The following is a 56,475-nucleotide window of genomic DNA, read 5'->3' as shown; positions in this document are numbered from 1 at the left end:
CACCGCGTCGGCCTCCGCGACCGCGGGGTTCACCTCGACCGGGACGCCGTCGACGCTCCCCACCTCGACGGCGGCGTCGGGGTCGTGGTTCGCGGCGAGGTCGGCGAACGCGCCCAGCCCCGACTCGACCTCCGCGTCGGTCATCGGGCGGTGGAGACCCAGCCCGAGCACAACCGTCACCCCGTCGCGGCTGACCGGGAGGCGGTCGAGCATCGCGCCCACCAGCGCCTCGTCGGGCGTCGCGCGCGTCACGTCGGTCACGACGACGCACACCTCATCCTCGGGGTCGACGACCTCCCGGAGGGGCGGCCCGTGCGGGTCGTCCAGCGCGGCCTCCGCGGCCGCCCGCGGGTCGACCGCCTCGCCGCCGGGCGGGACCGCGACGTCCACCTCGCAGTCCGGAAGCGACACGGCGATCGACCCGTCCCCGAGCGGGAGGGAGAACTCCTGGTCGGCCATGGCGTGTGGGCGGAGGCGGCGGGGCGTGAAAACGGTCCGGGCGGTCGGCGACCGGGTCGCGGGGACGCGGGTCGGCGCCGAAGCTCCGGACCGGGCGACGGGACGCTCGCCTCCGGCGCTACCGTCGCGCCCAGTCGAGCATCCGCGCGTAGAACGGTTCGGAGCCCAGGGCCTCGGCGTCGCCGACGAGACACAGCGCCTTCTTCGCCCGCGTCAGTGCGACGTTGACGCGGCGGGTGTCCTCGAAGATGGGCGAGGAGAGGTCCCCGGTGGCGACGAACGAGACGACGATCACCTCCTTGCTCGATCCCTGAAAGCGGTCGACCGTGTCGACGGTCACGTCCGTCCGGCGGCCGATCTCCGCCACCTGCGCGCGGAACGGCGCGATGACGCCGATGTCGTCGGGGTCGACGCCGGCGGCGACGTACGCGTCGACCACCTCGGCGACGCGGTCCGCCTCGATGGGGTTGGCGTTGCCCTCGCGGGCGCCGCTGGGGTCGACGAAGGCGACGGAGTCGCGCAGATCCGGCGGGAGGTCGTCGGTGTCGACGCCCAGGTCCGCGAGCGTTTGGCCGGCCACCTCGGGCGTTGCCGGACGGAGCTTCCCGTCGTAGAACTCCCGCGATGAGAACGCTTGGATGCGCTGGCTCATTCGGTACTGGCGGTCGAGCAGCACCCCGGCGTCGGGGTGGGCCTCGATGAGGCGCTGGAACAGCGACTCCCGGAGCCGGTTTTCCGCGCGCACGACTGGCGGAAGCTGCTCGTGGTCGCCAACGAGCACGAACCGGTCGGCGAGGTTCGCCGCCGCGAGGGTGCCGGGCTCGGTGAGCTGGGACGCCTCGTCGACGAGCGCCACGTCGAACGTCTGCTCGCGCATCGTCCGCGACCCACACGAGGAGGTGGTGGCCGCGACGACCGACGCCGAGTTCAGTGTCGCCGCGCGGTCGTTCGGCTCGCCGCGCGCCACGAGGCGGATGTCCTGCATGTCGCCGCGGACGCCCGTCTCGGTGCCGACGCGCAGCGCGTCTGTGAACCTCTGCTCGCGCAGGGCTTCAAGGGCGTTGTCGACCGCGCGGTTCGTGAACGCCGACAGGAGCACGCGGTCGCCCCGCTCGACGAGCGCGCGGACGATGCGGGCGATGGTGTACGTCTTGCCCGTCCCCGGCGGCCCGTGGACGAGCGCGAAGTCCTCGGCGGTGACGGCCTTCTCGACGGCGGCGTTCTGCGCCTCGTTGTTGTCGATGAACGGCGCCGCGTCGCCGGCGCGCGCCGAGAACTCGGGCTCGCGGCGGCCGAACAGCACGTCCTTGCGGTCGGGGTCGCCCTTGAGCACGAAGTCGTGGACGGCGGTGTGCATCCGCGAGACCGACAGCTCCGAGGGGTACACGTCGAGGCGATGCAGCTCGACGGGTTCGTCCGTCTCGACGACGACCTCCCCGCCGAGGTGCTTGATGCGCCCCAGCTCGGAGTGCCCCGACGCCGGGTCGCCGTCGGAGGCGAGCGCCACGTCGCCCTCGCGCAGTTTCGAGACGGCGTCGGTGGTCTTGCGGGCGGTGAGCCGCCAGCGGCCGTCGCCGATCGGCGCCTCCGAGATCGGCTCCAGATCGATGAGCGCGCGGTCGTCGGCCGCGCGCTCCTCGGCGGTCTGCTCCCAGAGCTTGCGGTACTCGGCGTGGGTCTCGCGGCGCTCCTCCTCCAGCGCGCGGTAGGTTCCCTCGAAGTACTCGCGCTCCTCCTCGGGGAGCGCCGTTCCGATCTGGCCGGCTTTCGACTCCTGGTCGAGGCGCCCGGACACCACCATGCACGCGTCCTGCTCGAAGCAGTACTCGCACGTCGCGTCGGCCTCGTACCCCGTCGGGACGGACATGTCGAACTCCGCGGCGGCGATCTCGTTTCGCTGGCGGACGACGAATTCGAGCAGCCCCTTCCCGACGGAGAACTCCTTGGCCGGCGAGAGGTCGCCCGACGCCTCGCCGCGGTCGAGGGCGGTGTTCTTCGTGTACAGCAGGGTGCCGGTGTCGGCGTCGCCGCCGCGCTCGCGCAGGAGCAGCGCGTAGCAGGCCGCCTGGATCTTGTCCTGAAACCGGGGCTCGCGGTTGGTGTTCTTCCCCGTCTTGAGCTCGACCGGCTGCCCCCGGCGGAGCGCGTCGGCGCGGCCCTTGATCCCGAAGGTCGGCGAGATGAGGGTGTACTCCGAGCGCCACTCCGACTCGTCGGGACCGCCGTCCCACTCCGAGCGCGCGGCGGTCGCGTTGTCGTCCGCGGTCGCGTCGTCACTCGCGCTGCCGGCGGCAGCCCCGGCGGCGTCGTCACCGGTCGCGAGCGTCCCCTGGTTCAGCCACCCCTCGATCGCCGCGGCGTTGCGTCGCACCTCGTTTTTTACCTCCTCGCGCTCCATCCCGAGCAGGCCGAGTTCGAGGCCGGCCTCCGCGACGCGGTCGTCGATCGACTCCTCGAGGTCGACCCCGCGCAACAGGTCGCCGAACACCTCGTGAACGACCGTCCCCTTCACGACAGGGTAGTTCAGCGGGATGCCCGAGAGCTTGTTCAGGTAGTACATCCGCGGGCACTGCACCCACGAGCGGACATCGGTCACGTCGACGAGGAAGTCCGGCTCGAGGACGACGTACGACTCCGATGAGGTGGTGTACCCCTCGCGGTCGCCGTAGTCGTCGCGCTCGGCGTCGGTGACGAGCAGTTCCATCCCGACCTCGGCGTGCTCGGCGGTGTGGGTCCACTTCCCCCAGAGGGTCACCGTCACCGGCTCGCCTGCCTCGCCGTCGGGGCGAACCGTCAACTCGGCGAGGTCGCGCTCGCCGTAGCGCGTGCTCACCTGCCGGACCTCGCCGACCGCCACCAGGGGACCGCGAACGTTCACTACCGAAACGGGCGGGTACTCGGGAAAAACGGTGTCGGTGCGATCCGGGACGACCGGGTCGCCGCACCGGCCGTCGTCGCCGCGACTCGCACCGCCGTCCCGACGACGACCCACGATGCCCGACGATCCGGTGCACCCATCGGTGTTTATCGGCCTCGGACACGCACGTCCGCGCATGGACTATCTCGCCGTCGCGGTGCGCTGGCGCGACCTCGCGGCCGACTCCGACGGCTCGCTCGCCGGCAAGCACCGCGTGCTCACGAGGACGGTCGCGCCCGCGATGCGCGAGGCGACCGCCGAGGGAGCGGTGTCGCTGTGGTTCCACTCCTTCTGGGACGCCGCCGGCCGCTATGAGGTGCCGACGCTCCGGGTCGTCTGCGGCGCGGTCGGTGACCCCGCTGAGGCGGGCGCGGCCGTCGCGGACGCACTCGACCGACGAGGACTGACAGACGACGACTACGACGTCGACCTCGCGTACGACGCCGAGCGCCTCCGCGGCTACTGGGGCGACCACCTCGACCTGTGGGTCGAGGCGAAGTCCCGCCTCTCGACGCTCGCGGTCGCGGCCGTCGAGGGGGGCCTCGGCGAATCGTACGCCTTCCACCGGACGGTGAACCGCCCCGGCCACGTGTGGGCGAACATGCTCGGCTGCTCGTACCTGGCGGAGGCGGGCGTCTACGTCGCGCTTGCCCGGGGCTACCTCCGACAGCTCAACCTCGGCGACGGGCCGCAGTCCGACGCCGTCCGCGAGGCGATGACCGACCTCGACCGCGCCGCCGAGCACCTGCCGGACCCGATGCGGGAGCTCGACAGCGCCGAGCTCGCCGCGGTCAACGCCAGCGGCACCCGGACCCCCGAGGGCGGGGAGTAGCACAGCGCGCGCGACTTGTCCCGTGGCGCTTACGCCCCGTCCTCGGGCTCGAACGTCACCGTCGTCAGGTCGCGGCCCAGGTGACACACTTCGTGGGGCGGGTCGCCGTCGACCTCGGCGATGCGGTACTCCTCGTCGAACTCAGCGCCCAGCGGCTCGCACAGCTCGTGGCTCGGGCAGTCGACGTGCGGACACGGTCCCTCCAGCGACGCCCGCGATCCGGCGTACGCGCCCCGCGAGGCGACGTTCGCGGTGACAGCCGCCGGCTCCACCTCGACCGCGCGGACGCTCTCGTCGGCGTGGACAGCGCAGTCGAGCGCCTGCGTCCCGTCGCGCACGTCGGTGACGCGGTAGCGGCGCCCCTCCTCAAGGTTGAGGCACTGGGCGCGGTACGGGCAGCCCTCGCAGGCGCTGGCCTCGCCCTGATAGACGAACTCGGTTCCTGCCTCCGCGAGGCGCGTTCCGATGAGGGTGACGGTGGACATGCCCGTTGGTTCCCACGCGCCGATGATAACGCCGTCGCCGGCGCGATCCGCACGGCCGGCGGTGCGGCCGTCGCGGTCGCCTGCGCGGCGGTCGTCGCCGCGGGCGACTCCGCCGCCTCACTCTCTGCCGGTCAGGTCGTCGAGTTTGTCGAGGTACGCCTCGCGCGGTACCTGATAGGCGCCGCGGTAGTCGATCTCGCCGCCGGCGAACCGCTCGGTCACGTCGACGACGCCGTCGAGCGCGGCCGCGCGGTCGTCGAACGTCGCGGACGCTCCCTCCACCTCCGGTTCGAGAAACAGCGTCACGTGCCACTCGTCGGTCCGCCGCTGGCCGGCGCCCGGCCGCGCGCGGCGCGAGCCGTCGGTGAGGTACACCGTGGGGAGACACGGCGCGGGGAACCGGTCGGCGTCGAACACGTCCGGTCGGTACACGACGATCGCCCGGCCGTTCGGCTCTTCGGTCCACAGCCGCCACCCCTCGCCGAGCGTGTCTTCGGGCAATTCGCCTGCGGACTCGTCGGTCATAGCGGCCCTTGTCGGCCGGACGGCTTAGGCACCACGCTCGGCGCACCGACCGTCGCCGCGTGCGGGGGATCCGCCGCGTTCGTGGCTGTGAAAACGGTATTCCGCGTCTCGGCGCGATCCCGAACCGATCGAGGGCGTGACGGTACCGGTGTCATTTGCCGACAGGTTTATGTGTGTTAACACCCACCACAACATATAGTCTCGGTCCACCACGGGACGGAGGCAACGACCCCCACCGGCCGCCCTCACGACGAGTTCTGTAGGAGACGAGCAGCGCCGGTCACACGCGGTCGCGTGGTATGAGTAGCCATGACGGTCCAGCGGCGCTTGAGTCGGCTCCGATGGGGCGGGCGTCGGAACCGACGCCGGGTGCCTGCACAGCGGGACCGTTCGCGGTCGTCCCCGCACACGTGGCCCCACACATGAGTGATCAGACCGACAACGCGACCAGCCCCACGCCGGGGGAGGCATCGAGGACGCACACGCTCGCGGAGCTCAGCCGGGAGTACGAGCGGTCCGTCCCGGCTGACCTCCGGGAAGCCAAGTCTTTCGAGTGGTACCTCGAAGAACTGGTGTCCGACCCGCGCGTCGCGCGCAACGCCCACCAGCGCGTCGCCGACATGTTCGACCACTACGGCACGCGCTACGACGAGGACGCCGGGGTCGTGGAGTACTTCCTCGCGTCGGAAGACCCACTCCACGACGGCGAGAACGCCTTCTACGGCCGAGAGGTCCACGAGTCCATCCACGAGTTCGTCAACAAGGTGAAGTCGGGCGCGCGCGGGCTGGGTCCCGAAAAGCGCATCAAGCTCCTGCTCGGCCCCGTCGGCTCCGGCAAGAGCCACTTCGACTGGCTCGTCCGGCGCTACTTCGAGGACTACACCCGCAGCGACGAAGGCCGGATGTACACCTTCCGGTGGACCGACCTCTGCTCGGTCATCGAGGACCAGGACCCGGGCGACGACACGGTCCGGTCGGCGATGAACCAGGACCCGATTGTCTTGCTCCCGCAGGAACAGCGCGACGAGGTGATCGCCGACCTGAACGAGCGGCTCGACGCGCCGTACACGATCCGCAACGAGCAGAGCCTCGATCCGGCGTCGGGCTTCTACATGGACGAACTCCTCGCCCACTACGAGGACGACCTCCAGGCGGTGTTGGAGAACCACGTCGAGGTGATCCGCCTCGTCGCCGACGAGAACCAGCGACGCTGCATCGAGACGTTCGAGCCGAAAGATAAGAAGAATCAGGACGAGACGGAGCTCACCGGCGATGTCAACTACTCGAAGCTCGCGGTGTACGGGGAGAACGACCCGCGGGCGTTCGACTACGCGGGCGCGTTCTGCAACGCCAACCGCGGCATCTTCTCGGGCGAGGAGCTGTTGAAGCTCCAGCGGGAGTTCCTCTACGACTTCCTGCACGCCAGCCAGGAGCAGACGATCAAGCCGCGCAACAACCCGCGGATCGACATCGACCAGGTGATCGTCGGCCGGACGAACATGCCCGAGTACCGGGACAAGAAGGGCGACGAGAAGATGGAGGCGTTCAACGACCGCACCAAGCGGATCGACTACCCGTACGTCCTCGAGTACGAGCAGGAGGCGGAGATCTACCGGAAGATGCTGCGCAACGCCGACGTGCCCGACATCCACATCGAGCCCCACGCCATGGAGATGGCCGGCCTGTTCGGCGTGCTCACCCGCGTCGAGGAGCCGACCGACGAGTCCGTCTCGCTCGTCCAGAAGGCGAAGGCGTACAACGGCGAGATCGACGAGACCGACGAGATCGACGAGCGCAAGCTCAGGGAGAACGGCGACCGTGCGGCCGACATCGCCGAGGGGATGGAGGGCGTCTCCGCCCGGTTCATCGGCGACGAGATCGCCGAGGCGATCATGGACTCCCGGCACCGCGGCCGCGGCTACCTGTCGCCGCTGGCGGTGTTCAAGCACTTCGAGGGAAATCTGGAGAACCACGGGTCGATCCCGGAGGAGAAGCTCGACACCTACCACCGCTACCTTGAGCTCGTCCGCGAGGAGTACAAAGAGCGCGCCATCGAGGACGTGCGCCACGCGCTCGCGTACGACGTGGACGAGATCCGGCGGCAGGGCGAGAAGTACATGGACCACGTGATGGCGTACATCGACGACACGACCGTCGAGGACGACCTCACCGGGCGCGAGCAGGAGCCCGACGAGACGTTCCTCCGGTCGGTCGAGGAGAAGCTGGAGGTGCCCGGCGACCGCAAGGACGACTTCCGCCAGGAGGTCGCCAACTGGGTCAGCCGCCGCGCCCGCGAGGGGTCGAGCTTCGACCCCCAGGAGAACGACCGCCTGCGCCGCGCCCTCGAGCGGAAGCTGTGGGAAGACAAGAAGCACAACATCAACTTCTCCGCGTTGGTGTCGGCCGGGGAGCTCGACGACGACGAGCGTGCCGCGTGGGTCGACGCCCTGACCGAGCAGGGCTACTCCGCTGAGGGCGCCCGTGAGGTGCTGGAGTTCGCCGGCGCGGAGGTCGCCAAAAGCGAGCTTGAGGACTGAGATGACCGACACCACCGACTCAACGGACTACCTTGCGCGCGCGGACGAGGCGCTCGAGGGCGCCTACGAGCCGCCGCGGTCGCTCGCGGAGTTCGTTGACTTGGCGTTCGAGCGCCCGGCGGTCGCCAGCCACGCCGCCAGGTACGTGCTGTCGGCGATCGAATCGATGGGCACCCGAACCGTCGTCGAGGAGGGCGTCGAGCGCCAGCGCTACCGCTTTTTCGACGACCCAGCGAACGACGGCGAGCACGCCGTCCTCGGCAACACCGGCGTGCTCAACGCCTTCGTCGACGACCTCCGCACCGTCGCGGCCGGGCGCGGGAAAGAAGAGAAGATCCACTGGTTCGACGGGCCGACCGCGACCGGGAAATCGGAGCTGAAGCGCTGTCTGATCAACGGGCTGCGCGCGTACTCGAAGACCGAGGCGGGACGGCGCTACACCGTCGAGTGGAACATCGCCGCCCGCGACGACGAGCGGAGCCTCAGCTACGCCCCCGACGACGACGCGGACGACGACTGGTACGAGTCGCCGGTGCAAGCGAACCCGCTGTCGGTGTTCCCCCCGGAGGTACGCGCCGACCTCGTCGACGCGCTAAACGCGGAACACGACGACCACATCCCGATCCGGGCGGAGTCGGATCTCGACCCGTTCAGCCGCGAGGCGTTCGATATCCTGGAGGAGCGCTACCGCCGGACCGGCCGCCGCGACCTGTTCTCGGCGGTGACCGACCGCCGGCACCTGCGGGTGAAGAACTACGTCGTCGATGTGGGCAAGGGGATCGGCGTCCTCCACGCTGAGGACGACGGCTCGCCGAAGGAGCGGCTCGTCGGCTCGTGGATGCCGGGGATGCTCCGCGAGCTGGACGCCCGCGGTCGAAAGGATCCTCGCGCCTTCAGCTACGACGGCGTGCTCTCGCAAGGTAACGGCCTGCTCACTGTCGTCGAGGACGCCAGCCAGCACGCAGACCTGCTGCGGAAGCTGCTGAACGTGCCCGACGAGAAGCGCGTGAAGCTCGACAAGGGCATCGGGATGGACCTGGACACGCAGCTGGTCGTCATCTCGAACCCGGATCTGGACGCCGAGCTGGAGCAGTTCGCCGACCGCAACGACCGCGACCCGCTGAAGGCGCTCAAGCGCCGGCTCGACCGTCACGAGTTCCGCTACCTCACCAGCGTCTCGCTGGAGACGGAGCTGATCCACCGCGAGCTCACCGACGAGACGGGCGTCTGGGCCGCCGCGGTCGATGCGGCCGACCCCGAGACCGAACACGAGCGGCTGCGCGAGCGGATGGCCGCGCCGCTGTCGATCCGACTGCGCGACGACGACGGACGGGTGCGGACGCGGGAGCTGGCGCCGCACGCGCTGGAGGCGGCGGCGACGTACGCCGTCGTGACGCGCCTCGACGCCGAGGACCTGCCCGCCTCGATCGGGCTGGTCGACAAGGCGCTGCTGTTCGATCGCGGCGCGGTCCGCGACGGCGAAGAGCGCGTCGCCGCAGACGAGTTTGACTTCGACGGCGACGACGGCGCCCACGGGATCCCCGTGACGTACACCCGCGACACGATCGCGGACCTGCTCCACGGCGAGACCGACCGCGCGCACCCCGACCTCCCGGTCGAGGACGTGCTCACGCCCGAGGACGTGCTCCACGCGATGGCCGAGGGGCTGTCGGCGGCGCCGGTGTTCTCGCGCGCGGAGGTCGCGGAGTACGAGAACCGGCTGGCGACGGTGAAAGACCACGTGTTCGAGCTACAGGAGGCGGACGTGCTCGACGCGGTGCTCGCGGACAAGGGCGTCGCCGAGGAGACCGTCGAGGAGTACGTCGCGCACGTGTTCGCGTGGAACGCCGACGAGCAGGTGGAGACCGACCGCGGCGCCGTCGATCCGGACCCGCTGTTGATGAAGGTGTTCGAGACCGAGCACCTCGGCCGGTTCGACGAGGACGACTACCACGGCAACGAGCCCGGCGGGGAGGTCGAGACGTTCCGCAGGGACACCGTGATAACGGCGCTGAACCGCTACGCGTGGGAGCACCGCGACGACGACTTCGGCGTCGCCGACGTGGACCTGTCGACGGTCCCCGTCATCCGCGCGGTGCTGGAGGCCCACTCGTGGGAGGACGTCCGCCGCATTCACGAGGACCTGGACCCGTCGCAGTGGGACGACCCGCCGGCGAACACGGAGACCGCGCGCGTGAAGGAGCGCACCATCGAGCACATGACCACCGAACAGGGGTACAGCGAGGCGTCCGCGGAGTTGACCAGCAGACACGTGATGCGCGAGGTGAACGGCCGATGGGACTGAGGGAGGACCTCGAACGGTTCCGCGAGATCGGCGACGAGCGGCGCCCCGACCTCGCGGAGTTCATCCGCGAGGGCGACCTCTCGGGCTCCTCGCACGACGCCGTCCGCATCCCGGTGAAGCTCGTCGACCTCCCGTCGTTCGAGTACGACAGGCGCGACATGGGCGGCGTCGGCCAGGGCGACGGTGGGACGCCGGAGCCGGGCCAGCCCGTTGACGTGCCTGGCGACCCCGGGGACGCCGACGGCGAGGGCGACGAGGAGGGCGACCCCGGCGAGGAGGGCGGCGAGCACGGCTACTACGAGATGGACCCCGAGGAGTTCGCCCGGGAGCTCGACGAGGAGCTGGGACTGGATCTGGAGCCGAAGGGCAAGCGCGTCGTCGAGGAGGTGGAGGGCGACTTCACCGAGCTGACGCGCGCGGGCCCGAACTCCACGCTCGACTTCGAGCAGCTGTTCAAACGCGGGCTCAAGCGGAAGCTCGCGACCGACTTCGACGAGGCGTACGTCCGGGAGGCGTGCCGCGTCGCCGGCGCCGACGCCCGCGACGTGTTCGAGTTCTGCCGCGCGGAGAACGTGCTCGTCTCGCTGGCGTGGGTCCGCGAGGCGATGAACGACATCGCCGAGGAGGGCGTCTCGCTCGACGAGTACGCCTCCTTCGACGAGTTCGCCGAGCGCGTCGAGCGCGACCCCGTCAGCGCGCGCATCCGGCGGGACGGCCTGCGCGACGTGCCGTTCCGCCGCGAGGACGAGCGCTACCGCCAGCCGGAGGTGATCGAAAAGAAACAGAAGAACGTCGTGGTCGTCAACATCCGCGACGTGTCCGGCTCGATGCGCAAGACGAAGCGCGAGCTGGTCGAGCGGACGTTCACGCCGCTGGACTGGTACCTCACGGGGAAGTACGACGAGGCCGAGTTCCGCTACGTCGCCCACGACGCCGACGCGTGGGAGGTCGAGCGCGGGGAGTTCTTCGGCATCCGCTCGGGCGGGGGCACGCGCATCTCCAGCGCCTACGAGCTGGCCGCCGAGATCCTCGAGGAGTACCCGTTCAGCGACTGGAACCGCTACGTGTTCGCCGCCGGCGACTCGGAGAACTCCAGCAACGACACCGTCGAGAACGTCGTCCCGCTGATGCGGGAGATCCCGGCGAACCTCCACGCCTACGTGGAGACCCAGCCCGGCGGCAACACAATCAACGCCACCCACGCCGAGGAGATCGAGCGGGAGCTGGCCGACCGCGACGACGTCGTCGTCGCGCGCGTCGGCGGCCCCGAGGACGTGACCGACGCGATCCGAACGATCCTCTCGACGGAGGGGACCGAGGAGTGAACTCATGATCCATGACGACAGAGTCGCGACCCGCCGCGTCGCCGCGGAACTGGCGGAGCCAGCCGAGCGCGCCAGAGAGCTGGCCGAGAGGCTCGGGCTCCGCCCGTACCCGGTGAACTACTGGGTCGTGACCCACGACGAGATGAACGAGCTCATCGCCTACGACGGGTTCCAGACGCGGTACCCGCACTGGCGGTGGGGGATGAAGTACGACCGCCAGCGCAAGCAGGACACCTTCGGGATGGGGAAGGCGTTCGAGATCGTCAACAACGACAACCCCTGTCACGCGTTCCTCCAGGAGTCGAACGCGCCGGCCGACCAGAAGGCCGTCATCACCCACGTCGAGGCGCACGCGGACTTCTTCCGCAACAACGAGTGGTTCGGCCGCTTCGCCGGCGACCGCGAGGACCCGGACGCCGCCGCGATGCTCGAACAGCACGCCGAGACGATCGCGGGGTACGCGGCGGACCCCGAGATCGACCGCGAGGACGTCGAGCGACTCATCGACGCCGTGCTGTGCGTCGAGGACACCATCGACCAGCATCGCGCGCTTGCGGCCGAGCGCGGCGGCGACGAGGACCTGGCGGAGGAACTGACGGACATCGAGGAGCGCCTCGACCGGCTCGGGCTGTCCGCGGAGGTGCGCGACCAGGTGTTCGACCCCGAGTGGGTCGACGACCAGCGCGACCGCGAGCCCCTGCCCGAGCCGCGCCCGGACGTGCTCGCGTACCTCCGCGAGCACGGCACGCGGTTCGACGAGTCGGAGGGGAAGGCCGTCGAGCGCGAACCGTGGATGGACGAGGTGATCGAGGTCCTACGCCGGGAGGCGTACTACTTTGCGCCCCAGCGCATGACGAAGGTGATGAACGAGGGGTGGGCGAGTTACTTCGAGTCGCTGATGATGGGCGACGAGCGGTTCGCGGGCGACGACGAGTTCGTCACCTACGCCGACCACATGGCGCGGGTGCTGGGGTCGCCGGGGCTCAATCCCTACAAGCTGGGGTTCGAGATCTGGCGGTACGTCGAGAACGGCGCGAACCGCCGCGAGGTCGTCGACAAGCTGCTGCGCGTCGAGGGGGTCACGTGGCGCAACTTCCACGACGTGATCGACTTCGACGAGGTCGCGGCGACACTCGAACCGGACCCGGAGATCGCGGGCGTCACCGGGGACACGCTTGATGACATGGACCCCGAGGACCCCCGCGTCGACGCCGAGGCGCTCGCGCGGGCGACGGCGGGCGATCTCGACGCCGACGCGTACCCGTGGGCCGTCCTCACCTACGAGGGGCTGTGCGAGCGCCACTTCTCGCTGGCCAAGCCCGCCAACCGCGGCTTCCTCGAACGGATCGGTCGCGGTGAGCTAGAGCGGGTCGCCCGGTACATGTTCGACGACGAGGTGTATCCGGACGTGGAATCGGCGCTCGCGGACGTCGACTACGGTGCCGGCTGGGCGCGCATGCGCGAGGTGCGCGAGAGCCACAACGACGTGACGTTCATCGACGAGTTCCTCACCGAGGAGTTCGTCGTCGAGGGCAACTACTTCACCTACGAGTACTCCGAGGCCGCCGAGGAGTACCGGGTCGCCAGCGTCGACCCCGACGACGTGAAGCGCAAGCTCCTCCTGCGGTTCACCAACTTCGGGAAGCCGACCGTCGCGGTGTACGACGGCAACTACGACAACCGGGGCGAGCTGCTGCTTGGGCACCGCTACAACGGCGTCGCGCTCGATATCGAGCAGGCGAAACGGACGCTCGAACGTGTGTTCGAACTGTGGGGACGGCCGGTGAACCTCGCGACGATCGTCACCGAGTACGACGACCACGAGGTCGAGGTCGCCCGCCGCCGCGGCCGCGAGCCCCGCGGCGACGAGGTGCCGATCCGGCTCCGCTACGACGGAGAGACGGTCGAGCGGCACGCGCTGGAGCCCGATCTGGCCGAGCAGATCGCCGCCGACGATGTCGACTACGACACCACGCCCGAGGAGTGGCTGGCCTGACCGCGCCGTCGCAGACGGTCCCCACAGTGACTCCCCGTCCGGCCCGTGAGTTCTTGCCGCTGGCGCCCCTGCTGTATCCGTGACCCACTCCACCGCGGTCGTCTGGTTTCGCCGGGACCTCCGCGTCCACGACAACGAGGCGCTGACCGAGGCCGCCGTAGCCGACGAGGTGCTCCCAGTGTACGCGTTCGCTCCCGACGACTACGACGAGCGGGAGTACGGCGGACGCGGCTCCTTCCGATTCCAGAAGACGGGACCACACCGGACGCGCTTCCGCCTGGAGTCGGTCGCCGACCTCCGAGAGCGACTCCGCGAGCGGGGGTCCGACCTCGTCGTCCGTCACGACCGCCCCGAGCGGGTGGTGCCGGCGGTGGCGTCGGCGGTCGACGCCGACTCGGTCCACTTCCACACCGTCCCGGCGCCCGAGGAGACGGCCGTCGAGAACGCTGTGAAGCGCGAGCTCGCGGCGCTCGACGTGGCCGCCAGGCGGCACTGGGGGCACACGCTCCACCACATCAACGACCTCCCGATGGCGTACACCGAGGTGCCGGACACGTACACGACGTTCCGCAAGCGCGTCGAGGCCGACTCGACCGTCCGCGACACCCTCGGTACCCCCGCGCTCCCGGCTGGGCCCGTCGACGCCGTCGGCGCGGGCGAGCTCCCGGACCCGGAGACGCTCGGCGTCGAGGCGAGGCGCCCGGACGAGCGGGGCGTACTCACGTTCGAGGGGGGCGAGGCGGCCGGACTCGACCGCCTGGAGCGGTACGTCTGGGAGGCCGACCGGCTCCGCGAGTACAAGGAGACGCGCAACGGCCTGCTGGGGGAGGGGTACTCCTCGAAGCTCTCGGCGTGGCTCAACGAGGGCTGTCTGTCTCCCCGCCGAGTCGCCGCGGAGGTGGACCGCTACGAGGACCTGCGCGTGTCGAACGACTCGACGTACTGGCTGCTGTTCGAGCTCCGCTGGCGCGACTTCTTCCAGTTCCAGGTGCCAAAACACGGCGGCCAGTACTTCGCGAGGGAGGGCATCCGCGAGCGGGAGGACATCGACTGGCGGGACGACGAGTCGGCGTTCGAGCGGTGGGCCGCCGGCGAGACCGGGGTCCCGTTCGTCGATGCCAACATGCAGGAGTTGAACGCCACGGGCTACATGAGCAACCGGGGTCGGCAGAACGCCGCCTCGTTTCTCGCCAACGACCTCCGGGTCGACTGGCGCCGCGGGGCCGCCTACTTCGAGACGCAGCTGGTCGACTACGACGCCGCCTCCAACTACGGCAACTGGGCGTACATCGCCGGCGTCGGGAACGACTCGCGGGACCGCTCGTTCGACGTGGTGAGCCAGGCGCGGCGGTACGACTCGGAGGGCGAGTACGTCACGCACTGGCTTCCGGAGCTCGGCGACTTGCCGGCCGACCGTGTGCATGAACCGTGGACGCTGAGTGATCAGGAACAGGCCGAACACGGGGTGGAGCTCGGCGTCGACTACCCGGAGCCGATGGTCCGGTTGTAGCTCGGTGACCGCGCGGCTCTGGTCGGATCGGGTTGGGCCGGCGGCGAGAACGCGGATGCTCGCTCAGGCAGGGATGTGCACCACGCCGAGACGGTCGCCCTCGCTCCGCTCGGTCGCTGCGTCCCGTCTACTTCAGAATCCCTCCCTGCGCGCTTCGCTCGCGTCTTCGACGCTCGCTGTAGTGCTCGGTCAGGGATTTGAACCCTGGTCGTCGGCTCGAAAGGCCAACATGATTGGCCGGACTACACCAACCGAGCGCATCACCAGCTACCCGGCGCGGTGTGTTAATGCCATCGGATCCGACCGCGGGCGGCGTCCCTGTCTGCGAGCGTTCGGGGTCGCGAGGGCTCGCTCACGTCCAGTCGTCGAGTCCGGTCTGCGTGAGCGCCCCCTCGATGCGCTCGAAGCCGCGTTCGACCTCGTCGGGGTCGACCTCCCACTCGTCGACGACGTACGCGCGGGCGGCGGCCACGTCGGGCGTGATCGTCGTGTCGACCTCGTAGTCGTCGGAGACGGGCGGCGAGTGGAAGAACTCGCGGATGCGCTCGGCGTCCGGAATCTCGGCGTCGCGCGCCGAAAGCACGGAGAACAGGTCGCCGTGTTCCGTCACCGCCTTCAGCGCCGTCTTCGGGCCGATTCCGCGGACGCCCTCGTTGAAATCGGTGCCGCACAGCATCGCCACGTCGACCAGTTGCTCGTAGGTAATGTCGTGGTCCGCGAGCGTCGCCTCCAGGTCCATCAGCTCGGGGCTCCCCTTCGAGGTGAGCTGTCGGAGCGTGCGCGGGCCGCCAAACAGCATCGTGTCGTAGTCCTCGCTGCCCGAGTAGTCGGCGTCGCCGACGCGGTTCATGTACGCGCACTGGGCCTCCCCCTCCGCGGGCGCCTCGACGACCGGCACGTCGAGCAGACGCAGCAGCTCCCGGGAGGTCTCGTGAATCGTGTCCGTGAGCCGCTGGGTGCGCGCGTCCAGGCGCGCGACCTCGACAGCGTCGCCGCGCTCCTCGGCCTCCTCCTTGCGCTCTTGGGCCCGCTCGCGCGCCTTGCGGCGCTTTGCCACCTCGTCGTCCTTCAGGTCCGTGACGCCGCCGTCGAAGACGAACACCGGCGTGAGGTCGTTGTCGAGGAACTTCGGGAGGCCCTGCACGATGCCGATGAGGTTCGCGACCTCCTCGCCCTCCTCGGTGGTGTAGCGGCGGTCGCTGGTGAACTTGACCGTCGTCGTGAGGTAGCGGTACAGCCAGTTGTGGGCGTCGACCGCGACCACCCCGGAGAGGTCCTCGAACGCGACCTCCTCGATGTGTGCGATGTCACGCAGGTCCGCGTTTCCCATTGTCGGGGCATGGAGGCGGCGGCGTTTGAAGCTCCCGAGTCAAGCGCGATTCGCGGTCGCTCAGCGGAGGTCGACCGGTGGCGGCCCGCGATCGCGCTTCCGCTCGGCGAACGCCCGCTCGTCGTCGTCCACGTCGTCGCGGGCGCCGATGGTCGCTAGCCCCTCGCAGTAGGTGGTCGGATCGACGGTCGCGGACCCGCGAGCGGGTCGCTCCAACACGAGCTCCGCGATGCCCGTCTCGCGGCCGGTCCACGCGAAGCCGGCCTTGTGAAGCGCCTCGTAGCTGTAGGCGTTGTTGACGGCGATGCGGACGCGCTCGTAGCCGCGGTCGGCGGCGCGGGCGACGACGAACGCGCACAGCCGCGGGCCGATCCCCTCGCCGCGTCGCTCGCGGCGGACGGTGACGTAGCGGAGCCACAGCGCGCCCGCGTCGCTGCGGTCCTCGTTGAACGCCACCGCGCCGGCGGGTTCGACGTACTCGCGCTTCGGGTCGTCCGGGATCCGGAACTCCGCGGACCCGTCGCCAGTGCCGTCGACCGTATCGCCGTCGCCGGCGCGGCCGTCGGTGCTGTCGTCGGTATCGCCGTCCTCGCCGTCGATCGCGACGACCTTTCCAGTGCTCGACATGACGAACTTCCCGGCGTAGGCGTACTCCCGGTGGTCGAGGCGGACGACGACGCCGTCCTCGGGCCACCCGAGCAGTCGAAACTCCACACGTCGACTACGTGCGGCTGGGACTTCAGCGCCACGACTAACCCCTCGCATCCTCTCGATCCGGGCATGTTCGGTCACGGCGACGTGGGGTTCTTCGACCGTATCGCCCCCCTGTACGACGCCGCTATGCCGCCCGCCCACGCCGAGGACCTGCGCGCGGGGCTGGCATTCGCGCACCGCCCGATCGAACGCGTCGTGGACCTGGGCGGCGGGACCGGGCGCGCGAGTCGAACGCTCCGGGATCTGGGGATCGACGCGACCGTCGTCGACTACTCCGCGGGGATGCTCCGGCGCGCCCGCGACGACGGGCTCGCGGCGGTGCGGGCCGACGCCGCGACCCTCCCGGTCCGCGACGCGGGCGTCGACGCGGTCGTCGTCACCGACGCGCTCCACCACTTCCCCGACCCTGAGGCGGCGGTCCGGGAGGTCGCCCGCACGCTGGCGCCGGGCGGCGTGCTCGTCGTCCGCGAGTTCGACCCGTCGACGCGCCGCGGGCGGGCGCTTGCGGCGTTGGAGTCGGTCGCGGGCATGGACTCGCGGTTCTTCGCCGCGGACGCGCTCGCCGCCGTGTTCGACGACGCGGGACTGCGCGGCCACGTCGTCGACCCGGGATTCGGGTACACCGCCGCCGGCGTGAAGCCGAGTGCATAGCGCCGACGTGAGGCCGACCGCGGAACGCGGGCGTTAAGCCGGACCGGACGAACGGGCGGGTATGGCAACGGACACGGGCTCGGACTCGTTCCTCGCGAACCGGCTCGACCGCGCCGCGCTCCCGCTCGCGGTCGGCGACCTGCTCATTATTGTCGCGTTCATTTACGTCGGCACGCTCCGGCACGGAACCGTCCCGCTCCCCCCGTCGGGCGCGGGCGACGTGCTCGCGCTGCTGACCGTGGCGGCGCCGTTCCTCCTCGGCTGGGTCGTCGCCGCGCCGCTGATCGGCGCCTACTCCGCCGGCGCCGTCGAATCGGCGAAAGCGTCGGTGCCGCTGGCGGTCCGGTCGTGGATCCCCGCGGCCGTCATCGGTCTGATCATCCGCGCGACGCCGATCGTCGACGGCGGCGTCGCGATCACCTTCGCGGTCGTGATGTTGGTCGTCGGCTCGGTGTCGCTTGGCCTCTGGCGGTATGTCGCCGGGCAGTTCCTGTAGCGGCGGTCGCACCGCTCACACGTCGTCGCGCATCGGACCTCGTCGCCGTCGAGAAGTTCGGTGGGGCTGGGATTCGAACCCAGGAGGCTTGCGCCATCTGCTTTCAAGGCAGACGCAATAGGCCACTCTGCCACCCCACCACGAGTCGTCCTTTCGCGGTCTGCATCTAAGTCCTAACGGTCGGCCGCCGGCGCCGACGCCGGCTCACCCGTCGACGACGACCGCGCCGTCGCGCACGCGCAGCCCGTGCTCGTGGACGAACGTCGCGGTGTGCTCGGGCACGACCCGCTCGGTTTCGATCCGGCTCCACACCACCGGCAGGAGGTCGCGCAGGTCGGCTGCGGTCTCGACGCTGACGTGCATCGAGAGGAACTCGACGCGGTGGCCGGCGTCGTTCGCGCGGTCGACGAGTGTCTTCAGTTCTGCCCCCTCGAAGGCGTCGGCGTAGTCGATAGGCGCGGTGAAGCCCGCGTAGTACGTCCGCCCGCGCGTCGACGGGCCGAGGACGGTCTGGTTCTGCCGGAGCTTCATGGCCGCCGAGTCTATCACCGTCCGGGTGAGCAGGGGGGCGGTGCCGCGAGCCACCGCGACCGAGTCGACGCCCTCCTCGCGAAGGAGGTGGGTCGCGGTGTTGCCCGCGCGCGCCGACAGCGTCGAGCCGACCTGCGGCTCGAAGCGCGCCTCGGTCACGTCGTCGAGTGCATCGCCGGCGAGCGCACGCAGTTCGGCCTCGCTGTCGGTGTCGGTGACGTACTCGTTGGGGAGGAGCTCGTCCGGACGGTAGTTGACGAGCAGGTCACCGCCCGAGCGCTCGACGGCGCGGAACGTGTCCTTGAGGCTTGCCGCGTACAGGTCAGCGGCCCCCGCGGCCGACAGCGGCGTCGTCTCGGCGATATCGGGCAAGGCGAGTCCGGGGCGAGGCGGGTCCGCAAGGACGGCGACGACGGTCATACCGCGAGGTGGGGCGCGAGCGATAAAGGGATTTATCAAACGCCGCGCTGCAGCCTCGGCATGGACCCGACCGCGCTCCTCGTCCGCCTCGGCTCGCTGCTGTCCGTGTTCGTCGGCGCTGCCGCCCTCGCCCTGCTGCTCGTCGACGGGGTCGCCGGCGGCGCCGTCGCGCCCGCCGGAGTCGTCGCGACGCTCGGACTGCTCGTCGTTGCCGTCGTCGCCGCGATCGTAAGGGGGCGTCGGGACGCGCTCGCTCGGTGGGAGACACCGTACTGGTGAAGCGGGGCCGGCCGGCGGCGTTCGGTCCCTCGCCGCCGGCTCAGCGGCTTCGCCGCCCCTTCGTCTGCCGGTAGTCGCGTGAGAAGACGTTCTCCCTGACGTGCTCGACGAACCGGTCGGCGTCCGCGTCAGTAAGGTCGCCGAGCGCCTTCATCGGCAGGAGCTCGAACCCCCTGCCGCGGACCGTGGTCGCATGTTCGGCGTCGGCGTCGAAGGAGTCGGGCGCGCGGGTGGTGTACTCGATCGCGAGCGCCTCCAGCGCCCGCTGGCCGACGGGGACGATCAGCTCGGGGTTGATCATTCGGACCTCGGCGGTGAGGAAGGCGTCGCAGTTGCGCACCTCCTCGTCTGTCGGACCGCGCTCCGGGTGTCGACACCGCGTGAGGTAGGTCGTGTAGACGTTCTGGAGGTCGGGCTCGTCGGCGTCCGCCGGCGAGCGCGAGAGGCCTAGATCACCGAGCACGCGCTGGATGCGCTCGCCGGGCTCGTCGCCGGTGAACGGAACGCCCGTGCGCTCGGCCCCGGCGCTGGGCGCCGCTCCGAGGACCAGCACCTCCGCCTCCGCGTCGCCGTAGCCGTGGACGACCCGATCCCGGCACTCGGCCAGCGCGGGACAGTGCTGGCAGTCGGTGTCCATCCCGTAGGGGTTCGAGAGTTCCTCCTGGTGGGGCACTGTCGGCGTGTCGGGTCCGGGCGAGAATAATCGTACGGGTCGCGGGTCGCCGTCGGAGCGCCGAGACCGCAGCCGCCTCAGGCGCGCTTTTGGATCTCCTCGCGGAGCACGTCGCTGACGACTTCCCCGTCGGCCTTGCCCCGCAGGGCGCCCATCGCTTCGCCCATCAGTCCCGAGAAGGCGCCCATCCCCTCGGCGTCGACCTGCTCGGCGTTGCGCTCGACGACCTCGGCGACCGCCTCACGAACTTCGTCCTCGTTGACGCCCGACAGCCCCGCCTCCTCGACGGCCTCGGGTGCCGACAGCCCGGGATCCTCCGCGAGCACCGTCAACACGTCGCCGACGCCCTCCTTCGCGAGATCGCCGTCCTCGACGAGCCCGAGCACGTCACGGAGGTGGTCGTCGGTCAGCTCACCGACCGGCACGTCGTGGCGGCGCAGTTCCGTCAGCGTCGATTCCAGCGTCGTCGCCGCGAAGGTGGGGTCGACGCCGTCGGCGACGACCGACTCGAACAGCGGCATCCGGCGGCCGTACGCGACCTGCTCGGCCAGTCCGGCGCCGAGGCCGTACTCCGCCTGATAGCGGTCGACCTTCTCGGTGAGGAGTTCGGGCGTCTCGACCTCGCTCGGATCCGGCTCGACGGGCGGCACGTCCGTCTCGGGGTACAGCCGAGCGGCCCCCGGCAGCGGCCGCATGTAGCGGGTCGTACCGTCGTCGTTGGCGCCGCGGGTCTCCTCGGGGACGCCGTCGATCGCCGTCTCCGCGCGCTCGGCGGCCGCCTCGATGGCGAGTTCGGCGGTCTCGGGGTCGTCGGCGACGAGCGCGACCGCGTCGTCCTCGCCGGCGTCAACGGCCTCCCGCAGCGCGTCGACCTCGGCGTCGGTGACGCCGTAGGCGGGCAGTTCGTCGGTGTGGAAGATGCCGCCGGCGCCGTGGCGCTTCGCGTGATCGGACAGCTCCGTGCCGAGGCGGCGGTCGGGTGCGATCTCCGTCCCGACGAGACCGTCGAAGCCCGCCAGGCGGACCGCGTGCACGACGCCCCCCGAGTTCAGCGCGCCCGCGATGACGCCGGAGTCGGTGTCCGCGAACGCGTCGGTCACGTCGACCGGGTCGCCGGCGGCGGCGCCGCGCTCGTCGAGCTCCGCGGCGATGTCGACGAGCTCCTTCTGGCGCCGTACCTCGGTCTCGACGATCTCGGCGATCTGGTCGAGCGCCTGCACGCCCTTGATCTCGACGCGCGCGCCCTCGGCGATCGAGACGTTCACGTCTTGGCGGATGGTGCCGAGCCCGCGCTTGACCGTGCCCGTCGAGCGCAGCAGCATGCCGATGCGCTGGGCGGCCTCGCGGGCCTGTGCCGGCGTCGAGATGTCCGGCTTCGTGCCGATCTCCACGAGGGGGATCCCCAGCCGGTCCAGCGAGTAGCGGACGCCCTCGTCTGTCTCCTCGACGCGCTTGGCCGACTCCTCCTCAAGCATGAGGTCCTCGATGCCGACGGGACCGTCCTCGGTCTCGATCTCGCCCTCCTGTGCGAGCAGCGTCGAGCGCTGGAAGCCGGAGGTGTTCGAGCCGTCGATGACGATCTTGCGCATCACGTGCGCCTGGTCGACGACGTGCATGTCGAGCAGGTCGGCGATCTGCATCGCCACCTCGAGCGCCTCCCCGTCGAGTTCGTGGGGCGGTTCGTCGTCCTCCTCGACGAGGCAGGTCGTGTCGTACGCGAGGTACTCGAAGGTGCGGTCCACCTGCGACTCCTCCAGGGCGGCCTCGTCGATCTCGCCCAGCTCCGACTTGGTCGGGTGGAGGTAGCGCGTGATCGTCCGCTGCGACTCCTCGGGGTCGTGCAGCGTCGTCGGCGAGTCACAAAACAGCTTCGTCGCAGTGTCGAGCTGCTGGTGGATCTCCAGCCCCGCGACGAGGCCGAGCTCCTCGGGGTCGAACGAGCGGTCGGTCATTGCGCGAACCTGCGGCGGCCGGGGAGAAAAAAGGGTGTGAGTCGGGGGCGAACCGTCGCTCGAACTCGCGTCCCGACACAGTGCGATCGCCGCTACTCGACGCGCTTCAGCCCGTCGCCGATGCCGGCGGCGTCGCAGCCGTCAGTCGGGCACGCGTAGTGCCAGCCGTCCTCCGTCGCTCGTCCCTCCGGAAACTCCGTGCCGCATCGTCGACAACGCAGGAGATCCCGACCGGTCGCTCTCGCTGTGAGCTGAGGCATACCCGATACCTTCGAGCGGGAGAGATTGAACGTACCGGTCCGTTCCGGCGGTAGCCGGCCGGACACCGACGTGTACCGAACCGGCAGTCGGCGCGGGGGTCCCGTCGTTCCGTTCCGTTCTGGTGGTCCGGTGCCACGGTACCGGGAAGACGGGGAGTCGTTTTTCACCGCCCCGCGCGACGCTTCGACCGATGCGAGACCTTGACGAGACCGACATGGAGATCCTGCGGATGCTCTCGGCCGACGGCCGGCGCTCCTACAGCGACATCGGTGAGGCGGTCGACCTGTCGGCGCCGGCGGTGTCCGACCGCGTCTCGCGGCTGCGCGAGGCGGGCGTCATCAGGCGGTTCACGATCGACGTGGACCGGTCCACGCTCCGCGCGGGCACGCCGGTGCTGCTCCGGTTCGAACTCCCGCCCGGAGGCGCCGTCGAGGTGCTGGGGGCGCTGCGCGAGCGCGAGGCGGTCGAGCACGTGTTCACGACCGCCGAAGGCGACGTGGTGGCGTTCGCGCGCATCGCCGGCGACGCGGTCGACGAGTGGGTCGCTGCGGTCGTCGGCGCCGACGCGATCGACGACTACGCGGTCGAACTCGTCTCGGGCGTCGACTGGAACCCGAGTGTCACGGCGACGGAGTTCGCGCTGGAGTGCGCCGAGTGCGGCAACAGCGTCACCAGCGAGGGCGTCGCGAGCCGGATCGGCGGGACCCTGTACCACTTCTGTTGTCCCACCTGCGAGTCGACGTTCGCGGACCGCTACGAGCGGATGGAGGAGGGCGCCGCGGAGTCGGGGTGACCGATCGCGGCCCAACGGGATACAGAGCGCCTACTCCTCGCCGAGGATGCCGCGGTGGGTCATCGCCTCTGGGTCGAGCACCTCGTCGGCCTCCGCCTCGGTGAGGTAGCCCTTCTCCAGGACGACCTCGCGGACGGTCTTGTCCTCCTTGAGCGCGGTCTTGGCGACCTCACTGGCCTTGTCGTAGCCGATCGCGGGGTTGAGCGCCGTCGCCAGCGCCATCGACTGCTCGACCCGCTCGGCGGCGAACTCTTCGTTGGCCTCCAGCTTGGCGACGAACCGCTCGCTGAACACCGAACTCGCGTTCGCGAGCAGCTCGGCCGACTGGAGGAAGTTGTGCGCGAGCACCGGCTTGTAGAGATTGAGGTCGATCTGCCCCTCGGCGGCGCCGGCCGACACCGCCGCGTCGTTGCCGACGACCTGCTTGTGGACCTGGTTCACCGCCTCGGCGACGACGGGGTTGATCTTCCCGGGCATGATCGACGAGCCGGGCTGGTTCTCGGGCTGTTCGATCTCGCCGATGCCGTTGCGCGGGCCGGAGGCGAGCAGGCGGAGGTCGTTGGCGATCTTGTTGAGGCTCCCGGCGACGGTTCGGAGCGCCCCGTGGGCCTCCGACATGGCGTCGTGGGCCGCCTGCGCCTCGAAGTGGTTGTCGGCCTCGCGGAACTGCGTGTTCGTCTCCTCGGAGATGTACTCCGCGGCGAGTTCGGGGAACTCGGGGTCGGTGTTGAGCCCCGTCCCGACGGCGGTGCCGCCGAGGGCCAGCTCACGGAGGTGGTAGCGGGTGTCGCCGACGCGCTTGATCCCCTTCCGGACCTGCGCGCGGTAGCCGCCGAACTCCTGTCCGAGCCGGACGGGCGTCGCGTCCTGCAGGTGCGTGCGGCCGGTCTTGACGACGCCGTCGAACTCCGCCTCTTTCTCCTCCAGCGCGGCGTGAAGCTCCTCCAGCGCGGGCAGAAGGTCCTTCTCGACGGCCTCCAGCGCGGCGACGTGCATCGCCGTCGGGATCACGTCGTTGCTCGACTGGCCGAAGTTGACGTGGTCGTTCGGGTGGATGACGCGGTCGCCGATCTCGGCGCCGGAGATCTCCGCGGCGCGGTTGGCGATCACCTCGTTGGCGTTCATGTTCGAGGAGGTGCCCGACCCGGTCTGGAACACGTCGACGGGGAACTGGTCGTCGTGCTCGCCGGCGATGACCTCGTCGGCGGCCTCGACGATCGCCACGGCGGTGTCCGCCTCGAGGTGGCCCAGATCGCGGTTGGCCTGGGCGGCGGCCTTCTTCACGACGCCGAGCGCGCGGACGAAGCGCCGCCCGAACGTGGCGCCGCTGATGGGGAAGTTCTCGACGGCGCGCTGGGTCTGAGCGCCCCAGTAGGCGTCCGCCGGCACCTGCATCTCGCCGAGGCTGTCGGACTCGGTGCGGAACTCCTGACGCTCGCCGGTGTCGTCGCTCATACGCGATGCCTCGGTGGGAGCGGTCGTAAAAGCCACCGATACGGCCGTGTGTCGCCGGTAGTCGCGGGGTATGTTGACACGGCTTGCCCACGTTCAAGTGCTCCTCCGCTACTGACAATACCGAGGGGCGTCGAGTCCCGGTTCGACAAGCAAACCGACACCATACAGGACGATGTAGCCCCGACCGCTGGCTCAGGTCCGGCACGACGACACGTACCGTCCTCCGACGGATCTCGCGACGGCGTTCGCCGTCGCGGCCGAGGTCCCGCTGACACTGTTCGCGCTCGCCGAGCCGGCCTTCCTCGTCGGCGCGGTCGCCGGCGCCGTCGGCGTCGCCGCCGCGCGGTGACGCCGGACCGCTCGCGCGCTCGCCGATGGCCGCCGCCGTCGATGCGTGTTTCACTGTGCGTCCCTTGGATCGGACATGGCGACGTACCGACGACGCGTGCGAGTCGCGGCGCCGTTCGACGAGGTGTGGGAGTTCCACTCCGACATCGGCGGGCTCGAAGCCCTGACGCCCGGATTCATGAACCTCCGCGTCGACCGCGTCGTCGGCCCCGACGGCGAGGAGGACCCCGGGGTGCTCGCGGCGGGGACGGCGATCGAGATGAGCGCCCGCCCGTTCGGCGTCGGCCCGCGGCAGTCGTGGACCTCGCGCATCGAGGAGCGAGAGGCCGATCCCGATGCAGGACGGGCGCGGTTCGTCGACACGATGGACGGCGGCCCCTTTCCCACGTGGCGCCACACTCATCGCTTCTACGAGCGCGGCGCCGAAACGGTCGTCGACGACGAGGTGCGGTACGAGCTCCCGGGCGGCGCGCTCGGGAGGAGGGCGTCGCCGCTGGGGTGGGTCGGCTTCGAGCCGATGTTTCGGTTCCGCCACCGGAAGACGCGCGAACTGCTCGAGTAGCGATCGCTGAACGCGCGACTCTCGCGATGCAGTCGCGACCGCACTCACGGCCGTTACGACTTGCGAGCGCGCGCGGTCGTGATGACGCCCGCCAGCACCACTGCGCCGCCGCCGACCGTGACCAGCGACGGGTACTCGGCGAGCAGCGCCATCGCGAGGATGGTGCTCCCGACCGGCTCGCCGAGCAGCGAGACTGAGACGACGCTGGACTCGACGTGTGCGAGCGCCCAGTTGATCACGGTGTGGCCGAACACGCCCGGTCCGGCGGCCATCGCGAGGAACAGTAGCCACTCCTCGGTGCCGTAGCCGAGGAGGGGGTGTCCGCGAGCGAGCGTCGCCGCGAGCAGCGCGAGCGCGCACGTCGTGTACACCACCACCACGTACGGCAGCAGCGGGAGCCGCTGACGCAGCGACCGACCGAGCAGCACGTACGCGGCCGCTGCCGCGGCGCCCAGCACCGCGAGCGTGTTTCCGTACAGGGGGTCCGGTCCGGTGATCGCGGGCTCGGCGCCCACGAGCGCGTCGCCGACGCTCATCACGCTCATTCCGGCGAGCGCGACGCCGATCCCGACGACCGTTCTGCGACCGACGCGCTCGTCGAGCAGCGCCCACGCACCGGCGACGACGAACAGCGGCTGCGCCTGGACGAGCGTCACGCTCGCGGCGACGCTCGTCCAACGCAGGCTCTCGAACCACGACGCGAAGTGGACCGCGAGCGCGACCCCCGAGACGGCCGCGAGCAGGAGATCACGGCCGCCGATATCGCCGAAGGCAGCGCGGTCGCTCGGGCGGACCAACGCGACCGGGAGGAGTAGCGCGGTGGTGAACACGACGCGGTAGAGCGCCTTCACGAGACTGGGCGCGCCGCTCCACTCGACGAGGATGGCGCTCGTCGACACCGCGACGACGGCGACGGCGAGTCCGACCAGCGGAGGCATGCGCTCCTCGAGCGCGTCGATGGCGGCGAGCGTCGACACACGCGAGGCTACGCGAGCGGGTGGGAATCCCTTGCGGTTCCGGCGCGAGCGGCGATCGGGTCCCGACTGCGACGATCATGGCGGACTGGCGACGCGAACGGTCGACGACGCGTTCGGGCGTCGATCGACGAGACCGCGGGCGGCGCGTCGCACGACCGCTGTGCGCCCGCGGGCGATCGTCAGATCACGGTATCACGGGACAGCTGGACCCGTTATTGGTGAAGAACGTTCGCATACCCGACGCGGGCGGTACGTCCGTCTCCGACCGGTGCTACACCTCGTCTGTCGGGTCGTCGTCGCTCGTGTACTCGGGGCGCTCCTCGTATGCGATCGGGTCCTCGATCCCGAGTCGCTGGAACGCCTGCAGCCGGAACGCGCAGGCGTCGCAGGTGCCGCAGGCGGGCGCCTCCTCGCGGTAGCAGCTCCACGTCAGCTCGTAGGGGACGCCCAGTTCCGCCCCGCGCTCGGCGATCGCGGTCTTCGACTCCTCGACGAACGGCACGACGATGTCGACGCTCGTCTCGGGTCTCGTGCCGATGTCGACCATCCGCTCGAACGCGTCGAAGAACTCGGGGCGGCAGTCGGGGTAGCCCGCGTAGTCCTCCGAGTGGGCGCCGACGAAGACGGCCTCGCAGTCGTTCGCCTCGGCGTAGGAGATGGCCATCGCGAGGAGGTTCGCGTTGCGGAAGGGGACGTAGGAACTGGGGACGCCGTCATCCTCGGCGTCGAGGTCGGCATCCTCGACCGTCATCGACGCGTCGGTGAGCGACGACGCGCCGATCCGCGAGAGGTGGTCCGTCTCGATGTGGAGGAAGCGATCCGTCGAGACCCCGAGCTTCTCGCGCAGCGCCTTGGTGCACTCCCGCTCTTTCGTCTCCGTGTTTTGGCCGTAGGAGGTGTGCAAGAAGTGGAGGTCGTACCCGCGCTCGCGGGCCTCGTAGGCCGTCGTCGCGGAGTCCATCCCGCCGGAGACGAGGACGACCGCGGCCGGCCGGTCGACGTCTCCGGCCCTCGGTGCTGCGGTCTCGGTGTGGTCTGTTCCGTCGGCGGCGTCTGCGGCGTCTGGCGTATTGGTGTCTGTCATGGTCAGGACTCGGGGGCGTCGTTCCAGACGTCGACGTGGATGCGCGGCGTGTACCGGAAGCCGTACTCGAGCGCGAGGTCGGCGACCGTCTCGCGGGTGCCGGCCAACTGCTCGCGCGTCTGCCCTTCGGGCATCAGCAGTACCTCGTCGTCGGGGACCGGAACGCTCGCGGCCTCGCGCACGCGGTCGACGAGGTCCACGATCTCGGTCATGTCGTCGCGGCCGGTGACGACGAACTTCAGTTGGCTCTCGTAGCGCTCGACGAGCGCGGCGAGCGCGGCGAGCTCGACCCGCGCCGCCTCGTGGCGCTCGGCCCGATCGGCGGCGTCGGCGTCCGTGTCGCCCTCGACACCCGCGGGGATCCGGTCGGCCGTCGGCGTCGACGACGCCAGCTTCGGGCTGATGCTGACGAGGTCGACGGGGGTCCCTTTGGGCGGGACGACGGTGCCGTTGGTCTCGACGGTCAGGTGGTAGTCGTCGTCGAGGCGACGGAGCAACTCGAAGCTCTCGTCGTGGATGGCCGGCTCGCCGCCGGTGAGGACGACGTGGTCGGGGGTGCGCTCCTCGACGGCCGCGACCACGTCGTCGACGCTCATCCAGGCGTGCGTGGGCTCCCACGACGTGTGAGAGGAGTCGCAGAACCAACACCGGAGGTTGCAGCCACTCGTTCGGACGAAGGTGCTTGGGACGCCAGCGAGCGTCCCTTCACCTTGCAGCGACGAGAACAGTTCGTTGACGGGGAGCGCGGGACCGTCGGGCGCCGCGTCGGAGCGGTCGACCTCGCTGGTGACGGGCATCGATCAGATCCCGCCCGCGCACAGTTCGCTCGTTTCCGACACCTCGACGGTGACATCGGAGACACGGTCCGAGAGACGCTCGCGGAGCTTCTCCTCCAGCACGAGGCTCATCACCTCCGCGGTCGGCGGCGCGTCGAGGACCACGAGCGCGTCGCCGTCCCCGGACGCCTCGAACCCCTCCACGAGCGGGTCGCCCTCCTCGACGAGGAACCGGTGGTCCCACTCGTCGACGACGGCGGTCACGTCCCCCTTGTCGACGACCCAGCCCTCCGGTCCGAGCTCGCCGGTGATCCGGACGCGGATCTCGTAGTTGTGGCCGTGCGGCCGGCTGCACTTGCCGTCGTGGCGGAGCAGCCGATGCCCGGCCGAGATCCGGAGCGGTCGATCGCGGCCGACGGACAGCTCGCGATCGCCGGCGTCCGCCAGCCGATCGACGACCGCGCGGTCGTCGAGCTCGGCCCGCTCTTCGTCTTCCTTCAATACGCTTTCAGTCATACTCAGAGAATATCGAGTAGGCATAAATACCTGACCGAACGGACCGTGACGCCGGCGGGTCCGTGCCGATCGTTGTCGAGAGGGCTGCGGTTTTGTTCGTCGCGGCCGTAGACGGACTCGTGTCCCCCGTCGAGGACGACGACACGGACCCCGACCGGTCGGATCAGATCCCGGTCAGCGTCCGCCACGGCGACGGCGAGGCGACGCTGCTGGTCAACCGCGGTGCGATGCTCCGTGACGCGCTCTTCGCCGCGGACGCCGAAACGGGCGCCGACACCGATCTCTCGCCGTACGCGAGGGCCACAGAGCGGGTCAACTGCGGCGGACGCGGGCTGTGCGCCACCTGCGGCGTGCGCGTCATCGACGGACCGGAGGCGTCGCACTGGCACGACCGACTCGCAGACCGGTTCGGCTATCCGCGCCTCTCGTGCCGGATCCGCGTGACAGAGCCGATGACCGTCGCACTCGTGACGGACAAACGCGTGTGGGGCGGCCGCGAACGCGACGAGTGAGCGGGGCGCTCTCCCTTCACGACGTGCCGCGAGAAGTCCGGGTTCCCCGATTTGAATACGCCGAGACGTTCCTGCTCGCTCGCTCCGCTCGCTGCGCGGGCTGCGACTCGTCTCTTCAAATCGGCTCACTGTCGGCTTCGTCGCCGCTGGCGCGGTCGCTCCGCTCCCTCGCGTGGTCGTCGGAAAACTGAGTCCGGGTTCCCCGATTTGAACTCCTGAAGACGTGCTCGCTCCGCTGCGCGCGTCTTCCGTGCTCAAATTGGGGAACCGTGTGCACGACTCCGACGACGGCTCGGTCGCTGTGCTCGCGGGTCACTTCGTTCCCCGTTCGCAGCGTGGTCTCGCTACGCTCGACCACGCACCGCTCCCTCGCGTGGTCGTCGGAAAACTGAGTCCGGGTTCCCCGATTTGAACGGGGGGCAAGCCGATCTACAGTCGGCTGCTCTACCAGGCTGAGCTAAACCCGGATACATCAACAGATACCTGCCGATTCGGACTTAAGGGTTCTCATTCGGTGCGCGTTCGCCACGCGGAGTCACGGCCCCGTCGGGGGGTTTATCGCGCGCGACGTGGACAGCCGGGATGTCATGGGCGACGACGAGAGCCGACAGGCGACGTTCGGGGCGGACGGGCAACTCTCCGAGCGCGACCCGGACGCCGACGATACGAACGACTTCGGCGAGCCGATGGGCGCCGACGAGACGGAGGGCGGATATAACCGGTATGCGGTGTCGAGCCTCCTCCAGAAGGCGGTCCGTCGGTCCGACGAGGAGGTGGCCGCCTGGGCGGCGTGGGAACTCGTGCGCTCGGGGTTCGCGTGGAACCTCTGGGACCGACTCCACCTGTACGTCGTGGAGGACCTCCGCGCCGGTCAGGAGGTCGCCCTACTCGTCGAGCGCTACGAGACGCTCGCCACCGAGCGCTGGGGGCCCGGCGAGTGGCGCGGGCGGATCTGCGCGATCCACGCCGCCCTCGCGTGTGCCCGCGCCCGCTCCTCGCGGGAGGCGCCGAACGCCGACGAGTTCTTCCGTAACGCCGCCACCGAGCGCGCCGATGCCCACAAGATGGGCGAGGAGCCGCAGGTCGACTTCCCGGTCGGCGCGTTCGAGCCGAGCGGCAAGTTCGACGTGGCCTTCGACAACCACACCGGGGAGGGGAGCCGGATGAGCCGCGGCGCGGAGTTCTTCAAGACCCACGGCGCCCGCGTCGGTCCCGAGGGCGAGGACGAGCAGAGCGCCCGCTGGCAGCGACTCAACATGGCCCTGCACGAGGTGGACTTCTCCGGCGCGCAGGTGGCCCACGCGATCGACCCCGTCGACGCCGAGGAGCGGTGGTCGGAGCCGGCGTTCGAGGACGGCGGAACCGACGCCGACGGTACCGACGGTACTGACGGCACCGACGACGCCGACAGCGGGGCGTAGCCGTGGAACGAGTCGCCGTCGACGACACGGACACGGGCGTCGTGCGGGTCGCCGACGCGCCGCTGGACCGGTCGGTCGATTCCGTCGACGGCTATTCGACGGTTCGCTCGTTGACGCGGATTCCCTTCTCCGCGAGGTGGTTCATCTGTCGCTGCGCGAAGTCCTCCTCGCTCGTTCCGCGCGTCGCGAGCACGTACACGAGCGCCGACCCCGTGGGCCGCATCGTCCGGCCGGCGCGCTGCGCGCCCTGCCGCCGACTTCCGCCCAGGCCGGAGGCGACGATCGCGAGTTCGGCGTTCGGGAGGTCGATCCCCTCGTCGGCGATCCGCGAGACGACGAGCGTCCGGCGCTCGCCGTGACGGAACTCTTCGAACAGGCGCTCTCGGACGTGGTGGCGCGTCTCGCCGGAGACGAACGGGACGCCGAGCGCCGCCGCCAGCGCCTCGCCTTGGTCGAGGTAGTCGACGAACACCAGCGCCTTCGCGTCGCCGTGGCGCTCGCGGAGGCGGCGCACCTCGTCCGCCTTCGCGGGATTGCGCGCGGCGGCCATGTGGCGCTCGCGGCCGTCCGCGTTGGCCCACTCGTTTTCGGCCTCCTCGTCGCGCCACGGGACGTACCGGATCTCCACCTCCGGCTCCTGCACGAACCCGGCGTCGAACAGCGCGCCCCAGTCGGTGCCGATCGGCGGGCCGATGAGCGTGAATATCTCCTCCTCGCGGTCGTCCTCCCGGACGGGCGTCGCAGACAGCCCGAGCCGATGCTTGCTCTGGAGATCCGCCGAGCGCCGGTACACGTCCGCAGGCACGTGCTGCACCTCGTCGTACACGATTAGTCCCCACTCGCGGGAGTCAAACAGCGAGCGGTGGCGGTCCATCCCGGCCGTCTGGTACGTCGCGATCGTCACCGGGGCGATCTCCTTCTCGCCGCCGTGGTACTCGCCGATCTGCGACTCGTCGAGGTCGGTGTGTGCGAGCAACTCCGTCCGCCACTGCCCCGCGAGTTCGCGGGAGGGCACGAGGATCAGCGTCTCGCTGCCGACCCCCTCCAGCACGCCCAGCGCGGCGACGGTCTTGCCCGACCCGGGCGGCGCGACGAACACGCCGGCGCGCTGCTCGGTGAAGCGGTCGACCCAGTCTGCCTGGTACGCCCGGAGCTCCGTCTCCAGGGTCGCGTCGAGTGGGTCGCCGGACTCCAGGTCGCGCTCGTCGATCACCGGATAGCCGGCCTCGTACAGCACCCGCTTCACGCGGCCGATCTCGCGTTCGTTCACCCACGACTCGGTGTCGGAGAGGTCCGCCTGCAACACCGTCTCGTCGAGCTTCTGGCGAGCGACGTTGCCCATCAGCTCCTCGCGGTCGGCCTCCAGCACCACGTAGCCGTCCTCGTGGGTGCGCAGGCGGAACTGCCGGGCGCGCTTCCACTGGTTCTCGACCCACTCCTCGAGGTGCGGCGAGCGACGCGGCAGCACCGACCGCATCCGCGCGAGCAACTGCGAGAACTCCTCGAACGGCGCGGCCCAGATGTCCTCCTGGCGGATCTCGTAGAGGTATCCGCGGGTGCCGGGGTCGGTCCCGGTCGAGTCGACGAGGTGCGCGAAGTCCGCGAGCATCGCGCGGGTGTACTGCGTCGGCTGGTCGACCACGATCTGGCGCCGGGTCGGGAACATGACCACCCGCTCGCGCTCGGCGAGGTCGCCCCAGCTGCTCGGGTAGTACACGACCGGGTCCGACTCCACGTCGACGCGCTCGACGGCTCCCTCCGCTTTGAGCGCGTCGAGGCGGTCGCGCGCCTCCGCCTGCGTGCGGTCGGTCTCCCGGCCCACCTGCGAGGCGGTGAGCACCGGGCGCCCGGCCGCCTCGACGGCGTCGTAGAAGCGGTCGATCGTGAGATCAGCGTCGTCGCCCCCGGCCGAACCGGCGTCATCCCCCGCGTCGAGTCCCCCGCGTCCGTCGCCCGCCGGCGACTCGTCGCCGTCGTCAGTCATCACTCGGGGTACGTCGTCGCCGCCTAAAGGGGCCGCGCTCGGCGCTCGGTGTCCCTGAAGTGAAAACCGGCGCCCCGGTGGGACCGGTCCGGAGGATCCCCGAGGTCAGCGCGCGTCGCAGGAGAGTTCACACAGTTCGCGCTTCGAGCGGAAGCGGGCACCGCAGTCGACGCACTCCACGTGGCCGTCGCCGGCGTCTGTGCGGACGCGGTGGCCGCCGACCACGAACGGCCGCGTGACGACGCGCGGCCGGATACGCCCCGGGATCTGCCGCTGCTTGTGCTTGGAGAGGTCGGCGCGCAGTCGGATCGTGTGGACGTCCACTTCGCTCCAGCGGTCAGACGCCATCGCCGCCTCCCAGTCGGCGACCTCCGTCCAGCCGGTGACGAGCACCGGAGAGGGCGTCTCCGTGTCGCCGACGACGATCACGAAGCGGACGCCGTCGCGAACGATCGCGAACCGCCAGCCGTCGGTCGTGTTCCAGCGAAGCTGGCCGTTCCTGATCGCGTCGCCCACGACGGGGAGGGTGATGTAGCGACCCTGCTGGCGCAGCCGGTGTCGAAAGTGGTCCGTCTGCGCGTACTGCCCCGGGTCGCGTTCGGGAGGGACCGAGACGTCCCGCGCTCGCTCGGGCGTGTCGGGCGAGCGGGGCCGGGCCCTGGCGTTCGTGGACGAGCCGCCGCGACCGGTGTGCGCCGACGCCGCGCGGGCGTCGGCGGCGCCCTGTCGGGAAGCCACTATGTCGCCGTATGCGGGTTCCCAATATATACCTATTTCCCCCATACCACCGGCGTTCGCGACCTCTTCAGGGTCGATTGAGCGGCGGACGCCGCCGACGAGCCGAGCGCTCGCGGTCGGCAGCCGGTGAACGGGGGACTGACGCGCCCGTCGTTAGCCGAGCAGGCCCAGCGTCTCGATACGGTCGACGATCTCTTCGACCGCCTCCTCGGCGTCGTCGGTGCGCTTGCCGCCCGTGATCACGATCTTCCCCGAGCCGAACAGGAGGATGACCACGTCCGGCTCGTCCATCCGGTAGACGAGCCCCGGGAACTGCTCGGGCTCGTACTCCACGTCCTCCAGCCCGAGGCCGATCGCGAGGGCGTTGAGGTTGAGCTGGTGGCCCAGGTCCGCCGACGAGACGATGTTCTGGACGGTGATGTCCGGGTCGTCCTCGACGGGGATCTTCAGCCCCCGGAGCTTCTCGAAGATGATCCCCAGCGCCTCGTGGACGTCGTCAATGCTCTTGGCGCCCGTGCAGACGATCTTTCCGGAGCGGAAGATGAGGGCGGCCGCCTTCGGCTCCTGCGTTCGGTACACCAGTCCGGGGAAGTTGTCCGGGTTGAAATCGGCGCCCGGAAGGTCCTCGGCCAGCGCTTCGAGATCGAGCTCCTGCCCGATCCCCGTCGATGCTACAACGTTCTGAATCTCGATGGATTCTGCCGGGTCCGTCATACGTCGTCGTTCCTCTGGGTTCCTTTATAAACCGTGGGGTTATAAAGCCGGGTGTCTCCACGGTCGCCGCCCCCCGGTCACCGCTCGCGCGAGGGGTCGTTCGCCGCGCGGCCCGTAGCGGCCCGTGTCGAGCGGACGTGTTCGATAGCCGAACGGTCGACCTCCGCCAGCGTCGCCGCGCGCGAGACCGCCACGTCGAAGCGCTCGCAGGCGACGGCCGCCCCGACCGCGGCGGGGTGATCGCCCGCGCCGCGGCTGTCGCCGACAGTGGGGGGAGCCCGCGCCGACGCCGCCTCGTCCGCCGATGAGTCACGGCGGTCTGAGAGCCGTTGGCCGATCAACGCGGCGATCGTCGTCGAGAGCGCCGTCAACGCGGGATCCGCTGACCGCGGGCGGTCGCCGTCGCCCGCGCGAAGCGTTTCGAGGGCCCCGACGAGCGCGAGCGCGTCTCGCGACTTCCCGGCGGCGAGCGCGTGTTCGACGGCCGCGTTCTGCACGGCCTCGATCGGGCGCTCAAGATCGCGGCCGCGGTTCATGGGTCGTCGGGTCGGTCGGTCGCCGAACCAAGGGGCATCACTTCCGATATTGAGCCCAGTAAATTTATGTTCGACGGTCGTGCTATCGATAGTACCATGGCCGGCGAGGCGGTCGAGCAGTCGATCGGAGCGATCCACGCCGACGCGGCATCTCTCGCGAGGAGGGCCGCCGCAGCCGGGGGAACCCACGTGGCGCTCGTCGCTGGTCGGTCGGTCGACGAGTGGCACCGCGCACTCGAGCGCGCGGGCCCGGCGTCGCCGGCGCGGGCGTATCTGGTCAGCGTCGATAACGCGGTTCGCGGCCCTGCCGGCGCCGTCGCGCCGGCGCCCAGCGGCCGACCAATCGGCGGCGGCGTCGTCATCGACGCCGTCGAGGCGCCGCTGGCGGAGCCGGAGGCGTATCTCCGCTCTGCGCTCGCCGCGATCGGCGGCCTCGACGCCGGCGGCACGGTCGTCGTCGACGACGTGGGGGCGCTCATCGAAGCCGACGCCGACGCCGGGTCGACGGTGGCGGCGCTCGTCGACGCGGCCGCCGACGCCGGCGTCGAGTTCCACGGCGCGGCCGCCGGCGACGGTGCGGCCCTCTCGGCGCTCGCACGTCGGCTCCCCGTCGTCGACGACGAGGCCGAGCGGGTGCTCACCGAGCGCCTGCTCGCGCACCTCCGCGAGTCGGACCCCACGAACTTCGGCTACCTCAGACACCACTGGCGGGAGGCGCGGACCGGACTGGCGGCCGTCGAGATGAGCTACCCCCAGTCGAAACAGATCCACGCGAGCATCCCGGATCCGGAGACGACGCCGCGCACGCTCGGCGCGGCGCTGCAGGCGCTCGTCACGCTCGGGGCGCTCGACGTATGGGGCGACACCGTCGCGGCCAACCGGTACGACCTCACCCGGTACGACCCGTCGCGCATCGACACGGTCGGTGCGATCCTCGCGGATATCGACGGGTAGTCGGCGTCGGACGACCACGGACGGTCACCGGGCCCTCCGAAGGACTGGCCTCCGGTCGATCTCACTCCTCGGGCGGGGACAGCGAGTGATCGGTCACGTCGCCGCCGGGTCGCATCGTCACGGTACCCAACGTCGCCGTTTCCCCCTCGTCCGTCGACCGGGCGACGGTACGGAGCGTCTCCTGCTGGTCGAGCCGCTTCCAGGTCGCCCGCTCGATCAGCCGCTGGAACTCGTCGGGGTCGCGCCAGTCGGAGTCGATGTCGGAGGGAACGTGGACGACGAAGCGGAACTCGTCGCTCGTCACGTGGATACCGACACCGAAGGTGTCGCCCGCGGCGTCGGTCGCCCCGCCGTCCGCCGGGACGCTCGACCCGCCGGCGCCGTCGTCGCTCATCGAGCGGCGATACGCCCCGGAGTCGCAAGAGTCCGTCGGGTTCGGTGCTCGAGAGAGCACGGTCCCGCTGACGGCCGTGCGAGACAGCCCCTCAGTGACGGCCGTGCGAGACAGCCCCTCAGACGGCGTCGTCGGGGTCGTGAGCGGCCGCCATCCGCGCGGCCTCCGCGGCGTACCGCTCCCGGTCCAACTCGTCGATGCGACCGAGCTCGTCCGCGGGGACGACCTGCGATACCGGCGTCTCGCGTTCGTCGGTGAAGCTCGTTAACGCGCGCTCCTTGCGGAAGTAGCGCCGGCCCGTCTCGTCGGCGTACACGAGGATGACGATATTCAGTTCGTCGTCGCCGTACGTCCGTTCGACGAGCCACACGCGGACGGACTCGCTGTCGCCGCCCTCTCTCGAGTCTGCGCTGCTCATACCGGAGATAGCATGAACGTGAACAAAGCGATCACGGTGACTCTCGGTCGACGCGCCCATCTGCGTGAGGCGTCGTCGCCGGCACCGAATCATCGCCGTCGGCCCCGTCTCGGGGGGTGTCGTACCTGCACCGGAGGCGAGCCGTCAGTCGTCCGTCGGCGTGACCGCTGCGTCCGATCCATCCGCTTCCTCGCCGGTGCCGGCGGGAACCTGACCGCGCGGGTCCGCGTCGCGCCACGTGCCCCGGCGGTACCAGAGATACGCGATGGCGGCACCGGCGGCGTTCGAGACGGCGAACGACATCCAGATCCCCGTCGAGTCGAACGCGGGCAGCGGAAGCCCCAGGATGTTTGGGCGCGCGAGTCCGAGCGCCACCGGGAGGCGGATGAACCCGAGCATCAGAATGGAGATGGCCGCGGCGGTCATCGTCTTGCCCGCGCCCCGGAGGCTGCCGGTGTACGCGCGCATCACGCCGATGAACCCGAACGTCGGCGCGACCCACCGCAGGAAGTCCGCGGTCACCGCGATCACGGCCGGGTCGTCGGTGAACACCGCGGCGATCGGCCGGGCCGCGAGGATCACGACGACCCCGAGCGCGCCGAGGATGGCGAACATCGTCTTCGCGGCGATTCCGGCGGCCGTGGCGGCGCGCTCGGGCCTGTCCGCGCCGATGTTCTGCCCGGTCATCGTCTCGACGCCGCGGGCGACGGCGATGGCCGGCAGGAAGATGACTGAGAACACGCGCACGCCGATCCCGTAGCCGGCGACGACAGTCGTCGGGAACAGTCCGACGATGACGAGCATCAGGTTCACCGACAGCGACCGCCCCGTCATCTCGACGGATGCGGGCACGCCGATGCGGACGATCTTCTTGGCGTACGTGAGGTTCGGCACCATATCCGCCGGGGTGATCTGGACGCCACGAGTCCCTCGGAGCATGATCGCCATCCCGACGACGAACGCCAACGCCCGTGAGAAGATGGTGGCGTAGGCGGCGCCGGCGACGCCGAGCTCGGGGAACACCCACCACCCGAAGATGAGGAACGGGTCGATGACGATGTTCACGACCACGGTCAACAGCATCACCAGCATCGGGGTGATCGTGTCGCCGTAGCCGCGCATGAGCGCGGTGAACACGAAGAACCCGAACATGAACACCAGCCCCGAGGAGATGACGCGCATGTAGTCGGTCGCCAGCGGGAGGACGTCCGGCGACGCGCCGAGCAGGCCCAGCAGGTCCCCGACGACCAAGTAGCCGACGCCGCCGAGCACGAGCGAGACGATCACCGCGAACGAGACGGTCTGCGAGGCCGCGTACTTCGCCTCTTCGTCCTCTTCGGCGCCGACGTGTTGGGCCACGAGCACCGACCCCGCGACGGTGACCCCCATCCCGAGCGAAAACAGGAGAAACACCATCGGGAACGCGAAGGAGATGGCCGCCAGCGCCTCGGTGCTGTAGCGACCGAGCCACAGCGTGTCCGCGAGGTTGTAGGCTGTCTGCAGGAGGTTGGTGACGACGATCGGCAACGAGAGGTAAAACAGCGGCTTCCCGATGCTGCCGTCGGTGAGGTCGAACTCGTCGCGCCCCTTGAACACCGAGGCGAGGCGCTCTCGGACGCTCATTCCCGCCTCACCCCGTCGTCGGCATCGGCGCCGCAAGCGGCTCCGTCCTCGTCGTCCTCGTCGTCGAGGGTCCGGGGACCGGCGGTCGCGGCGACCGCCGGAACCGGCTCCCCCTCGACGAGGAGGTCGAGCAGGTCGTCGATCAGGTGTTCGCGCATCGTCACCACGTCGGCGCCGACGGCGGCCGCGCGCGTCCACGTCCCGTGGATGTACGTGAGAACGTGCTCGGCGACCTCCTCGGGGTCGGTCTCCTCGCCGTACTGTCCGGCGTCGATTGCCTCCGTGACGAGGTCGGCGACCTCGCTCCGCAGGTCGGCGTCGAAGCGGCGCAGCACCTCACGGTAGCCGTCCCGATACGGCGCCTGCGCTTTGATTTCCATGAACGCCGTATTGAACTGCTGGTCCGCGCCGTCGTCCACGGGGTCGAGGACCCGGCGGACGAGCGCAACCAACTTGGCCACGGGGGACCCGTCCGGGTGGTCCACGATCTTCTCCGCGAAGCCTTCGTGGAGGTACGCGAGAAACTCCCGGAAGAGATCGTCTTTCCCGTCGAAGTGGTAGTGGAGGGCGGCTTTGCTCTTGTCCGTCTCGTCGGCGATGTCCTGCATTGTGAGGTCGGCGTACCCGTGCGTACACAGCGCGCGGTACGTCGCCTCCATGAACGCCGTCTCGGTGTCGTGCTCCTGACTCATCGTGCGGTTCGGGGTGCGGCGAGTGGTCCCCGGCGGACCGGTCGCCGCGTCTGTCTGAACTAACTGGCCAGTCAGTCAAAACAGTTCGGATCCGAACACACCGGGATGCGGTGTCGGTGACACGGAGAGCGACCGTGTTCCGCTCTCGCCGGGCGACGACCAGCCAGCAGTCCGTGAGGTTCCGCCGACGGAAGCCTCGCCGCCGGATATAATCCCGTCCGTGTCGCCCTCTCCGTATGGAGGACCACAACTTCCTGTTCATTTCTGCCGACGCCGCGCTGATCACCGACCTCGCGTGGCAGGTCCACACGGAAGGCCACGACGTGAAATACTACATCGAAGCCGAGAGCGACAAGGAGATCGGGGACGGCTTCGTCCCCAAAATCGACGATTGGCGGGCGGAGGTCGAATGGGCCGATGTCATCGTTTTCGACGACATCTGGGTCGGATCGGACATCGGGACTGGGGAACTCGCTCAGGAACTCCGCGAGCGAGGGAACGCTGTCGTCGGTGGCACACCGAACACCGATCACCTCGAAGAAGACCGCGGCTACGCGATGGAGATTCTCGAAGAGCACGGCGTCAACACCGTCGAACACCACATCTTCCACGACTTCGACGCGGGCATCCAGCACGTGCAGGAGCATCCAGCTCCGTACGTCATCAAGCCACTCGGGGAAGTCCAGAACGTCAAGCGACTGCTGTACGTCGGAAACGAGGACGATGGAAGCGATGTCGTAGAGGTGCTTCGCGCCTACAAGAAGGCGTGGGGACACCGGATGAAGGGGTTCCAACTCCAGCGGAAAGTCGACGGTGTCGAGATCGCCATCTGCGGATTCTTCAACGGCAACGAGTTCATCGATCAGGTCAATTTCAATTTCGAGCACAAGAAATTGTTCCCAGGGAACATCGGCCCGCAGACCGGCGAGATGGGAACATCGATGTTCTGGGCAAGCCAGAACAGACTGTTCAAAGAGACCTTCGGCAAACTCGAAGAGTGGCTCGCCACCGAAGGATACGTCGGGAGCATCGACATCAACTGCATCGTGAACGAGAACGGCATTTACCCGCTGGAGTTCACACCGCGGTTCGGGTATCCGACGATCGCGTTGCAGGAGGAGTCCATCGAGTCGTCTACTGGCCAGTTTTTCTACGACCTCGCACACGGCAACGACCCCGCGGTGGAGGTGCACAACGGGTACCAGATCGGTGTTCGAATCGTCTTGCCGCCGTTCCCGTTCGACGACGAGAAGACGTACGATGAGAACTCTCGAAACGCAGCTGTGGTGTTCGAGACGGACAGCCGGGACGGGATTCACTTGGAAGACACGAAGAAGATAGATGGCCAGTGGCGGGCGGCCGGTGGCAACGGCATGCCGATCGTCGTGACGGGCAAAGGAGAGACGATGCACGCGGCCCGCGAACAGGCGTACGACCGGATCGACGACATCGTGATGCCCAACATGTACTACCGCGACGACATCGGCGAGCGGTGGATCGACGGCGACGGCGACCGGCTCCAGGCGTGGGGCTACCTCGGTCCGCAAGCATAGAGACGGTCGAGTCAGGATAGACTTGCTCGGTTATACAGGTCAGGCAACTCGAAGAGGCGGATGTCATCACGCGTCTCAGCGGCGTTTTTGAGGTCTGCAGTGTACCCGGAGCGGCTAAACAAGACGTATAGCGTCTCGCCGTCTGCTGGTTCGTCTGACCATCGGACTTCCGACGCTGTTCGTTCGAGGTCGGCGAGGACGCCTTCGCTCACGGGTTGGGATGTGAACTTACACTCGCCGGCGACGAGGCCGTCGCCAGTGAGGCCGAGGACATCGAGTTCGTGTTCCTTGAACCACCACTGCCCGACATCGAAGAACTGTCGGTCGAGGAGGTCTGGGAGCGCTTGCTGGCAGAGGCGTTCGAACAGCGGACTCACGTACTCCGCCAGTTCTGGGACGACAAGTTCGTCGTACGCGTCGTCGTCAAGCATCCGAAGCTGGTCCTGGTTCGCGTAGACGAACCGAAACCAGAACCGGAACAACGGCGCAGCGATGCGATACCGACCGCGTTTCGAGGCCGTCGGGGATTCCGTCACGGGGATATGGCGTTCGACGGGGCGGAGTCGGCGGAGCTTTTGGAGGTACGTGCTAAGCGAGCCTGACTCCACGCCAGCCATGCCCGCAATCTCGTTCGGAGTGCGACGCCCGTGGGCGAGCGCACGGAGAATGCTGAAGTACGTGTTCGGCTGTCGAAGTTCAGTGCGGAGCAGGAACTCGGGTTCAGAGTACAGTAGCCCCCGCTCCGAGAGAATCCCCTGCTGGACATTCGTTCCGAGTGGCTGGCCGGGATCGATGGTCTGGAGGTAGTACGGAGTACCGCCGTAGATCGACCACGCAGTAATGGCGGTCTCGGGGTCGTACACCGGGAAGAACCGGCGTGCGTCAGCGACAGAGAGAGGCTTGAGATCAATAGTCGCTGTCCGACGGCCGTACAGTGGTGCACTACCGGAGAGCACCTTGTCCTCCATGACGCTGATCGAGGAGCCGACGAGCACGAGTGTCATCCCCGTCTCCTGTAGCTCCATGTCCCACACTCGCTGGATCCGTGAGGGAAGCGATTCGTCCTCCTCGATGAGGAACGGGAACTCGTCGATGATCACGATAGCGTCTTCCTCGCCGAGTGTTTCGAGGAGTGCCTCCCAGTCGCGGCGGACGTTCTTTCTTCTTTTAGCGCAAATGAGTACTTAAGGGCAAACCGCCCCGAAATACTGAAGACGTGAATAATGGCGATATATACCCTCTACCTTGTGAATTCGATTTTGGAATACATTATAGATGCCACCTTTGCGAGCACAAGAACGTATTATCAGGAAACATCGGACCACAGACAAGCGAGATTGGTGAGAGGGCGGGCGTGCCGAGACGCTGCGACCGCGGCGGCAGCGACGGGTTCCGCCGCCGCCGCGCCTATGCTGAGGGCGCCCGAGCGGTCGATCGGATGACAGACAGACCCGACACCCCCGACGCGGCGGCCGCGGGAACGTTCGACCTGGACGGCGAGACGACGGTGAACCGGCTCGGGTTCGGCGCGATGCGCCTGTGCGGCGACGATATCATCGGCGCCCCAGACGACGAGGAGAACGCCCGCGAAGTCGCCCGCCGGGCCGTGGAGTTCGGCGTCGACTTCGTGGACACGGCCGATTCCTACGGTCCCGGCACCTCGGAACGACTGCTTCGGGAGGCCGGCGTCGTCGGCGACGCGGTGATCGCGACGAAGGCGGGGCTCCTGCGCGAGGCCGGCGGGGAGTGGCTCCCCCACGGCGATCCCGACTACGTCCGCAACCAGGTGCTCGTCAGCAAGGACCGGCTCGGCGTCGACACCATCGACCTCTACCAGTTCCACCGCCCCGACCCTGACACGCCGTTCGCCGACAGCGTGACCGCGTTCGCCGAGCTGAAAGACGAGGGGCACGTCGAGCACGTCGGGCTCTCGAACGTCACCGTCGAGCAGCTGGACGAGGCCCGCGAACAGGTCGCGGTCGCGACCGTCCAGAACCAGTACAACGTCGCCAACCGCGAGGACGGGGCGCTCCTGCGGGCGTGTGAGGATGTCGGGATCGGGTTCGTCCCGTGGTTCCCGCTCGCCGCCGGCGACTTGGGGGGCGTCGCCGACGCGCTCGACGCAGTCGCCGTGGCCCACGACGCGACGCGCCGGCAGGTCGCGCTCGCGTGGCTGCTCGCCCACTCGGACGTGACGATCCCGATCCCCGGCACCGCCAGCGTCGAGCACCTCCGTGAGAACGTGGCCGCGGCGTCGCTGTCGCTGTCCGATGAGGAGGTGGCTCGACTCACCGAAGCCGGCGAGTGACGTAACGTGATGTGACGTATCGGTCGCGGTCGGTCCCCTCGCCGCGGTCGGCGCCCCCGCGTCAGGCGGTCCGCCACGACCGCAGGTCGACGATGATGACGGCCGTGACAGCCGCGAGCGCGACCAGCGCACCCGCGGTCAGTGCCATGCTCGGCGCGAACACGAGCCCGTAGATGAGCATCAACAGCGCCGTCGCGGCGACGACCATCACGACTAGGTAGCGGATCAGCCAGTCTTCAGCCTCGCGATCGCTCATGTTGTGCGAGGTTGTTCCGCGATCCGGTAAAAGCGCGTCGGCATTCGTCGCGACCGCTCCGCCCGCGCCGTCCCCGGCGGTCGTCACCCGCCGACTCCGAGCGCGGGCCACACGTCCCACGCCGCCCACGCGAGGAGCGCTACGGCCAGCAGCAGCGCCAGCGCGTCGGCCCGGCCGAACGTCGCCTCCGGCGGCGTCGGGTTCCAGGACAGGCAGCGCGCGCGCAGCGCGACCGCGAGCCGGTCCGTCCGCGAGAGCGCGCGGGTTAGCCCCGCGGTCGCGACGAGCCGGATACGCTCGCGGAGCGGACGGCGGTCGCCGAGGCGGACCGCCATCGCCTCGCGCGTCCGAGCCAGGTCGGCCTGTAGCACCGGGAGCAGCCGAAACACGAGTCCGACGCCGAGCCCAAGGAGACGACCCGGTTTGCCGGGCACGAGTCGGGCGACGGCGGCCTCCGACTCGCGGACGGGCGTCGTCCGAACGTACGCCGCGACGAGCGCGAGCAGGAGGAGCGTTCGGTACGCCGCCAGCGCCGGGCCGACGGCCGCGGCCGGGTCGACCCACGGCGCGCCGAGCCGAAACGATTCGATCGCCGGCGCCGCCGCGAGGAACGGGAGCACCCCGCGGTACTCCGCGAACACGGCTCGCGGCGGCGTCGCCGCGAGCGCGAGCAGCGCAAGCGCGAGCCCGGTGAGGGCAGCGAGCCCAACCGGGTCGGTGTGGGCGAACGCCGCTCCCGCGAACGCCGCCTGCAGGAGGAGCTTGCTCCGCGCGCCCACCCGGTGGCCGACCGAGTCGCCCGGCTCGTACGTCAGCATCGCTCGGGTCGGCGCACCGGGAGGTCCGCGAGCGCGTCGACGGCCGCGTCCGGGGCGCCGTCGACCGCGACCGCGCCGTCGGCGAGGATGACGAGCCGGTCCGCGGGGTCGAGCACGTCACGCAGGTCGTGGGTGACGAGCACGATCCCGGTGCCCTCGCGGTGGAGGTCGCGCAGATGCGCGAGCACGGACGCGCGCGCCGACTCGTCGAGTCCGGTGAACGGCTCGTCGAGGACGAGGTGGCTCGGCTCCATCGCCAGCGCGCCGGCGACGGCGACGCGCTCCTGTTCGCCGCCCGAGAGGCGGTCGATGCGCTCATCGCCGCGACCGGCCATGTTCACCGCCGCGAGCGCCCGTTCGACCCGTCGGTCGATCTCCGCGCGGTCGAGGCCGAGGTTCTCCGGGCCGAACGCCACGTCCCTGGCGACCGTCGCGGCGACGAAGCAGTCGCGCGGCTCCTGAAACACCATTCCGACCCGCGTGCGTGCGGCGACGAGGTCGTCGCCCACCGGGTCGTCGTCGACGAGCACTTCGCCCGTGGTCGGGGTGAGCAGGCCGTTGAAATGTCGCACGAGCGTCGACTTCCCGGAGCCGTTCGCGCCGGCGAGGACGAGGAACTCGCCGTCGGGGACGGTCAGGGATACGTCGCGCAACGCCACCGGACTCGCGGGGGCGTCGGGGTCGGCACTGGATTCTGTTTCGGGCTCGCCACGGCCCTCGCTCGGGCCGTAGCGGTGCGTGAGGTCGCGGGTCTCGATCACGGGCGGATCTACCGCGCGGTCACGGCGTCGCTGCGGACGATCGCCACCGTCGCGGCGGCCTTGATCGCCTCGGCGGGGACGAACGGAAGCGCGGCCGCCACCAGCGCCGTCACGAGACTCACGTCGCCGACGATCGCATAGCCGAGCGTCCCGAAGGCGTAGATGACGAGCGTCGCGGCCGCCATCGCGCCGACCAGTCTGCCGAGTCCGACGTGCCCCGGGTCGGCCAGCTCCCCCCGCCCGTGGACGCCGATCCCGACGATGCCGGCGGCGAGCGGGTACGACCACAGATAGCCCCCCCACTGACCGAACAGCGATCCGAGCCCGGCCGAGCCGTAGGCGAACACCGGCGCGCCGACCGCGCCGGCGACGACGTAGAGGACCATCGACGCGACTCCCCACACCGGACCGAGGAACACCCCGGCGAGGAACACGCCCAACACCTGCAGGGTGAACGGCACCGAAGTCACCGGAAGCTGAAACGACACGTACGCGAACACGCCCGTCAGCGCCGCAAACAGGGCTGCACGCGCGATGTTCGCGGCGATTTCTTCGCCGACGAGATCGACATCTTCTGTCGCAGTGCTCATGCACACGGTCGTAAACCGACTCTACTGTTAGACTTTACGAACTGTCTGCGTCGCGGCGGAGCCACGCTTATGAGCGGTCGCAGTCCACGATTCGGTATGTCGGACGACCCCCGCCTCGGCGGCGACGCCGGAGCACCCTCCGAGGAGGAGCCGGAGCACGTCGTCCAGTCGGACCGCCGTTCGCCGGAGGATTCGTTCGCAGTAGTCGGAAACGAGATCAGGTTGTCGATCCTTCGGGTGCTCCACGAGCGCCTCTCCGTCGGGGACCGCAGCGAGTACGCTCTCCCGTACACCGAGCTTCGGGAAGCGGTCGGCGAGGAGGACAGCGGGAAGTTCAGCTACCACCTGAACCGACTGCGCGGGGAGTTCATCGAGAAGCGCCCGGAGGGGTACGTCATTCGGTATCCCGGAAAGGAACTCGTCCGAACGGTAAAAAGCGGCGCCGTCGCGCCCGCGGGCGTCGCCGAATCCGATCCGACGGACGCGGCGTGTTACCTGTGCGGCGCTCCGGTGATCGTGGCGTACACGAACGGGTATGTCTCGGCACGGTGCACGGAGTGCCGTGGGGCGCTCGACTTTGATTTCATGCCCGAGGGTGCGCTGAGTTCGATCCCGGTACCCGGCGGCGCCATCGGCGACGGGATCGACGCGGCGCCGAGGGCCCTCCTCGACCGCATCCACGGTCGGTTCTGCCACCACATCCGCGTGTTCGGCGACGGGAGCTGTGCGCGATGCGGCGGACGGGCGGATCTGCACCTCCGGGTCTGCTCGGACCACGACGCGAACGGCGGACCGTGCGACGAGTGCGGCACCACTATGCCCGCTACGGTGCGGGTCACCTGCGAGGTGTGCTCGGAGGGCGGGATCGTCCCGGCCGCGTGTTTGGTCAGCCACCGAGCGCCGTTCCGGGAAGCGCTGGCCGACGCCGGCGTCGACCGCCTCGGCTACGAGGCGTTCGCGGTCGCGGCAGGATGGCCGATGCGCGTCGTCGACGACGGGACCGAGTCGGCCGTCGAGTACGATCTCCCCTCGGGGCGGGTTCGGGTCCTCATCTGCGGGGACATCGAGATCCGCGAGGTCGGCCGCTCTCGCCGCACCCCCGATCAGTAGCGCTCGGCCAGCGCCTCGAACCGGTCGAGGTCGTGCCCGTACAGCACGTCGCCGTCCGTTCGACGCTCCAGTTCCCGCAGCGTCTCCAGGCTCTCGCGCCAGTCGCGCTCGCTCCACAGCAACCCCGGCCCCAGCGGCGCGCCGTCGGCGTAGTTGGCGTCGACGTAGCACTCGTCGCCGGCGACGAGCAGCGTCCCCTCCGCCGTGTCGATCTCGGCGCCGAGCAGGCCGGGCGTGTGGCCCGGGAGGTGGAGGAGTTCGAAGCCGTCGGCGAGCGTGTGTCGGTGGCGGTGGACCACCCGCCAGTCCAGGTCGCCGTCGAAGTCCGAGGCGAGGTACGCGATCGACCCCTCGTCGGTGTGGGCCGAGTAGAAGGCGAACTGCAGTTCCTCGCGGTGGACGTACACCGGTGTGCCGGTGCCCGCGAAGGCGTCGAGTTCGCCCGCGTGATCGAGGTGGAGGTGGCTCATCACCACGGCGTCGATGTCGCCGAGGTCGTACCCCGCGTCCGCGAGGTCGTCCGCGAGCGTGTGCTCCCCCGCGTCGTGCGCCTCGAACGCGCCGTACAGCGGGGCAGGCCAGTACTCCTCGGCGTCCGTCGGCACGCCCGTGTCCCACAGGTACGTCCGTCCACCGGCTTCGATCACGGCGTTCCAGACGACGAACTCGATGCGGGTGTGTTCGGGGTCGGGGTCTGCCGCGCTGGCCATCGACGCGCCGTTGAGGATGTACGCCTGGTCCGCGCGGACGCGACCGCGGTCGACGAGGGTGACCTCGGGCATGGCGTAGCGGTCGCCGGCCACGGGCTTGAACCTACGTCCCGTCGCGAGACTCCCCCGGAGATATCCTCGGTTGCGCGGACGCTCGCGACGACCACCCGGCTTCGTGTCGATACGCGAGCTCTTGTCGATACGCGAGAACGGTCTGTGCCGTCTCTTGCGGGCTCAGATCGGCAAATCCGTCCACGAAACAGTCCCGTTTCGTCCCGTTGCACGACACCGCCGGCGGGGACCGACGACCTACCGCCGTCTGACGGCGTGCAACAGACCGAAACCGTCGGTAGCGTCCCCGAAACGGTCCGAAACGACTGTTGGGGACTTTATGGGTTTCTCCCATCGAGTCGGTTGCCATGTCAGGAACGCCGTCGCGAGTGGAACGCGATCCGACGCCTCCGCCAGAGGAGCAGTCGGATCCACACGCGCTCGTCCTCGCCGCGCCGTCTCCCACCGGGGGCCACTGCCCGCGATCGAGAGAGGCACACGACGGGACGGCCACGCCGGCGAGTACAGGCGCGTTTCTTCGCGTGGCGTTCACCCGCGCTGGGCGGTCTCCGCCGGGGGAGTGGGTTCGCGCGGCCGAGGAGGCCGGCGCGGACGTGCGCGTGGTCGACGCGACGCCGTGCTCGTCCGTCGACGTTGACGCCGACGACGGTGGAACTGGGGTGGACACCGTCGTTGCGTCCGATCCAGCGAACCTCACGGACCTGGGCGTGCGGATCACCGACGCGCTCGCCGACATGGACGCGACCGCCGGCGGATCGAGCGGGGGATCGGGCGAGTTGGTGTGCTGTCTCGGATCGTTGACGGCGCTGTTGCAGTACGTCGACCTCCGGGCCGCGTATCAGTTCGTGAATGCCGTCACGAACCGCGTGGCAACCCTGGGGGGGACCACGCACGCCCACATCGAACCGACGGCCCACGACCGCCGAACGACCGACACGATGGCGTCGTTGTTCGAGGTCGTCACCGAGCCCGCCCCGGCCGACGGGGCCCTGGAGGTCGTCCGCAGCCGCGGGCGCTGATCGGCCGAGAAGCTATCATCTAACTGGTTGTTTTTGTTGCAATCGAACGAGAAGAGTACTGTTGAAACAGTCAGAATACGGACTGTTCCACACTGTTGCGACGGTTTTATTCGGCGATACCCAGCGAGTAAGGGTTAAGCCCCTTCCGGAGAAGCCTGCAACCCAGGGGGATGCCCGGGAGACAACCAGAACGGTCAGCGATACCGGCGACGGCCGCGGTTCTCATCGCGGTCACGGTGCTCGCCGCGGCCTCGGTGTTCGCTGGCGGCGCCGGCGCAGCCGCGGTGACGGGTGACAGCGCGGCCGGCGTCGGAACCGACGGCGCGGCGCTCTCGGCGGGGGAGGTCACGATCGCCGAGAGCGGGTTCGCCGACAGGGACGTAGTCTTCGAGCGCGACGACACGGTATATTTGTGGTACGACGAACCCGTCCGGTTCACGCTCCTGCTCAAAACCGGTCAGGGAGGGGGAGAAGGGTACTACGAGGTGTGCCTCCGATCGCGCGCGGCCGACGGGTCGACGCGGAGAATCGCCTGCGAATCGTTAGTGCTCTCGGGCGGGAGCACCACCGAGGTCACGTTCCGCATCGACTCGTGGGCTGACCGCGGTGCTGCCCCGCGATCGATCGAGGCGGTGGTAACCCCGGACACGCTCACCGCCGAGGTAGCCGCGAGCGCCACCCACGAAGTCGCCGTGATCCGCAAGTCGGCCGACTCGGACGGCGACGGCGCGACCACGCGTCGAGAGGTCGCCGAAGGAACGGACTTCGACGCGGCCGACACAGACGGCGACGGGCTCATCGACGGCTTGGAACTCGACACCTACGGGACCGACCCGCTCGTGGGCGACACCGACGGCGACGGACTCTCCGACGGAACCGAGATCACTGATTCGCGAACCGACCCGACCTCGATCGACACGGACGAGGACGGGCTCTCCGACATCCGGGAGGTCGAGGACGTCGGGACGAGTCCCACTCGGGTCGATACCGACGGCGACGGCCTCGCAGACGGCCGGGAGCTGCGGGTTCACGAGACCGACCCGACGGCGGTGGACACCGACGGCGACGGCCTCGTCGACGGCGCGGAGGTGAGCGAGCACGACACGAACCCGACCGCCGCCGACACGGACGAGGACGGGCTCACCGACGTTCACGAGATCCACGGAACCGGGACCGACCCGAACGGTGCGGATACCGATGGCGACGGCCTCGCCGACGGCCGCGAACTCCACGACTACCGGACCGATCCGCTCGTGGTCGACACCGACGGTGACGGCCTCGCCGACGGCTCGGAAGTGACCGAACAGGGGACCGACCCGCTCGTGGGCGACACCGACGGCGACGGCCTCGCCGACGGCGAGGAGGTGAACGCGTTCGGTACGGACCCCCTCGACGCCGACAGCGACGCTGACGGCGTTCCCGACGCAAGCGAGGTAGACGCCGGCTCGCTCCCTCGGTGGGTGAGGAACGACGGACCGACGCTCGGCGCTGTCGTGGCGCTCGGCGTCGCGGTCGGGTTTGCGTGGCGGTGGCGGCGTCGCTGGATCCCGGTCATCCCCGAGCGAGCGCGTACGGCCGCCCGCGAAAGCCGACTGGTTCGCCGGCTCCGCTCGGCGATCCCGGCGGAACGAGTCGCCGACGCCGGCGCGGCGCTGGCGGGCGCCCGGCGGCGAGCGTGGTCTGCGGCCGCAGCCGCCCGCGCGGCCGCCGCTGACCCCGGATCGACGGCCGGTAGTCCCGCCGAGGCAGACGGCGGCCACTCCCCCGACGACCGGCGCGGCGCTGACGGGACGACCAGGGCGGCGTCCGCCGACGCGGACGCGGTCGCAGCGACAGGGGCGCCGCCAGGTGACACCGATGGCGCGGGCAGCCAGGACAGCCCCGACAGCGAGAAGGGAACCGGAGGCGCGAACGGAGTTGGACCCGACACCGAACCCAGCAGCGGTGCCGGTCGCGCGGGCGGGATCGACACCGCTTCGACCGGCGACGACGCCGACCTCGACCACGACCGCGAACGCGTCCTCACCCCGGAAGGGGAAGTCCGGGCCGTGCTACGGGCGAACGGCGGGCGCCTCAAGCAGTCGGAGATCGTCGATCGCACGGGCTGGTCGAAGTCGAAGGTGAGCCGGACGCTGTCGCGGATGGACGACGAGGGGACCGTCGAGAAGACCTCGATCGGACGCGGGAATGTGATCTCGCTCCCGGATCACGCGCCGGACGGCGCTCGTTCGCCGTTCGACGAAGGGGAGTGAACGGACGCTGATCTGCCGACTTCTTGGACGCTGATTCGCCAACTCCAGCCAGATTGCCTGGCGACTCCGTGTGAGTGACGCCAGTGTCAGCGGGTGTCGGCGTCAGCGGGTCGCCGGTGGGAGATACCGCGTTCCCCGGACGCATCGGCCCCCTTCGTTCGACCGCGTCAGCACCCGTTCCGCAGTTGGGTGTCCCGAGCATTGAGGAGCCCTTCGCGAACGGCCGTGAGGAGGCGCTCATCCAATGGCTGTGCGGCCCACCCATCGGGGCGCTCCTCCTCGGGAATCGAATCGAGCGCAGCCGTGACCGTCGAATGTACGAACCTGCCGTGACCGCCGCACTCGGAACACGATCGGATGACGTACTGAACGCGGTAGTCGCGGTCGACCGCTGCTTCACAGTACGGACAGACGTACGTCTCCGACACGGACGGTCTTACGATGCGGGGGTACTCGGTCGTTACGGCGGTACCCGTCGGGCGGTGTCGCTGGTGCCGACAGGCACATGCGCGTCGCGTCCGCCGAGTCATTCGTGCCCGCAGACACGGTCGCCTCCGTTCGGCTCGTCCGTCACGCCACGCTGCTCGTCACGCTCGGCGAGACGACACTGATCGTCGATCCGATGCTCGGCGACGCCGGCGTCGACCCACCCGTGCAGAACACACCGAACCAGTGGCGCAACCCCCTCGTCGACCTTCCGGATGTCGACCTCGCTCACGACGCGGTGCTCGTCACCTACCGACACACCGACCACTTCGACGCCGCCGCCGCCCGCGACCGAATCGATCCCGAGACCCCAATGATCGTTCACCCTGAACAGGTCGCTTTCTTGGAGGAGGAGGGGTTCACCGACGTCCGCCCGCTCAGCGGTGACCTCGCCGTCGGGGGATTGACCATCTCGCCGACCCCGGCTCGCCAGGGCTACGGTGACCTCGCCGACGCGATGGCGCCGGTCACCGGCGCGGTCGTCCGCGGCGGCGACGATTCACCCGCGGTCTACCTCGCCGGCGACACCGTCTGGTACGACGCGGTCGCCGAGACCCTCTCGGCCGTCCGGCCGGACGCGGTGGTCGTACACGCCGGCGCCGCCCGATTCCTCGAGGGTGACCCGATCACCATGGACGCCGCCGGCGTTCGCGAGGTTCGCGAGTCGGCTCCGAACGACTCGCCCGTGATCGCGGTCCACATGGACGCCATCAACCACTGTCTCCTCATGCGTGATGACCTCCGCGAGGCCGTCTCCGGTGTGACCGCCCCCGAAGACGGCGAGGTCGTCACGATCGACTGACTATCGACAGACTCCGTCCGGCGATCGACGGACAGCGCTACCGGTTCCCTTCTCGGACGGTTCTCCCATCGGACGGTTCTTCGGCGGAACTTCCGACCGTAGGATCTCCGACTACAAGACCTCCGGCTGCGAGACTGCGGCGCCACGTCGGAACCCGACAGTGGCGGTCCAGCCGTTCTGACCGATGAAAGCACTCGAAAGTTGGTGTGGTTCGGCGACGGGAGCGGGGACGGTCGCCTGTGAAGCACTCGCAAACCGGTGTGGTTCATCCGGGCGACACTCTCACACCGGTTTGCGAGTGCTATCCTCGGTGGGGTGAGGGGGAGGGCTCTGGCGGCTGCCGCTCGCGTATAATATATCGCTATCGATCCTAGCTAGAAGAAGAAGAACCGAACCGCTGAAACCGGTGTTTCTACTCGATACATCGGCCAGACGAGAAACGGAGGGGTAGTCTGTTGAGGTGTTTATATACTGTGCTGCCTCGCTTCCCCCGATGTAGCGGGATCGAAAACATACCTGGACAGACGTAGCACTCGCAAACCGGTGTGAGAGGGTCGAACGAGCGTGTCGGTCTCGTGGGACGATCGGCGGGCATTGTTTTCATCGAGAGCACCTCAGATATTTGCTCAGGACACCATATCCGGCCGATACGGACCCACAATCGATGGTTCTCACGACACCGATCGAGACAGAGCACTCGAAATCCGGTGTGGGAGCGGATCGCGGCCGCCGGTTTGGGCTCGCCGCCGTCGACTGGAACAGAAAGCACTCGCAAACTGGTGTGTGTTTGGCTCCACGGCGGTCCGTGATCGTCCTGCGGCCTGGCGGCGCGGCGTCTCTCCGGTCGGGCAGGTGTTTCTCCGGTCGGGCAGGTGTCTCTCTGGCGGGGCAATTTCCCAGGCTACTACCACGGGTTAGCAGTTCGAAGGTCTGGCCGGCGTCAACTCGAGCTATCGGCGGCCGTCCGAATCACCGGTTGCTGACCCCTTCGTCGGTGACGGCTTACTTCTCCGGGAGAAGCACTCGCAAACCGGTGGGATGATCCCACGTCACGAGCGAAACACTCGCAGTCACCCGCACTCACTCGCAGAGCACTCGCAACCCCCCGGTCGAACACTCGAAAGCACGCGAAAGCACTCGAACTTCCACAGGCTTATGACCGAAGTGGCCGCAGGGGGTGATGCGATATGGGGTCGAGTTCGATATTCGAGGACGACGTGGAGATAATCCGGAACGCGGATCTCTTCACAGAGGAGCACACGCCGGCGGAGATCCTCTGCCGCGACGACGTGATGCAAGATTACGTGAACGCCCTGAAGCCCGTGTACAAGGGAAGGCCTCCGCGCAACGCCTTTCTCTACGGCGACACCGGCGTCGGAAAGACCGCGGCGACGAAGTACCTCCTGCAGGAGCTCGACGCGGACATCGACTCCCGAAACGACGACTCGCCGGGCGACGAGCGCGGGTTCACCTACGTCCGCGTGAACTGCCAGAACCTCGCCCCCGCCGACGGTACCGCGTCGTCGTACCAGGTCGCCATCGCGCTCGTGAACGAACTGCGCGACGGGGAGACGGTCTCCTCAACGGGGTACGCCGCCCGGGAGGTGTACGAGATGCTGTACGACGAACTCGACGACATCGGCGGGACCGTCCTCATCGTCCTCGACGAGGTCGACCGCGTGGGCGAGTCCGACACGCTCCTGTACGACCTCCCGCGCGCACGCGATATCGGCTACGTCGAGAACACTCGAATCGGCCTCATCGGCATCTCCAACGACTACACCTTCCGCTCGAACCTCTCGCCGAAAGTCCGCGACACGCTGTGTGAGACGGAGATCAAGTTCCCGGCCTACACCGCCGCGGAGTTGGAGGAGATCATTGAGGCGCGCGCCGAGCGCGCGCTTCACCCCGACACATACGGAAAGGAAGTGCTCTCGCTGTGTGCCGCCCTCGCCGTCCGCAACTCCTCGGGAAGCGCGCGCCGCGCGATGGACCTGCTGAAACAGGCGGCCGAACATGCCGAAAACGAGGGTCACGTGCCGATCGAGCCCGACGACGTGTACGCCGCGAAAGAGGAACTGGACTACGGAGACATGGTCGAGTCGGTCGCCGATCAGGATCAACACAAGCAGCTGATCCTCTTGGCGGTCGCGCGCCTCGACGCCGACGGTCGAACCCCAGTCCGCACGAAGGCCATCCACGCCGCCTACCGCCGGCTCGCGCAGGCGGCGGGTGACGACCCGCTCTCCCAGCGCGGGATGTACAACCACCTCACCCGTCTCGATATGCTCGGCTTCCTGCACTCGTATCAGAACAACGAAGGGCTGCGCGGCGGGCAGTACAACACCTACGAGCTCTCGGAAGCGCTCACCGTCGCGCAGGTCCGCGACGCGATCGCCGAGTCAGAGCTCCCGCTCGAAGACGTTTCCCTCGACATCGATCGGATCCTCCGCGACGCCGGCCTCCTCGAATCATAACGCCGCGATGGCGGAGTCCGCGGCTTCCGACTTCCTCTATCAATCGTCTCGTCGCCCGTATCCGAGACCGGTCTCGTCGACTCCGTAGCCGTCGTTCGACTCCGCGCCGACGCCGGTCACTCTCGGGTCGCCGCCGATCCATTCGCGTTGACACCGGTTTTCGAGTGCTCCGACCCGGAACGCCGCGACGCGAGGTCGTCCCCGGTTCCCCGCTGGGAGCCACCTCAGAACCGCCGTGTCACCGCTGGGTGTGACATCGCCGACCGCTAACTGCTGCACTCGTGCGTGCGAACGCGCGTGCGGCGCACGCTCGGCCCCTCGCTTGCGTTCGGCTCGGTACTCGATTGGACGCTCCGGCTCAACACGTACACGGTGACTCGAGAAAGCCGACTTCGGTGAGTCGCGTCCCATCGGGCGCACAGCCCCGATGCGAAGTGCCGCTGGAGCCAGTCATCGTCGCTCCACCGAACGACCTCCAGGTACTTCCGCCAGCGCGCACTGGGGTATGAACTCCACCGTCGCTCCGATCTGGCCCACGTCGGCTCGCCGCCGCGGATTACCTCGACGCGCTCGCCGTCCTCGAGGGTCCCGACGGCGACGTACCACACGTCCCTCGTTGGGGGAGAGGGAGCGAACATGTCCCACCGCGTCTCCTGTGGACTCACCTCGACGGCCTCCGGCTGCGGCACCTCGACGTATCCCAGCGACGCGGTGTTCCAGATGAGAACCACGACCACCATCGTGGCCGCAACAGCTCGACCGATCCGACGGATTCTCGTGGCGATTCGCCCGCGGTCGACGGAGACGAGTGAACTGGTCGACCCAGTTCTCCCGCCTGAACCGGCCGTGCCGATCCGTTGTCGCAGCGGTTCCATCGGTTTCATCGGCGGCGCCGCACCGAGTGAACGCCCACGGCCGAGCCGTCCGATCTGACGGCAGACCTTCTCCCAGAGGTCCTCAAACGCCGCTCGCCGTTCGCCCCCGACCCGACGGGCAGTCTTCACCGATCGGTTCCAGCTGCCTTCGACCTTGTCCCACGCGGTTGGCGGGAGATACGGGATCAGCGCAGCGACACCGATGAGCGGAAACAGTCCGATCCCGAGCGTGAGCGCCATCCCGACGTGCGCCGACGCAAACACTGCGACGACGGTCGCTCGCGCTCGACCGGTCGTGAGGACGAGCAGCGGCGAGCAGCAAAGCAACATGACCCACGCCGTCCCGAGCGCGTCGAGGAGTGTCGGGTACGCCGCTAGATACTCCCCCACAAAGCGCGTCAGTGCGTCGATCCTGAAGACGTACTTCACCGCCTCGCCGCTCAGCCACACGTCGCCGCGGAGCTTGATCACCGCGTTGACGACGTAGAGCACGATCGGCTGTACCAGTAGCCCGACCGCAGCCGGATGTCGGCACTGCGCTCGCGTTTCGAATGTGAGTCCCGTGCCGAGCGGGAGGAACAGGCTCCACAGTAGCGTCCGTCGGAGAAGCGAGTCGCCGCCGTTCAACGCGATTGGATTTCGCGCGTGCAGCGAGACGAGCAGGACCAACGAGCAGGCAGCCGCGATTTTCGTCCAACGCCCGAGAGCGAGTGCGGTCGCAGCGACGGCCGCGGCGACGAACAACAGTCCAACCCACCACGCGCCGCCGAACAGCGCGTGGACCGAGAGGTTCGCGGTGATCGGAAATCGAGCGAACAGTGCCGACCGGGGGAGGCTGCCCCCGTCGGTGTAGAAGAACACGAGCGACCGCGTGCACAACAGGAGATCGGTGAGCAACAACAGCCCGACCGCGACCCTGAGGGCGACGAGCGCGCGCTGATCGACCGACAGCCTACGAGTCCCAGCAGATCGCAGCAGCCGGTACCAATCCACGAGTCGCGATCAGAGGGCCACAGCGAGGACATTCGGTAGCGGGGCATATGTCTTGTGAGTAGTAGGTACACCACGGCGGGGTCATCTCGGTCGGTGCCGTGACAAACTGACCCACGGCGACGGCTACCTCGCCGACCGCGAGACGACGGGCTTATACGTACCACTGCCATTCGATGTGATGTGAAGCGCGCCGCGGTCAGCGCGGCGACACAATATGAGGATTCCGCCCCTGCGGTCCGCCGCAAGACGGTATCTGATGTCAGCCCCGATAGTTCGGTGACATCTGGTCGGTTCCACGATGTCGCCACGATATGACCCGCCACCCCCTCCCTTCACGGGGAGGAACATTCCGGTTGATCCTGCCGGAGGTCATTGCTATCGGAGTCCGATTTAGCCATGCTAGTCGCACGGGTTTAGACCCGTGGCGGATAGCTCAGTAACACGTGGCCAATCTGCCCTACAGATCGCGATATCCTCGGGAAACTGAGGTCAATAGCGAATACGGTCCCACGCTTTGAACAGCCGGGACCGGAAACGCTCCGGCGCTGTAGGATGAGGCTGCGGCCGATTAGGTAGACGGTGGGGTAATGGCCCACCGTGCCAATAATCGGTACGGGTTGTGAGAGCAAGAACCCGGAGACGGAATCTGAGACAAGATTCCGGGCCCTACGGGGCGCAGCAGGCGCGAAACCTTTACA

50 protein-coding genes, 3 tRNA genes, 1 rRNA gene and 1 pseudogene (1 of these 55 only partly in view) are annotated in these 56,475 nt (G+C 69.2%); 22 read left to right on the top strand and 33 right to left on the bottom strand.

What is annotated here, in order from left to right; all coding sequences use genetic code 11:
- Nucleotides 1-459: the start of a lactate racemase domain-containing protein gene (locus BUE16_RS14125; protein ID WP_073310864.1), read on the bottom strand. 765 nt of this gene lie to the left of the window's left edge; only the first 459 of its 1,224 coding nucleotides appear in the window; it begins with the start codon at nt 457-459; the stop codon falls past the left edge of the window.
- A 118-nt stretch (nt 460-577) separates the two neighbouring features.
- Nucleotides 578-3,337: an AAA domain-containing protein gene (locus BUE16_RS14120; protein WP_073310948.1), complete on the bottom strand. Its 2,760-nt coding sequence runs from the start codon at nt 3,335-3,337 to the stop codon at nt 578-580.
- A gap of 175 nt (nt 3,338-3,512) precedes the next feature.
- Between BUE16_RS14120 and BUE16_RS14115 the strand changes: the two genes are divergently transcribed.
- Nucleotides 3,513-4,208: a hypothetical protein gene (locus BUE16_RS14115; RefSeq protein WP_073310862.1), complete on the top strand. Its 696-nt coding sequence runs from the start codon at nt 3,513-3,515 to the stop codon at nt 4,206-4,208.
- A gap of 29 nt (nt 4,209-4,237) precedes the next feature.
- On the opposite strand, the gene BUE16_RS14110 is transcribed toward BUE16_RS14115, so the two are convergent.
- Together BUE16_RS14110 and BUE16_RS14105 are read right to left on the bottom strand one after the other, a co-directional pair.
- Nucleotides 4,238-4,693: a UPF0179 family protein gene (locus BUE16_RS14110; protein WP_073310860.1), complete on the bottom strand. Its 456-nt coding sequence runs from the start codon at nt 4,691-4,693 to the stop codon at nt 4,238-4,240.
- 117 nt (nt 4,694-4,810) lie between these two features.
- Entirely contained in the window at nt 4,811-5,194 is a 384-nt protein-coding gene (locus BUE16_RS14105; protein ID WP_143165451.1) for a DUF5820 family protein, read from the bottom strand.
- A gap of 446 nt (nt 5,195-5,640) precedes the next feature.
- Here BUE16_RS14105 and BUE16_RS14100 point away from each other — a divergent pair, with 446 nt between their 5' ends.
- From BUE16_RS14100 to BUE16_RS14080, 5 genes are all read left to right on the top strand, one after another.
- Nucleotides 5,641-7,755, top strand: a complete 2,115-nt coding sequence (locus BUE16_RS14100) for a PrkA family serine protein kinase (RefSeq protein WP_073310855.1) — start codon at nt 5,641-5,643, stop codon at nt 7,753-7,755.
- Nucleotide 7,756: 1 nt separating this feature from the next.
- Nucleotides 7,757-10,060 carry a PrkA family serine protein kinase gene (locus tag BUE16_RS14095; protein ID WP_073310853.1) on the top strand — a complete coding sequence of 768 codons (2,304 nt, stop codon included), beginning with the start codon at nt 7,757-7,759 and terminating at the stop codon, nt 10,058-10,060.
- The gene (locus BUE16_RS14090; protein ID WP_073310851.1) at nt 10,051-11,385 is read left to right on the top strand and encodes a DUF444 family protein; all 1,335 of its coding nucleotides are present in this window, start codon (nt 10,051-10,053) and stop codon (nt 11,383-11,385) included. The genes BUE16_RS14095 and BUE16_RS14090 overlap by 10 nt, the downstream gene beginning before the upstream one ends.
- A gap of 4 nt (nt 11,386-11,389) precedes the next feature.
- Nucleotides 11,390-13,381, top strand: coding sequence for a SpoVR family protein (locus tag BUE16_RS14085; RefSeq protein ID WP_073310849.1), 1,992 nt, complete (start codon nt 11,390-11,392; stop codon nt 13,379-13,381).
- Between the two features lie 79 nt (nt 13,382-13,460).
- Complete coding sequence (locus BUE16_RS14080) at nt 13,461-14,891, top strand: DASH family cryptochrome (RefSeq protein WP_073310847.1); 1,431 nt, start codon at nt 13,461-13,463, stop codon at nt 14,889-14,891.
- Between the two features lie 182 nt (nt 14,892-15,073).
- On the opposite strand, the gene BUE16_RS14075 is transcribed toward BUE16_RS14080, so the two are convergent.
- From BUE16_RS14075 to BUE16_RS14065, 3 genes are all read right to left on the bottom strand, one after another.
- Nucleotides 15,074-15,148: transfer RNA gene (locus tag BUE16_RS14075), tRNA-Glu, on the bottom strand.
- A 95-nt stretch (nt 15,149-15,243) separates the two neighbouring features.
- Nucleotides 15,244-16,221 (bottom strand): flap endonuclease-1, encoded by a 978-nt coding sequence (gene fen / locus BUE16_RS14070; protein WP_073310845.1) that lies wholly within the window; start codon nt 16,219-16,221, stop codon nt 15,244-15,246.
- Between the two features lie 60 nt (nt 16,222-16,281).
- A complete protein-coding gene (locus BUE16_RS14065; protein ID WP_073310843.1) occupies nt 16,282-16,935 on the bottom strand; it encodes a GNAT family N-acetyltransferase in 654 nt (217 codons plus the stop codon).
- A 66-nt stretch (nt 16,936-17,001) separates the two neighbouring features.
- On the opposite strand from BUE16_RS14065, the gene BUE16_RS14060 reads away from it, so the two are divergent.
- Nucleotides 17,002-17,586 (top strand): class I SAM-dependent methyltransferase, encoded by a 585-nt coding sequence (locus tag BUE16_RS14060; protein WP_073310840.1) that lies wholly within the window; start codon nt 17,002-17,004, stop codon nt 17,584-17,586.
- Nucleotides 17,587-17,647: 61 nt separating this feature from the next.
- A complete protein-coding gene (locus BUE16_RS14055) occupies nt 17,648-18,082 on the top strand; it encodes a DUF3054 domain-containing protein (protein WP_073310838.1) in 435 nt (144 codons plus the stop codon).
- A 58-nt stretch (nt 18,083-18,140) separates the two neighbouring features.
- Here the strand turns inward: BUE16_RS14055 and BUE16_RS14050 are convergent.
- Together BUE16_RS14050 and BUE16_RS14045 are read right to left on the bottom strand one after the other, a co-directional pair.
- A tRNA-Ser gene (locus BUE16_RS14050) sits at nt 18,141-18,222 on the bottom strand.
- Nucleotides 18,223-18,286: 64 nt separating this feature from the next.
- Entirely contained in the window at nt 18,287-19,033 is a 747-nt protein-coding gene (locus BUE16_RS14045) for a DUF2064 domain-containing protein (RefSeq protein ID WP_073310836.1), read from the bottom strand.
- A 60-nt stretch (nt 19,034-19,093) separates the two neighbouring features.
- On the opposite strand from BUE16_RS14045, the gene BUE16_RS14040 reads away from it, so the two are divergent.
- Nucleotides 19,094-19,312, top strand: coding sequence for a hypothetical protein (locus tag BUE16_RS14040; protein WP_073310834.1), 219 nt, complete (start codon nt 19,094-19,096; stop codon nt 19,310-19,312).
- Nucleotides 19,313-19,352: 40 nt separating this feature from the next.
- Here the strand turns inward: BUE16_RS14040 and BUE16_RS14035 are convergent, their stop codons facing one another.
- The 3 genes from BUE16_RS14035 to BUE16_RS17040 all read right to left on the bottom strand — a co-directional run bounded on the left by BUE16_RS14035 (nt 19,353) and on the right by BUE16_RS17040 (nt 22,197).
- The gene (locus BUE16_RS14035) at nt 19,353-19,949 is read right to left on the bottom strand and encodes a uracil-DNA glycosylase (protein WP_073310946.1); all 597 of its coding nucleotides are present in this window, start codon (nt 19,947-19,949) and stop codon (nt 19,353-19,355) included.
- Nucleotides 19,950-20,062: 113 nt separating this feature from the next.
- A complete protein-coding gene (gatE, locus tag BUE16_RS14030) occupies nt 20,063-21,937 on the bottom strand; it encodes a Glu-tRNA(Gln) amidotransferase subunit GatE (RefSeq protein WP_073310832.1) in 1,875 nt (624 codons plus the stop codon).
- A 92-nt stretch (nt 21,938-22,029) separates the two neighbouring features.
- Nucleotides 22,030-22,197: an HVO_2901 family zinc finger protein gene (locus tag BUE16_RS17040; protein ID WP_200778449.1), complete on the bottom strand. Its 168-nt coding sequence runs from the start codon at nt 22,195-22,197 to the stop codon at nt 22,030-22,032.
- A 191-nt stretch (nt 22,198-22,388) separates the two neighbouring features.
- Here BUE16_RS17040 and BUE16_RS14025 point away from each other — a divergent pair, with 191 nt between their 5' ends.
- Nucleotides 22,389-22,991: an AsnC family transcriptional regulator gene (locus BUE16_RS14025; protein ID WP_073310829.1), complete on the top strand. Its 603-nt coding sequence runs from the start codon at nt 22,389-22,391 to the stop codon at nt 22,989-22,991.
- 30 nt (nt 22,992-23,021) lie between these two features.
- Here BUE16_RS14025 and BUE16_RS14020 read toward each other — a convergent pair whose 3' ends face one another.
- The gene (locus tag BUE16_RS14020; protein WP_073310827.1) at nt 23,022-24,446 is read right to left on the bottom strand and encodes a class II fumarate hydratase; all 1,425 of its coding nucleotides are present in this window, start codon (nt 24,444-24,446) and stop codon (nt 23,022-23,024) included.
- A gap of 424 nt (nt 24,447-24,870) precedes the next feature.
- On the opposite strand from BUE16_RS14020, the gene BUE16_RS14015 reads away from it, so the two are divergent.
- Nucleotides 24,871-25,356, top strand: a complete 486-nt coding sequence (locus BUE16_RS14015; protein WP_073310825.1) for an SRPBCC family protein — start codon at nt 24,871-24,873, stop codon at nt 25,354-25,356.
- 53 nt (nt 25,357-25,409) lie between these two features.
- Here the strand turns inward: BUE16_RS14015 and BUE16_RS14010 are convergent, their stop codons facing one another.
- The 4 genes from BUE16_RS14010 to BUE16_RS13995 all read right to left on the bottom strand — a co-directional run bounded on the left by BUE16_RS14010 (nt 25,410) and on the right by BUE16_RS13995 (nt 28,709).
- The gene (locus BUE16_RS14010) at nt 25,410-26,294 is read right to left on the bottom strand and encodes a DMT family transporter (RefSeq protein WP_073310944.1); all 885 of its coding nucleotides are present in this window, start codon (nt 26,292-26,294) and stop codon (nt 25,410-25,412) included.
- Nucleotides 26,295-26,604: 310 nt separating this feature from the next.
- On the bottom strand, nt 26,605-27,417 hold the full coding sequence (queC, locus tag BUE16_RS14005; RefSeq protein WP_073310823.1) for a 7-cyano-7-deazaguanine synthase QueC: 813 nt from the start codon (nt 27,415-27,417) through the stop codon (nt 26,605-26,607).
- 2 nt (nt 27,418-27,419) lie between these two features.
- Entirely contained in the window at nt 27,420-28,214 is a 795-nt protein-coding gene (locus BUE16_RS14000; RefSeq protein WP_073310821.1) for a 7-carboxy-7-deazaguanine synthase QueE, read from the bottom strand.
- Nucleotides 28,215-28,217: 3 nt separating this feature from the next.
- Nucleotides 28,218-28,709, bottom strand: coding sequence for a 6-pyruvoyl trahydropterin synthase family protein (locus BUE16_RS13995; protein WP_073310819.1), 492 nt, complete (start codon nt 28,707-28,709; stop codon nt 28,218-28,220).
- A 119-nt stretch (nt 28,710-28,828) separates the two neighbouring features.
- Between BUE16_RS13995 and BUE16_RS13990 the strand changes: the two genes are divergently transcribed.
- Nucleotides 28,829-29,221: a 2Fe-2S iron-sulfur cluster-binding protein gene (locus tag BUE16_RS13990; protein WP_073310817.1), complete on the top strand. Its 393-nt coding sequence runs from the start codon at nt 28,829-28,831 to the stop codon at nt 29,219-29,221.
- Between the two features lie 393 nt (nt 29,222-29,614).
- Here the strand turns inward: BUE16_RS13990 and BUE16_RS13980 are convergent.
- Nucleotides 29,615-29,688, bottom strand: a tRNA-Tyr gene (locus BUE16_RS13980).
- Nucleotides 29,689-29,808: 120 nt separating this feature from the next.
- Between BUE16_RS13980 and BUE16_RS13975 the strand changes: the two genes are divergently transcribed.
- Nucleotides 29,809-30,642, top strand: coding sequence for a hypothetical protein (locus tag BUE16_RS13975; protein WP_073310812.1), 834 nt, complete (start codon nt 29,809-29,811; stop codon nt 30,640-30,642).
- 91 nt (nt 30,643-30,733) lie between these two features.
- Here BUE16_RS13975 and BUE16_RS13970 read toward each other — a convergent pair whose 3' ends face one another.
- The 4 genes from BUE16_RS13970 to BUE16_RS13955 form a co-directional block, all read right to left on the bottom strand.
- On the bottom strand, nt 30,734-32,629 hold the full coding sequence (locus tag BUE16_RS13970) for a DEAD/DEAH box helicase (protein ID WP_234972408.1): 1,896 nt from the start codon (nt 32,627-32,629) through the stop codon (nt 30,734-30,736).
- A gap of 102 nt (nt 32,630-32,731) precedes the next feature.
- Nucleotides 32,732-33,364, bottom strand: a complete 633-nt coding sequence (locus BUE16_RS13965; protein WP_234972407.1) for a hypothetical protein — start codon at nt 33,362-33,364, stop codon at nt 32,732-32,734.
- Nucleotides 33,365-33,517: 153 nt separating this feature from the next.
- Nucleotides 33,518-34,078: a TATA-box-binding protein gene (locus BUE16_RS13960; RefSeq protein WP_073310810.1), complete on the bottom strand. Its 561-nt coding sequence runs from the start codon at nt 34,076-34,078 to the stop codon at nt 33,518-33,520.
- A gap of 77 nt (nt 34,079-34,155) precedes the next feature.
- The gene (locus tag BUE16_RS13955; RefSeq protein ID WP_073310807.1) at nt 34,156-34,614 is read right to left on the bottom strand and encodes a hypothetical protein; all 459 of its coding nucleotides are present in this window, start codon (nt 34,612-34,614) and stop codon (nt 34,156-34,158) included.
- 96 nt (nt 34,615-34,710) lie between these two features.
- Here BUE16_RS13955 and BUE16_RS16745 point away from each other — a divergent pair, with 96 nt between their 5' ends.
- On the top strand, nt 34,711-35,568 hold the full coding sequence (locus tag BUE16_RS16745; protein WP_073310805.1) for a hypothetical protein: 858 nt from the start codon (nt 34,711-34,713) through the stop codon (nt 35,566-35,568).
- A gap of 61 nt (nt 35,569-35,629) precedes the next feature.
- Here BUE16_RS16745 and BUE16_RS13945 read toward each other — a convergent pair whose 3' ends face one another.
- The 4 genes from BUE16_RS13945 to BUE16_RS13930 all read right to left on the bottom strand — a co-directional run bounded on the left by BUE16_RS13945 (nt 35,630) and on the right by BUE16_RS13930 (nt 38,695).
- Nucleotides 35,630-35,962: a hypothetical protein gene (locus BUE16_RS13945; protein WP_073310803.1), complete on the bottom strand. Its 333-nt coding sequence runs from the start codon at nt 35,960-35,962 to the stop codon at nt 35,630-35,632.
- Nucleotides 35,963-36,080: 118 nt separating this feature from the next.
- Nucleotides 36,081-36,380, bottom strand: coding sequence for a hypothetical protein (locus BUE16_RS13940; protein WP_073310801.1), 300 nt, complete (start codon nt 36,378-36,380; stop codon nt 36,081-36,083).
- Between the two features lie 144 nt (nt 36,381-36,524).
- Complete coding sequence (locus BUE16_RS13935; protein ID WP_073310799.1) at nt 36,525-38,003, bottom strand: MATE family efflux transporter; 1,479 nt, start codon at nt 38,001-38,003, stop codon at nt 36,525-36,527.
- Complete coding sequence (locus BUE16_RS13930; RefSeq protein ID WP_073310797.1) at nt 38,000-38,695, bottom strand: TetR/AcrR family transcriptional regulator; 696 nt, start codon at nt 38,693-38,695, stop codon at nt 38,000-38,002. Before BUE16_RS13930 ends, BUE16_RS13935 begins: the two co-directional genes overlap by 4 nt.
- Before the next feature lie 236 nt (nt 38,696-38,931).
- Here BUE16_RS13930 and BUE16_RS13925 point away from each other — a divergent pair, with 236 nt between their 5' ends.
- Entirely contained in the window at nt 38,932-40,248 is a 1,317-nt protein-coding gene (locus BUE16_RS13925) for a phosphoribosylglycinamide synthetase C domain-containing protein (RefSeq protein WP_073310794.1), read from the top strand.
- A gap of 11 nt (nt 40,249-40,259) precedes the next feature.
- Here BUE16_RS13925 and BUE16_RS13920 read toward each other — a convergent pair.
- Nucleotides 40,260-41,408, bottom strand: a pseudogene (locus tag BUE16_RS13920) (ATP-binding protein); the annotation flags it as partial.
- A 278-nt stretch (nt 41,409-41,686) separates the two neighbouring features.
- Between BUE16_RS13920 and BUE16_RS13915 the strand changes: the two are divergent.
- Nucleotides 41,687-42,556, top strand: a complete 870-nt coding sequence (locus BUE16_RS13915) for an aldo/keto reductase (RefSeq protein ID WP_073310792.1) — start codon at nt 41,687-41,689, stop codon at nt 42,554-42,556.
- A 61-nt stretch (nt 42,557-42,617) separates the two neighbouring features.
- Here the strand turns inward: BUE16_RS13915 and BUE16_RS13910 are convergent, their stop codons facing one another.
- The 4 genes from BUE16_RS13910 to BUE16_RS13895 form a co-directional block, all read right to left on the bottom strand.
- Nucleotides 42,618-42,812 carry a hypothetical protein gene (locus tag BUE16_RS13910; RefSeq protein ID WP_073310790.1) on the bottom strand — a complete coding sequence of 65 codons (195 nt, stop codon included), beginning with the start codon at nt 42,810-42,812 and terminating at the stop codon, nt 42,618-42,620.
- Between the two features lie 83 nt (nt 42,813-42,895).
- On the bottom strand, nt 42,896-43,630 hold the full coding sequence (locus BUE16_RS13905; protein WP_073310787.1) for an energy-coupling factor transporter transmembrane component T: 735 nt from the start codon (nt 43,628-43,630) through the stop codon (nt 42,896-42,898).
- Nucleotides 43,624-44,391 carry an energy-coupling factor ABC transporter ATP-binding protein gene (locus BUE16_RS13900; protein WP_073310785.1) on the bottom strand — a complete coding sequence of 256 codons (768 nt, stop codon included), beginning with the start codon at nt 44,389-44,391 and terminating at the stop codon, nt 43,624-43,626. The genes BUE16_RS13905 and BUE16_RS13900 overlap by 7 nt, the downstream gene beginning before the upstream one ends.
- A gap of 8 nt (nt 44,392-44,399) precedes the next feature.
- On the bottom strand, nt 44,400-44,981 hold the full coding sequence (locus BUE16_RS13895; RefSeq protein ID WP_073310783.1) for a biotin transporter BioY: 582 nt from the start codon (nt 44,979-44,981) through the stop codon (nt 44,400-44,402).
- A gap of 96 nt (nt 44,982-45,077) precedes the next feature.
- On the opposite strand from BUE16_RS13895, the gene BUE16_RS13890 reads away from it, so the two are divergent.
- A complete protein-coding gene (locus BUE16_RS13890; protein WP_073310781.1) occupies nt 45,078-46,091 on the top strand; it encodes a winged helix-turn-helix domain-containing protein in 1,014 nt (337 codons plus the stop codon).
- Here the strand turns inward: BUE16_RS13890 and BUE16_RS13885 are convergent.
- The gene (locus BUE16_RS13885; RefSeq protein WP_073310940.1) at nt 46,085-46,873 is read right to left on the bottom strand and encodes an N-acyl homoserine lactonase family protein; all 789 of its coding nucleotides are present in this window, start codon (nt 46,871-46,873) and stop codon (nt 46,085-46,087) included. The genes BUE16_RS13890 and BUE16_RS13885 overlap by 7 nt on opposite strands.
- 347 nt (nt 46,874-47,220) lie before the next feature.
- Between BUE16_RS13885 and BUE16_RS13880 the strand changes: the two genes are divergently transcribed.
- The 4 genes from BUE16_RS13880 to BUE16_RS13860 all read left to right on the top strand — a co-directional run bounded on the left by BUE16_RS13880 (nt 47,221) and on the right by BUE16_RS13860 (nt 53,909).
- Nucleotides 47,221-47,892, top strand: coding sequence for a DUF7504 family protein (locus tag BUE16_RS13880; RefSeq protein WP_159435767.1), 672 nt, complete (start codon nt 47,221-47,223; stop codon nt 47,890-47,892).
- A gap of 170 nt (nt 47,893-48,062) precedes the next feature.
- Nucleotides 48,063-50,144 carry a DUF7343 domain-containing protein gene (locus BUE16_RS17035; RefSeq protein WP_073310777.1) on the top strand — a complete coding sequence of 694 codons (2,082 nt, stop codon included), beginning with the start codon at nt 48,063-48,065 and terminating at the stop codon, nt 50,142-50,144.
- Nucleotides 50,145-50,676: 532 nt separating this feature from the next.
- Nucleotides 50,677-51,432: an MBL fold metallo-hydrolase gene (locus BUE16_RS13865; RefSeq protein WP_394327445.1), complete on the top strand. Its 756-nt coding sequence runs from the start codon at nt 50,677-50,679 to the stop codon at nt 51,430-51,432.
- 1,187 nt (nt 51,433-52,619) lie between these two features.
- A complete protein-coding gene (locus BUE16_RS13860; protein WP_073310771.1) occupies nt 52,620-53,909 on the top strand; it encodes a Cdc6/Cdc18 family protein in 1,290 nt (429 codons plus the stop codon).
- Between the two features lie 266 nt (nt 53,910-54,175).
- Here the strand turns inward: BUE16_RS13860 and BUE16_RS13855 are convergent, their stop codons facing one another.
- Entirely contained in the window at nt 54,176-55,777 is a 1,602-nt protein-coding gene (locus BUE16_RS13855; RefSeq protein ID WP_073310769.1) for a hypothetical protein, read from the bottom strand.
- 346 nt (nt 55,778-56,123) lie between these two features.
- On the opposite strand from BUE16_RS13855, the gene BUE16_RS13850 reads away from it, so the two are divergent.
- Nucleotides 56,124-56,475: ribosomal RNA gene (locus BUE16_RS13850) — 16S ribosomal RNA — on the top strand; the annotation flags it as partial.

The sequence above is a fragment of the Halobaculum gomorrense genome, assembly GCF_900129775.1.
Lineage (GTDB): Archaea > Halobacteriota > Halobacteria > Halobacteriales > Haloferacaceae > Halobaculum > Halobaculum gomorrense.
The sequence above is the reverse complement of the archived record's forward strand: the minus strand, read 5'-3'. Positions and strand labels throughout refer to the sequence as shown.

Coding starts and splice junctions, on each gene's coding strand:
- BUE16_RS13995 (WP_073310819.1), bottom strand. CDS start 28,709: ATGACTGAAAGCGTATTGAAGGAAGACGAAGAGCGGGCCGAGCTCGAC.
- BUE16_RS14095 (WP_073310853.1), top strand. CDS start 7,757: ATGACCGACACCACCGACTCAACGGACTACCTTGCGCGCGCGGACGAG.
- BUE16_RS14085 (WP_073310849.1), top strand. CDS start 11,390: ATGATCCATGACGACAGAGTCGCGACCCGCCGCGTCGCCGCGGAACTG.
- gatE (WP_073310832.1), bottom strand. CDS start 21,937: ATGACCGACCGCTCGTTCGACCCCGAGGAGCTCGGCCTCGTCGCGGGG.
- BUE16_RS13915 (WP_073310792.1), top strand. CDS start 41,687: ATGACAGACAGACCCGACACCCCCGACGCGGCGGCCGCGGGAACGTTC.
- BUE16_RS14100 (WP_073310855.1), top strand. CDS start 5,641: ATGAGTGATCAGACCGACAACGCGACCAGCCCCACGCCGGGGGAGGCA.
- BUE16_RS14060 (WP_073310840.1), top strand. CDS start 17,002: ATGTTCGGTCACGGCGACGTGGGGTTCTTCGACCGTATCGCCCCCCTG.
- BUE16_RS14010 (WP_073310944.1), bottom strand. CDS start 26,294: ATGCCTCCGCTGGTCGGACTCGCCGTCGCCGTCGTCGCGGTGTCGACG.
- BUE16_RS13885 (WP_073310940.1), bottom strand. CDS start 46,873: ATGCCCGAGGTCACCCTCGTCGACCGCGGTCGCGTCCGCGCGGACCAG.
- queC (WP_073310823.1), bottom strand. CDS start 27,417: ATGACAGACACCAATACGCCAGACGCCGCAGACGCCGCCGACGGAACA.
- BUE16_RS13940 (WP_073310801.1), bottom strand. CDS start 36,380: ATGAGCAGCGCAGACTCGAGAGAGGGCGGCGACAGCGAGTCCGTCCGC.
- BUE16_RS14040 (WP_073310834.1), top strand. CDS start 19,094: ATGGACCCGACCGCGCTCCTCGTCCGCCTCGGCTCGCTGCTGTCCGTG.
- BUE16_RS13960 (WP_073310810.1), bottom strand. CDS start 34,078: ATGACGGACCCGGCAGAATCCATCGAGATTCAGAACGTTGTAGCATCG.
- BUE16_RS13955 (WP_073310807.1), bottom strand. CDS start 34,614: ATGAACCGCGGCCGCGATCTTGAGCGCCCGATCGAGGCCGTGCAGAAC.
- BUE16_RS14015 (WP_073310825.1), top strand. CDS start 24,871: ATGGCGACGTACCGACGACGCGTGCGAGTCGCGGCGCCGTTCGACGAG.
- BUE16_RS14115 (WP_073310862.1), top strand. CDS start 3,513: ATGGACTATCTCGCCGTCGCGGTGCGCTGGCGCGACCTCGCGGCCGAC.
- BUE16_RS17040 (WP_200778449.1), bottom strand. CDS start 22,197: ATGCCTCAGCTCACAGCGAGAGCGACCGGTCGGGATCTCCTGCGTTGT.
- BUE16_RS13975 (WP_073310812.1), top strand. CDS start 29,809: ATGGGCGACGACGAGAGCCGACAGGCGACGTTCGGGGCGGACGGGCAA.
- BUE16_RS14035 (WP_073310946.1), bottom strand. CDS start 19,949: ATGGACACCGACTGCCAGCACTGTCCCGCGCTGGCCGAGTGCCGGGAT.
- BUE16_RS13925 (WP_073310794.1), top strand. CDS start 38,932: ATGGAGGACCACAACTTCCTGTTCATTTCTGCCGACGCCGCGCTGATC.
- BUE16_RS16745 (WP_073310805.1), top strand. CDS start 34,711: ATGGCCGGCGAGGCGGTCGAGCAGTCGATCGGAGCGATCCACGCCGAC.
- BUE16_RS14055 (WP_073310838.1), top strand. CDS start 17,648: ATGGCAACGGACACGGGCTCGGACTCGTTCCTCGCGAACCGGCTCGAC.
- BUE16_RS13860 (WP_073310771.1), top strand. CDS start 52,620: ATGGGGTCGAGTTCGATATTCGAGGACGACGTGGAGATAATCCGGAAC.
- BUE16_RS13935 (WP_073310799.1), bottom strand. CDS start 38,003: ATGAGCGTCCGAGAGCGCCTCGCCTCGGTGTTCAAGGGGCGCGACGAG.
- BUE16_RS14020 (WP_073310827.1), bottom strand. CDS start 24,446: ATGAGCGACGACACCGGCGAGCGTCAGGAGTTCCGCACCGAGTCCGAC.
- BUE16_RS13880 (WP_159435767.1), top strand. CDS start 47,221: ATGTCAGGAACGCCGTCGCGAGTGGAACGCGATCCGACGCCTCCGCCA.
- fen (WP_073310845.1), bottom strand. CDS start 16,221: ATGGGAAACGCGGACCTGCGTGACATCGCACACATCGAGGAGGTCGCG.
- BUE16_RS14110 (WP_073310860.1), bottom strand. CDS start 4,693: ATGTCCACCGTCACCCTCATCGGAACGCGCCTCGCGGAGGCAGGAACC.
- BUE16_RS17035 (WP_073310777.1), top strand. CDS start 48,063: ATGCCCGGGAGACAACCAGAACGGTCAGCGATACCGGCGACGGCCGCG.
- BUE16_RS13895 (WP_073310783.1), bottom strand. CDS start 44,981: ATGAGCACTGCGACAGAAGATGTCGATCTCGTCGGCGAAGAAATCGCC.
- BUE16_RS14045 (WP_073310836.1), bottom strand. CDS start 19,033: ATGACCGTCGTCGCCGTCCTTGCGGACCCGCCTCGCCCCGGACTCGCC.
- BUE16_RS14025 (WP_073310829.1), top strand. CDS start 22,389: ATGCGAGACCTTGACGAGACCGACATGGAGATCCTGCGGATGCTCTCG.
- BUE16_RS13910 (WP_073310790.1), bottom strand. CDS start 42,812: ATGAGCGATCGCGAGGCTGAAGACTGGCTGATCCGCTACCTAGTCGTG.
- BUE16_RS14000 (WP_073310821.1), bottom strand. CDS start 28,214: ATGCCCGTCACCAGCGAGGTCGACCGCTCCGACGCGGCGCCCGACGGT.
- BUE16_RS13930 (WP_073310797.1), bottom strand. CDS start 38,695: ATGAGTCAGGAGCACGACACCGAGACGGCGTTCATGGAGGCGACGTAC.
- BUE16_RS13945 (WP_073310803.1), bottom strand. CDS start 35,962: ATGAGCGACGACGGCGCCGGCGGGTCGAGCGTCCCGGCGGACGGCGGG.
- BUE16_RS14090 (WP_073310851.1), top strand. CDS start 10,051: ATGGGACTGAGGGAGGACCTCGAACGGTTCCGCGAGATCGGCGACGAG.
- BUE16_RS13890 (WP_073310781.1), top strand. CDS start 45,078: ATGTCGGACGACCCCCGCCTCGGCGGCGACGCCGGAGCACCCTCCGAG.
- BUE16_RS13905 (WP_073310787.1), bottom strand. CDS start 43,630: ATGCTGACGTACGAGCCGGGCGACTCGGTCGGCCACCGGGTGGGCGCG.